This is a genomic window from Stenotrophomonas sp. GD03819 (assembly GCF_029841665.1).
GTDB lineage: Bacteria > Pseudomonadota > Gammaproteobacteria > Xanthomonadales > Xanthomonadaceae > Stenotrophomonas > Stenotrophomonas geniculata.
Window position 1 is genome coordinate 1 of record NZ_JAOCEW010000040.1, and the last position, 41,512, is coordinate 41,512.

Genomic DNA, 41,512 nt, shown 5'->3' on the forward strand with positions numbered 1-41,512 from the left:
CAGCTGCGCCTGCTGTGCCGCCCGCGCGTGCACGTGCGCCTGGCGTTCGCCCAGCGCGGCCTGCTGGCTGCCCAGCGCCGCCTGGCGGCTGGCCAGTTCGGCCTGCTGGCTGGCCAAGCGGTTCATGTCGCGGGTGCGGCTGGACTGTGCGGCCTGGCTGCGGGCTTCCTGCATCGCGCGACGTGCCTCGGCGGCCGCCTCACGGGCGGCTTCACGCGCAACTGCGGCGTCGCTGGTCGCCCCGCGTGCCGCCTTCGCGGCTTCGGCGGCGGCTTCGCGATTGATGTCGTGCGCGCTCATCGCACTGCGCGCAGCCTCGACCGCCACCAACGCGATACGGCGCGCCTCCTCACCCTGCAGCCGGCCCATCTCGCCCATCTGCTTGCCGAGTGCGCTCTGCTGGCGACCAAGCGCGCTCTGCTGGCGGCCCAGTGCGCTCTGCTGCTGCCCCAGGTCGGACGCACCCGCGTAGGCACGCTGCAACGACTGGATCAGCATCGGGTCACGCACGATGTAGCGCTCACTGCCCTGGCGGAACCACAGCGCCGGTCCTTTGCCGAGCTGCTTGCGGGCCAGCGTCACGTCGTCGATGCCGCCGTTGGCGAAGGTTGAATCACCATCGACCAGCACGAACGCCTGCGGCGGCGACGTGCCCAGATCCAGCCGCCCGTAGGTGGTGATGGAGGAACTGCGCGAGGTGCTGCGGCCGCCGTCAATGCCGGGGTCGACGTCGACATCCACGTCGACTGCCACATCCGCATCGTCCGGGCCGGACAGCTCCTCGACGTCGGCGGGCTCGGCGGGCGGCGCAGGGGCCACCGGCACCGCCGGCGCGCGCGCCGACATCGGCGGTGCAGGCGGAACCTTCGGCGCCGGCGGCGTGGGCACCACGGCCTTCGGCGCAGCCGGCGACGCGGACGGTGCAGGCGGCACCGGCGCTGCGACCAGCCGCATCGGCGCCACGCCCACCACCACCACGATGGCCGTCAGGGCCACCGCCAACAGGCGCGGGCAGGACCGGCGCGACTGCAGCGAGAGCAGGCGACGCTTGAGGCTGGTGGCGCTCGGTGCGGCACTGGCCACACCCAGGTGCGGCTGCGGGGCCACGCCCAGCTGCAGCAGCAGGCGGCCATAAGCCTGGCGGCTCGCGCCGTGCTGGCCGACCACGGCCGCATCCACCGCTTCCTCGCGGGCCTGTGCGTATTCGCGCACCGACAGGCGCAGCAGCGGGTGGAAGAAGAACAGGTGCTGCGCCAACGCGGGCAGCAGGCCCCACTGCAGGTCACGCCGCTGCAGGTGCTGCAGTTCGTGGGTCAATGCCAGGTCCAGCGCGTCACCCTGCAGGGCGTTGTCGCCGGCCGGCAGCAGCAGCACCGGGCGGAACGGCCCGACCAGCTGCGGCGAGTCCACCTGCGTGCTCATCCACAGCCGCGGCGCAGGACGCACGCCGTGCGCATCGGAGGCCAGCTGCAGAGCCTGCACCAGCGCCTCGTCCTCACAGGGATAGGCCGCTGCCAGCAGTGCGCGGCAGCGACGCCACTCACCGAAGGTGCGCAACGCCATCAGCAGCACGCCGGACAGCCACAGCGCAGCCAGTGCGACCGCCCACCACGCAACCGCCGGCACGTCCGCCGCAGGCATCGGCATCGCGGCCAGCAGCTGCGCCGAGGCTTCCGGCGCCAGTGGGTACACCAGATCAGCGGCAACGTCAGTGGCGGTCATCGCCACCGCCTGCGGTGCCGGCAGCCAGGCCAACTGCAACGGCTGGCTCCAGAACAGGCCGAGCACGGCCTGCAGCGAGACCAGCCACCACAGGCGGCAGCGGGTGGCCGCCGACAGCGACGGCAGCGCGCGGCACAGGCCATACACCAGGGCCACCAGCAGCACGGTCTGCAGGCTGGTCCAGCCCAGCCGTTCCAGCATCGGGATCAGCATCGTGGTGTCCATGGCTCAGCCCTCGTGGCGACGCGATTGGAGTTGGGCAACCAGCGCTTCCAGCTCGGCCAGCTCGTTGTCGCTGACCTGCTGGCGCTGCGACAGGTAGGCCACGAACGGCGAGACCGACCCCTGCAGGGTGTTGTCGACGAACTGGGCCACGGCACCCTGCAGCACGCTCTGCGGGCCCCGGGTGGCCTGGTAGCGGTAGACGCCGTCCTGCTGCCGGCGCTGAAGATAGCCCTTCGCCCGCAGCCGTTCCATCATCGTCAGCACGGTGGAACGGGCCAGGCCACGGGCCTCGCCGTAGCCGCTGGCGACCTCGCCCACGCTGGCCGGCGCATGTTCATCGATGTACTGCAGCAGGGCCAGTTCCTGGTCCCCTATGGACTTGCCACGCATGACACCACTCCCTTGACTACACGTGTCGTCACTGTCAACTTGACGACAACTGTAGTCAACCCCCCGGAAGTCATGGGCCGACGAACGGTAGCGACGCGACGCTGATGCAAGCTAAATCCAGCATCAAGGGATAACGGGATCCAAAGCCACGTGCTCAGTGGCTCTCCGGTACCTGTCCGGATGATTGCGCAGCCTTCAGCCTCAGATTGCTCGCTCGCACTCGGGTCGCCAGCACGACGTCGGCGTTTTCAACCACCATCACCCGATCTGCCCGCTCTATTGTCTCGGGGCGATGGGCGACAATGATCCGCGTCAGACGAAGTCTATCGACAGCATCATTTACCAGACGCTCATTGGCGACATCAAGATGGCTTGTCGCTTCGTCCAGAAACAGAACGCTGGGCTCACGGTAAAGCGCCCTGGCAAGAATAAGCCGCTGCTTCTGCCCGCCGGACAATGTGCTTCCCATGTCGCCTATCAGGCTGTGATAGCCCATGGGCATGCCCATTATATCGTCATGGATCGCCGCCAGCCGCGCCGCGTGCTCCACACGCTCCTGTTCGGCAGCTCCCTGAAAGAAGGATATGTTCTCTGCAATGCTGCCGGCGAAAAGCTGGTCATCCTGCATTACCGCGCCGATGGCTTCACGCAGGCGCCGAGCGCCAGCGCCGCGCAGCGTCTGTCCACCAATGCGGATACTTCCCTCCGTAGGCTCAAGAAGACCGAGCATGAGCTTCATGAGCGTTGTCTTGCCGCATCCTGATCCACCGATGAGCGCCAACGATTCCCCTGGCTTCACAACAAAACTGCAGTTGCGGAATATCCAGGGCTCACCGTTGCCATAGCGGAAGGAAAGATTCTCAACCTCCACGCCCATCTCACCGGGCAAGGCCGGGGCGATTCCCTCTCCGCAATCCTCGGGCTCGGACAGTACGATGTCCGATAGACGTTCACCATGCAGGCGCAGCATCCGGAACTCAACCCACTTGTCGACGAGATTGCCGACACGCTGCGAAAACTGCTCCCGGTATGCGAGGTAAGCGATCAGCATGCCGACGGTGAACACATTTGACATCGCAAGCAACGCACCGATCCAGATCACGGCGATCCGCTCAATGCCGAACACCAGCTGGTTGATGCTCGTAAAGCCCAGGCCCATCTGGGCCAACCTCAACTCTTCGTTGACGGTGTCAACCATCAGATTCTCGTGGGCAGCACGCCGCTGCGGCTCCTGACCCGCTACCTTCAGGCTCTGTATACCGCGGAGTGACTCGAGCAGATGCGTCTGCTGCCGGGCACCGACCATCAGCTGCTGCTCGGTCCGATTACGGAACTCACGGTAGGACAGAGATCGGGCACCCGCATAGACGGCCACGGCACACAGCGTCACCATCGCCAGTTCCCATGAGTAGATGAGCATCAGCGCGAAGGTCATGATCGCCATGAGACCGTCAATGATGCCCTCCACGAAACTGGTGGTGATGACCGTCCTGATCTCACGGATGGAGCCAAGGCGTGAGGTGATGTCACCAAGGTGACGTTTCTCGAAGAATGCCAACGGCAGACGCATCAGGTGGGCGAAAATATTGTTCGTCCACTGCAATCCGAAATGCGTGGAAAGATAGACCACAGACCAGCCACGCAGCAGGTTGATTGCAACCTGCAGAAGCAGGGCGATGCCAAATCCAATCCCGAGGACGTTGAGCATGTCACGATCCGCCGAGACAAGTGCCTGATCCACCACCCATTGCAGCAGGAATGGCGCCAGCACGACGAAAACCTGCAACGCCAGCGACAGAATCAGAACCTGGGCCAACGAGCGCCACATGCCGCGCACCGCGCCAGTCAATTGCTGCAGGCTGATCGCCGGTGCGCGCTTCACGGGCTTGAGCTCGGCCGTCGGTGTCAGCTCCAGCACAACTCCGGTAAAGTGCTCCGATGCCTCGCGGTAGCTGAGTTTCCGCTCACCGACGGCGGGATCACAAATGACGATCCCTGATGCACGCACCGTTTTCAGAACCACGAAATGGTTCATGTCCCAGTGCAGTATGCACGGAGTCGTCAGCTTCCCCAGTTCTTCGAGTTCGACTCGAATCGCGCGCGCCGAAAAGCCAATCTGCTGGGAGATCTGAACCAGCCGATCCAGACGCAGCCCTTTCAGCGAAAGATTAAACCGCTGGCGCAGCACGGCCAGCCCACCGTGCTGGCCATGGTGGTCAGCCACCATCGCCAATGCGGCCAACCCGCATTCGGCGCTTTCAGACTGCAGGATGACCTTCATGTGCGCAGCCGCTTGGATTGCCGGGAAAGGGGCATGACGGACGACACGATCACGTCAGCTGTCACTGTCGCGGTGCCCAGGGCGCTCAGGCTCCATCGGCGCATCTCCGGAAATCCGGAAGAGCGTCAGTCGTCCCTTGGTCACACCAGCATCGCCGCGCGCCTCGATGTCCGAGAACGAGACCAGGACAGACCCATCCGGCATTCGATGCGCGGAAGGAGCGAATGGATTGTAGGCAAGCCGTTCCGTCAGGAGCTGCTCGGGACCTGCCCTGCCCTGCACATCCACTGCGCGCCTGTACAGATCGAAACTGACGGGAAACCGCGCTGTGGCGCCCTTGTAGGAAGGGTAGACATAGTAGATGTCCACGCCGCCGTCCTGTCGAGGCAGCGCGAACCCGTCGTGGACATCCGGCTTGTTCGGAGACTTTGCTGGCGAAAGCTCCACAGGGCCGGACCAGGTTCTGCAGTCGGGGCTGACGCTGTACAGCGTTGTCATGTAGCCACCTTCGGGCGCCTTCTGATAACTCATGAAGCAGCCATGCTGGCCCAGCGGCACCACGCGCGGATACGCCACGGGTGTCGATGCCGCCCCCTGAAACTCCGATGGTGATCGGGCATTGCGCATCGACATCCAGCGAGGACCGGTTCCCATTCCACGGAATGTCAGATAGAGATCGCCTTCTGCCTGCACCCATCGAGGTGCCTGGACCAGCTGGGTCAGTCCCGGGACATCCGGCAGCCGCTGTGGCGCCCCAAACCCCTGCGGCGTGGCCCGCGCGCGCCAAAGCGTGATATTGCTGAAATCAGCGTCACTGCCTGCAAAGTAGAGCCACGCATCGTTATCGATGTGAACGAGCACCGGAGCATCCTCCAGCACTGAACCAAACGACAGCGGCTCAGGCTGGTCCATGAGGCGACCATCAGAGGACCGGATCTGCATCAGCCGTGATGAGTCCATGTCGCCGCGGAGATACTGCGCATACACCACTTTGAATCCGCCGGCGGGCGCACTCAGTACCGCGATCTGCCGATCCACGCCGTTAGACACTGGAGACCGCCAGGTGCCCGCGGGGCCGACAGGCAGTTCCGTGGCCTTCGGGAGCACCATTGGCTTCGATGACACTGGATGTTGCGCAACCGGAGGCAGGCTTGGAGCAGCATCGGCCAAGGCGGGGGCGACGGCTGCATGGAACAGAAAGAAGACCGCGATCAGGCATCTAATTGGCATCTGAACACCAGATATTGCAGGCATACTTGCTCCCGCGGGTCACCGGTTGGCCCGCATGCAGCGCACCCGGATTGACGCTTCGCTGTTGTCGGCCACGGTTACGGAACATGAGCAGGGCGCCACGAAGAGGGCGCACACTCAGGTCGAAGGCAGGAAAGAGGGTTTCCCCGCCTTCGAACCCATCGTTGAGGTACGCAAGAAGTGTCCATGCGCGCGTGGACTGATCTGGCAGTCCTGCATCCAGGGGAACATCATAGTGTGGGGCGAACTTCTGTCCCATCTCATACCTGACGCACTGGATCGGCTCGAACAACGTGCTCGCACAGCCAAGCAGCTCCGCCGCGCGATCGGTGATGCGGGCACACAGGTCCCCCGAGCAGGCCGCCGATTCACTTGTGCGGCCGCTGGACATGACCTCACTCTGCAAGCTGCCATCCGCACTGACCATGCTCTTGCGGAACGCAGGTGACGCGCTGGCCATGAGTTCCTCGCATTCGTCCACCGTCATGAAATCCTGGATGAGTTGAATCTCAAGATCTGAAAGCAGCGCTGCGTCCCTACCTACGCGGCAAGGCCCACGGACAGCAGCCTCAAGGGTGAGAGCTACGCCTGTCCAGCGCTTGGAAAACGAACTCAGGCCTTCCAACTGCCATCCCAGGCGGCCGCTGTAGTAGACGATCGCATGATCGTCGATGCGGCTCACTACGACGAACTCCTGGCGCGTACCGGACCGCACTTGGGCCAGGGCGGGAAATCGCAGTTGTGCCAATCCGCCGAGGTCGGTGCGAACCGCGACACTGACGATGCCCAGATCACCAAGGATGCCTGCAGCTCGCTGCAGGGAGAAAGTTTCCGTGTACCTGCGGGGTGCGCCCAGCAGCGCGACGTCAGAAGACTGCACTGAGCACCCCGCGAGCCGAGCGGCAACGTCGATGATTGCCAGGTGCGGGCAATGGCCCTTCAGGATGGAATGCTCCAGCTGCATTGCGCTTCAGCTCCGTTCTCCGGAAAAGCGAGGCCGCGACGCCCACCTTGACGGCCAGGCATCGCAGCACTCGCCGTATTCAGTTACTCAAGGACCGGATGCGTGGTTCCGTTGTCACTGGCCGGCGTCGTCTTCACCGGCGGGAGCGTCGGAATTCCATCGCCATCGCCGCCGCCTACCTGCTCCATTTCTTCCTGGGAAAGAATGTGACCAAGCACGCGCGACTCCAGGTCCTTCTTGATATCTTCGTTCTTCATGCCATTTTCTCCTCGATTTTCGACAACAGGAGTGTTGTCGGTGGATCACGCCAGGCGCCTGACGCAATGGGTTGACGTCCCACCTGCCGGGGTCAGGACGTAATCACTGAAGTGCTCTCGATGAATTCCGAATAGGAGATCCGGCGATGCGCATGTCCCATGTCGTATCGCCACTGCAGCGACGGTGCACGGATGAACTCACAGAACATGTCCAGCATCGGCAATCCAGGGCACCACTGTTCGACGAAAAGGAACTGTCCGGCCTGATTGATCTCAAGGAAGATCCAGCGCCCATCGTCCGTAACGAGAAAATCGAACCCCGCCGCCACGAGGCCGAGCGCTTCCATCAGACGATGGCAGCGTTGCTGCAGGTCGAGCGGGACATCCACCACTTCGCAGGTGTCAATCGTGCCCTGGCTGCGCCGCCAGTCGAGACTGCCATCCGTCGGCTGCTCGATACGGATCGCAGCGCACTGGCGGCCGAAAAACTGCGCCCTGACTTCGAAAGCATATTCCACGCGGGCCTGATAGATGCCTGGGGCGGCGCGCAGCAGTGAATCCGCCGGGAGATCTGCTTCGCTGACCTTGGCGGTGTAGGTCGCGCGTCGAGCAGAATCGGACTTCCAGACATGGCCGCGTAGCGGCTTGTAAATGCACTCCGCGTGTTGGGCAAGGAAACCTCGGACATCCTCAGGTGAGCCGCTTATCAACGTGGCCGGAAGCTGGAAGCCAAGCTCGGCCGCGTGCTTCAGCTGATGGATCTTGTTTTCGGCCCGGACAAGGGCATCCAATGGATTCACTGCCGGGACAAGCTCCAGGGATCGATACAACCCCTCGCGCATCAGTTGCGATTCGCCTCGGGCGAACACCTCATCCTCTGGTTGAACGCCAGCGTTCTGCAGCGCCTCAAACGGGCGGCGATGCCACACTGCCGACAGCTGATCAAGGGCTACGGTTTCTCCGTCGATCGCGAGCGTGGCACCACTTTGCGCAGCCCCTACGCGGATGCTGAAGGCCGTTGTCTGGCAGAACCTGTCGCTCGCCAGATGAAACACGGTCGTTCCTTTGCGCCGCAAGCCCCAAACGACGGCCTTGGCGTGTGTATCGTGCGTTCCAGCATTGATGAGAACAGTCATGCTACTGATCGCCTCGTCGGTCCGAGAAATTTCCGTCCATCGAACCGGTTCGCTGCATGCGGCCCGTCTGCATCGACGTAATGCAGGAAGAGCTGGAGCCAGGTTCCCACTGGCAGGCATTCGCGCCAGTGGGGCAGCTCACGTCCGGAGAACAGGAGCCCATCACCTGGAGCCAGGTCGAACGCCTGCACACCCTCCTGGGTCTCAATCATGATCGGCCAGGGCGCCCGTGTACCTTCGCTGCCAACGGTCAAGGTCAGCGTGTATTCGCAGGATGTGCGGTCAGTGTGTCTGCGCAGCCTCGATTCAGGCGTGTAGAAGCGCAGGAACGAGTAAGTGGCATGCAGCCGCTTTCCTACACAGTCTTCCACCTCAGGCAACAGTTTGGCCAGCAGCACCTCGCCCATGGCGTCGGCATATCGCCCCAGCGACGCGGTTTCTGTTTCCAGCTCATAGTACTTCGGCATGCGCGCATAGCTCTTCGCATACTGGAAGTAGAGATCCATCACTTCTGCCGCCACCAGCTGCTCAAGCCGCGCAAAACGGTCAACTGCAAATTTCTGACGGATGGATGAAGCGTTCAATGGAGTTCCTCCGCTGTCGGCCTGCCAGGGGCGGCGGGCGCCTTTCCAGCCGCCGCGTGCCCAGCAAGGAGCGAGCGCAGGCCAACGCTCAGCGGAAGGTCTGGATATGCGCTCACCCATGCGGACAGTCGCTTCAGGAACTGCTCGCCGCATCCCTGCTCGATGAGGTTGGCGGATTCGATCTCAAGCAACGCCGCACAGACATCCACGCCCGCACTGAAGCTTTCGCCGCTTGTTCTGTGGCGAATGATGCCGGTACCCAGCGCTTCGAGGAACGCACCGGGCCGATCACTGACGCAGAACAGATACACCAAATGCTCGGCACGTTCGCCCAGCATCCGACCCACCAGCGGCCGATCACTCCACCCAAGACGCTTGAATCCGAACACGTTCGTTCCGTAGATGCTGTGGAACATGCCAGCGATGCATACCGCCTCGTCGCATCCCCACTCCCGCAGAATGCGGCCCGTTCCTTCCAGATGATCCTTCAGCGTTCGCCCCGAGTGCGGCACCTGGTCAGCGCGCAGGAGTGACAGGTACTCCTGCAGCATCTGCAGGGAGGGCCGCTCCGGCATGTTGGCGACGGGCAAGGTCATTGTGCGAGCTGGGTCTTGAACACGACGGTGATGCGCAGCTCGGGACAGTCCCGGCTGGGTGAACGTGCAACGTGTGGCGTGGCGCCCCGGAACACCACCAGGCGCCCAGGTCGCGGGTAGACAGCATGGGTGATGTCACCCGTCTCCGGCACCACGAAAGCTGTCTCGCCCGACCAGTTGGGATGCCAGATTCCGTGGGCGTAGTAGACGACAGTGAAGTAATTTTCCTTGTCTGCATTGTCTGTATGAACATAGCCCTCCACGCCGTAGGTATGGGCATTGGCGTACACACGAAGGGGTTCATGGCCGGCCAGCACCGTCTGCGACAGGCACTCCCACAGCTCGTGGATCGGTCGTGCAGCTTCGTTTGCAGCAAGTTCGGCCAGGCACCCCTGACGGCTTTCCTTGTCGCCTCCGGCAAAATGCGCATGCCAGAAGCTGAAGCGGTCTTCAGACTTGACCGACTTCCATCCATACGCCCAGATGGGTTTACGGACCAGTCGCAGGATGTCGCGCCGAAGTTCGTCTGGTACCAGGTCATCGACAACATCGACGTCGCCCAGATCCGGTACGCTCCCAAGCCTTTCCCGCTGCTCTAGTTCCATCGCTGCTTCCTCTGCGTGTCCGCCCGTTCGGTTTCAACGGCAGGACGGGTTGAGTGGAGGTGACCTTCTCTAGAAGATCCGTTTGCTTCGTGCGACCAGTGGCGCAAAGATCCATTCGGCCAAGCTGCTGCGCTCGCCAAGGATGTCAGCTTCAAGTGTCATGCCGGGCTTGAGTCGCTCGATGCGACCGTAAGCGTCCATCTCCTGACTGGAGAGTGCGACGGTGACCCTGTACATCGGTTCGCCTTGGATCTTCGAGCCGGGCATCAGCATTTCCAGCTCTGTCCCAGTAAGCGCGCTGCGGCTGACGCGCTGCACTGTTCCCTCATGGTGACCGAATTTCTGATAGGGGTACGCCTGGTAACGCAGCAGTACGCGATCGCCGGGATCAATGAAGCCGATGACACGACTGGGCACCAGCAGGCCAGCTTCCAGACGGCCGTCTTGCGGCAGGATACTCAGCAGAGGTTGGCCCATGGTCACCGACTGGCCCGGCTTCAGCACCTGCGTGACAACCGTTCCATCCACCGGCGCGGTAAGCACCAGCTCACCTCGTGCGAGCAGCTCGACGTGTTCCTGTTCAAGTTGGGCCAATGCGCCCCGCAGACCGGCTCTGGTGGCTTCACGCTTTTGCGGCAGCGAGCGCATGGCCTCCTGCAACTGCGCTATGAGTCGTTGTGTTGTGATTGCCTGGCGCTGCAGGGCCTGCACACTGGCATGCTGTTCAAGCGCCAGTGTCTGCTGCTGCTTGATCTGCAGTTCGCTTACGTAACTGCCTTCGCGCAGTCTCTCCAGCCGCGAGAGTGTCTCTTCGGCCAGTACGACCTGCCTGCTTCTTGTCTGGATTTCCTCCTTGAACTGCGCCAGCTCGCGTTGCGCCGCAGCCACCTGCGCAATGAGACCGTCACTTTGTGCATCGAGCTGGGATTGATCCGCAGCCTGCACATCCTTCAATCCCTGGACCCGCTCGCGGATGCGCTTCTCCAATGCGGCGGAGGTATCACCTTCGCCAACCGTTGCCCTTGGCACGGTGAGCACGGCAACCACCTGACCTGCACGCACATTCTCTCCCTCACTGACCTTGAGAAGAGAGACGACACCGCTTGCGGGTGCCATGACAGTGGACATGCCTTCGACAGGGACAAGCTGTCCCATGGCCCGGGCACGCTTTGTATAACTGCCAAGTGCAATGAAGAGAATGACGGAAACAGCTGAGCAGGCAGCGAAGGCGGTAAACAGCCAAAGCGGAATCGGCTGCACCATGTTGATGCGGCCCAGCCAACGATTTCCCTTCGCCTGCATCACTTCCCTGCGAAAAAGATGTCGTGACATCGGGGCATCCTTTCCCGTTGCGTTGGGCCTTTTTATCGATCATCGAGCGCATCACGTCAACACTTGAGTGAAGGCAATTGTGACATCGATAACCTCGTCACATTTCGCGTGTTCATGAAAATGATCCAATGCATTCACTCCTTCTGTGTGTGAATTTGCGGATTCCGCGTGTCCGCGCGATCACGTTTTCCACATCAAAAGTGCGCATTGCGCTACGAGTATTTCGCAACAGCGCCCTGAACATCTGCAAGAAAGCAGGCGCGCCCGGCCGCCACCTCCAGCCACATGTCTGCCAAGGAATCCCCTCGAAACTTCAATTCGATGCTGCAGATCAACTGGATACTTCAACACTGGAAGCCCAGGATGTTGGCGCAACATTTCAATCAAGGACGACTGGCGTTGGCACTATCGAGCATCGCCTGATAAGGGCCAAGCGCCATCTGCGATCGACGCTTGTCCAGACCGTCAAGATCGGACGTAGGCTGCAGCACGTACACGCCGTTCTGAAGGGTCATCTGCGTGCCGTACAGTTGCGGCTCGCCTTCTGCCAGGGGAAGCCCGGTCAGCCAGCATTGCATACTGGCGTCGCGACATGCCGCGTGACTCCATCAATGGTTTGGCCAGCTCCAACGCACGCCTCTGGAACGCTGGATCCTCATCCGCGTGCTGGACCAGGAGGAAGGCCCTAGAGACACCATCAATGCCCGCCATGTCCCGCGTCGGAAAGCCTACGCCTTCGAATACCTGCTTGATCCTTCGCAGGCCTTCTCGATCGGAGGCAGCGATCTCCTCCTTGAGCAGCTCGACCTTTGCTGAAACGCCCTTGCTGCGGGCAGCGCTCAGCGCTGCCCGCAAGGATTGATCGGGCTGGATCAGCTCACCGAGCAGCGTCCGGATGTCGGGCCAGGTGTACGTCGCCGGTGGCTGTGACAAGGTCACTTCGTAATCGATGCCGCCCGAGGCCAGGTCCTCCTCCAGGCTGGGCAGACCGTAGAAGTCACGGAAGAACAGCAGGGAGCCCAACGAGGCTACTGGCGGATCAACCGTAGCCACATCATCGAGCCGCTGCTGCAGGGTGCCGTACAGTTGGCTGGAATTGTGGGAAGCATGGATGCGATCCGCAAGCCGTGCATAGATTGCAGGACGGATGTCATCGCCGACTTGCTGATCAAGAACGCGAAGCATGTACTTCTGGAACTCGCAATCCAGGCCAGAGCGCCCCAGCAGCTTGCCGGCCGCATCAATCAGGGCTGGCCCCGAGGTGCGATAGGTGGGCCAGCCCTGCTCGACCAGCACCGCCTTGAATGCATCCAGTTCATCGCGAAGCAGCATTCGGCCATCAGAGTTTCTCTGGAGCTCCAGTATCTGGTCGCGTGAGTGCTCCGGGTAAGGGCTTTTTCCATCAAGGCCGATGTCAAAAGTGCTTGCTTCCATGCAGAAGGGTGCGAAAGCCAGCAGTAGCGCAAGGACACTGGCCAAGCGACTGAAGGGTCTGCCGAGGCTGATCATCGTGCAGGGAGTGCGAACTCCGTTGTGATCTTCCATGTGGCGTTTCTGCCCGGTGGGCCGAGTATGCAGCTCCCACGCGCCAACCGCAGCGGTTCATTCCGCGCATCGCCGATCTTTACGCATCTGCTGCAACAGCGCCCTGAACACCTGCAAGCACTCGCGCCCGGTCGGCCACCCCAGCAACATGCAACACCCGAGTGTGCGGCAGCTCCAGCGTAGAGTGCTGGGCAATGGCGCAGAACGCCGACACCTCCGCCAGGGTGTCGCGATCATGCCAGGTGGTCATCACGAAGTCGGCGCACTCGACCTCCGGCGATGCCATGTCCACCGCATCATCCCAACCGCTGCACTCGATGCCCCAGGCCATCATGTAGCGGCAACCGCTGCGCACCAGCCAATCGCTCATCGGCGCCTGCCAGTCCGCCTCCACGGCGGCTTCGACAGCAACAATGGCCCGGCAAGGGGAGCAGGCCCGTTCGGGCGGTGTGGCGCCCGGCGGCAGCCACAGGTATTCAGCGGTGCCCTCCATGCCCACCCCATCCTCTGTTCGCATGCGCCGAGGATAGCTGCCGGCCAGCGGCCGGCACCGCCGCCGCGTCAGCCGCGCGGCCCGCCCATCACCGGCAGGATCACCCCGCTGATATAGCTGGCACAGGCTGGCGAGGCCAGGAAAACGTAGGCCGGCGACAGCTCTTCGGGCTGCGCGGGCCGGCCCATGTCGCTGTCCTTGCCGAACTCAGCGACGTCCTCCGCCTTCTTGTCGGCCGGGTTCAGCGGCGTCCACACCGGGCCCGGCGCCACGCAGTTGACCCGGATGCCACGCGGCAGCAGCTGGCTGGCCAGCGCCTTGGTGAACGCATGGATCGCGCCCTTGGTGGCCGAGTAGTCGATCAGCGCCTTGCTGCCGAAGATTCCCGTTTCCGATCCTGTATTGATGATGCTGGCACCCTCGCCCAGGTGCGGTAGCACCGCGCGCGCCATCTGGATGTAACCGCCGATGTTGGTCTGCAGGGTTTCCTGCAGATGCGCGTCTTCCAGGTCTTCCAGCCGCTCGCAATGCAGCTGGAACGCGGCGTTGTTGACCAGGATGTCGATGCCGCCGAACGCCTTGGCCACCTGCTTGACCGCCTTGTTGCAGAAGCGCGGATCGCGCACGTCACCGGCGATCACCACGCAGCGGCCGCCTTCGCGCTCCACGTGCTGGCGGGTGATGTCCGCGTCCTCGGCCTCGTCCAGGTGCAGTACCGCCACATCGGCGCCTTCGCGGGCGAACAGTACTGCCACCGCACGGCCGATACCAGAATCGCCACCGGTGATGATCGCGCGCATCCCCTGCAGCTTGCCGCTGCCGGCGTAGTCCGGTGCAAGGAAACGCGGCGCCAGCTCCAGTTCGTGTTCATGCCCAGGCTTGGCCAGCTGCTGCGCCGGCATCGCCTCCGGTTGCCGGCGCGCACCGGCCTGGGTCGCGGTCTTCTTCGTTGCTTTTTTTGCCGCGCGCACGTCCTTGGCCTTTTCTTGATCCTGCAGGCGCCGCTGCCGGGCCGCGACGCGCGCTGCGCGTGGATCGCTGGCGGCCGCCTTGCGGGTGGCAGTCTTCACCACGCGCGGGCGATCGGGGGCGGCGACAGTCTTGCTTGCGGTGCTGCCTTTGCGCACCTTGGGCGAGGCTTTGCGGCGGACGGGGGCTTTCTTGGTGGTGGCCATGCAGGTCTCCTCGGGAGGGAAAGGGGCTGCCGGCCAGCGGCCGGCACTACCGGGGGCGGCCCTTGCCGATCCTGCAGTGTCTCCACCCACGCTGTTGGCGGCGGTGAGCGCGCCGTGTCCACGATGTGCACGGCATTCATTCCGCCACCACGTCTGACGTCGCACCCTGCACGCAATCACACAAGGAATGCCTCCATGAAACATGCCATCGCCACCGCCGCCGCCTGCTTTGCCCTTGCCGCCTGCAGCAGCACGCCCATGGCGCAGGTGCAGCCGATCGACGGCGTCATTTCCGGGCAGTGCCACAGCGACATGGTGCGCGGCGCACTCGGCCTGGCCGCTTCGGACGCCACCGTGGCCCGCGCACGCGTGGACAGCGACAGCCTGCACGTGCGGGTGCTGCGCCACGACGGCCCGCGGGTGCCACCGGCGCACGAAGGCGGCGACCGCCTGACCATCGAAAAGGGCCGCACCAACAACATCACCGCGATCTACTGCGGCTGAGCCGGCGCGCCCTGCGCAGCACGCGCAGGGTGGCCTGTTCCCACTGGCGCGGCCCGCGCAGGCCGGCCAGTTTCGCCAGTTCACCGCGCTCCCAGCCGGCAAACACGCACGGGTCGATGTAGGCCTTGCGGCACACCGCAGGCGTGTTGCCCAGCAGCGCTGCCACCTCGCACACCACCGCGCGCTGCGCCTGCGCCAGCGCGCGCTGGCTGGCCGGTTCCGGCAGCTCGGTGGCGGCAAACGCCTGCACCGCCGCCACCGTGCCGCCCCAGGTGCGGAAGTCCTTGGCAGTGAAGTCCTCGCCCATCACCTCGCGCAGGTAGTCGTTCACCGCGCCGGAATCCACCGGCTGCAGCGCACCGTCGTCATCGCGGTACTGGAACAGCGCCTGCCCCGGCAACTGCTGCAGGCGCCGCACCAGCAGCCCCAGCCTGCGGTCGCCCACGGTCACCTCCTGCAGCTGCCCGGACTTGCCGCGGAAGCGCATGCGCACCCGGCCCCCCTGCAGCAGCTCCAGATGGCGGTTGCGCAGTGTGGTCAGACCGAACGAACGGTTCTGCTGCGCATAGGTTTCATTGCCGACCCGCACCAGCGTGTCGGCCAACAGCGCGACCACCATGGCCAGCACTTTTTCCTTCGGGAACCCCGGCCGTTTCAGATCCCGCGACAACCGCCGCCGCAGCGTGGGCAAGGCCTCGCCAAAGGCGATGATGCGGTCGAACTTGCCGGCATCGCGCTCCTTCGCCCAGTCGGGGTGGTAGCGGTACTGCTTGCGCCCGCGTGCATCGCGGCCGGTGGCCTGCAGGTGGCCGTTGGCGTGGGCGCAGATCCACACCGCAGTGTAGGCCGGTGGAATCGCCAGTGCGCGGATGCGTTGCAGGGTGGTGGCATCGCGTATCGCGTGGCCATCAGCATCGCGGTAGCTGAAACCCTTGCCGGCGCGGCGCCGGCTGATGCCCGGCTGAGTGTCGTCGACATAGCGCAGGCCGGCCGCGCGCGCGGCCTGTCGTTCGGGGGTGGAGGGGGTTGGCATGTCTGTAGTGTCGCTGTCGCCATGCCGCGATCCTGTCGATAACACAAGACAAACACGTGAGGGCCGGTTCGCCGCTATGCTCGGGTCTTCACAACCCCTTCCGGAGTCATGATGTCGTTCCCGATTCGCGCCCGTTCGCTCTCCGCCCTGTTGCTGCCGGCCGTGCTGGCCCTGACCGCCTGCCAGGCACCGGCGCTGGATGAACAGGATTCGGCCACGGCCCATGCCCAGCAGGCCGCCGAAGCCGCCAAGGCGCCGGCCGACGAAGCCGGCAAGGCCACCGAGGCGCCGCCGGTCGGTACCTGCGATGCCAGCCAGGTGCAGAGCCTGGTCGGCCAGGCCTACACCGATGCACTGGGCAAACAGGCACAGGAAGATGCAGGTGCCAGCCAGGTGCGCGTACTGAAGCCCAACGACGTGGCCACGATGGAGTTCCTCGGCGACCGCCTGAACATCGAAGTGGACGCCAAGGGCGCCGTCAGCGGCGCGCGCTGCGGCTGACTCCGGCCCCGCGCCGGCACTGGGTTGCCGGCGCGTTCTGTTGCACCTGCAACCGTGTATTGCGGCGTTGCAGCAACCTGTGATCTAGTCGAGGCATCCGGTGGCCTCACGATGCGCTCCAGGGAATGAGCGGGGACGAGTGTCGCCGCCAACCCTATACGCATCGAGGTAGAGATGGCCCCCCGCAACCGCCAAGGGCTTTACGACCCGCGCTCCGAGCGCGATGCCTGTGGATTTGGCATGGTCGCCCAACTCGACGATCAACCATCGCGCCTGTTGGTTGACACCGCCATCGCCGCGCTTTCGCGCATGACCCACCGTGGCGGTGTCGCCGCCGATGGCCTGACCGGTGATGGCTGTGGCCTGCTGCTGCGCCGCCCCGATGCCTTCCTGAAACTGCTGGCCAGCGAAGCCGGTATCGCGGTCTCCGCGCGCTTCGCTGCCGGCCTGGTGTTCCTGCCGCACGATGCCGAGGCTGCACACGCCTGCCGCACGCAGCTGCAGGCGCAGATCGAAGCGGTCGGCTGCAAGGTCGCCGGCTGGCGCGAGGTACCCACCGACGACAGCGTCTGCGGCCAGCTGGCGCGGGACACCCTGCCACGCATCGAGCAGGTGTTCGTCGATGCTGGCGTCGGCCAGGATGATGCCGGCTTCGCGCTGGCGCTGTTCCTGGCCCGTCGCCGCAGCGAACAGCAGCTGCGCGACCATGCCGACTTCTACGTCACCACCCTCACCCCGGATGCGATCAGCTACAAGGGCATGGTGCTGCCGGACAAGCTCAGCCGCTTCTTCCCCGACCTGCAGCGCCGCGAACTGGCCTCCAGCGCGATCGTGTTCCACCAGCGCTTCTCCACCAACACGCTGCCGCGCTGGCCGCTGGCGCACCCGTTCCGGATGCTCGCCCACAACGGCGAGATCAACACCATCGAAGGCAACCGGCGCTGGGCGCAGGCGCGCAGCAAGGTGTGGAAGACGCCGCGCTTCGACATCGCCGAGTTCGATCCGGTGATCTCCATGCATGGTTCGGACTCGCAGAGCCTGGACAACATGCTGGAGCTGATGGTCGCCGGTGGCATGGAACTGATCCAGGCGCTGCGCATCCTGGTGCCGCCGGCCACGCAGTCGCTGGAATTCAAGGACCCGGACCTGGCCGCGTTCTACGAATTCCACGGCCTCAACAGCGAGCCGTGGGACGGCCCGGCTGGCATCGTCGCCTGCGACAGCCGCTACGCCGTGTGTACCCTCGACCGCAACGGCCTGCGTCCGGCGCGCTGGATGCTGACCGCCGACCGCCACTTCCTGGTCGCCTCCGAAGCGGGCGTGTGGGAAGTGCCGACCGAGCGTGTGGTGCGCAAGGGCAAGCTCGGCCCAGGCGAAATGGTGGCCATCGACCTCAAGCGTGGTGACCTGCTCGACTCCGACGCGGTGGACCGCATCAACCGTGGTCGCGCGCCGTACAAGCAGTGGCTGCAGCAGGGCGTGACCTACCTGCAGACCGAACTGATCGACCCCTCGCTTGTGGAAGAGCCCTTCGACGAAGCCACTCTGCGCAGCTACCACAAGCTGTACCAGCTCAGCAGCGAGGAAGTGGAACAGGTGCTGCGGCCGCTGGCCGAGACCGAGCAGGAAGCCACCGGCTCGATGGGCGACGACACGCCAATGGCGGTGCTGAGCCAGCGCAGCCGACCGCTGTACGACTATTTCCGCCAGGCCTTCGCGCAGGTCACCAACCCGCCGATCGACCCGCTGCGCGAGGACTGCGCGATGTCCCTGTCCACCCAGCTCGGCAGGGAGACCAACATCTTCCATGCCGGCCCGGAGACGGTGAACCACGTCATCCTCAACTCGCCGGTGCTGAGCCAGCGCAAGCTGCGCCAGCTGCTGAAGATGGACCAGTACGTGCAGGCCAATCGCCTGCTCGACCTGTCCTACAGCGAAGACGAGGGCCTGCGTGCCGGCATCGAGCGCATCTGCGCCGAAGCCGAGCAGGCCGCACGCGACGGCATGGTGATGCTGCTGCTGTCCGACCGCTACCCGGTGGCCGGGCGGCCGATGGTGCATGCCCTGCTCGCCACCAGCGCCATCCACCACCACCTTTCGCGCCTGGGCCTGCGCTGCGACGTGAACCTGATCGTCGAGACCGGCACCGCGCGCGACCCGCACCACATGGCCTGCCTGCTCGGCTTCGGCGCCACCGCGGTGTATCCGTACCTGGCCTACCAGACCCTGTTCGATCTGGGCCGCCGCGGCATCCTCAAGCTGAGCAAGGGCGGTGAGCAGTCGCAGATCGGCCGCCGTTACCGCAAGGGCGTCTACAAGGGCCTGTCGAAGATCATCTCGAAGATGGGCATCTGCACCGTGGCCAGCTACCGCGGCGCGCAGCTGTTCGAGATCATCGGCCTGGAACCGGACGTGGTGGACCTGTGCTTCCCGGATACCGCCTCGCGCATCGGCGGCGCCGGCTTCGCCCGCCTGGACGCCGACGCGCGTGAGCTGTGCGCGCAGGCCTGGGACGCACAGCAGGACGTGGATGTTGGCGGCCTGCTGAAGTACGTGCACGGCGGCGAGTACCACATGTACAACCCGGACGTGGTGACCACCCTGCAGCGCGCGGCGCGCAGCGGTGACCCGCGTGCGTGGCAGCAGTACTGCGATGCCGTGCATGCACGGCCGCCGTCGGCGCTGCGCGACCTGCTGGAACTGGTTCCAGCGGCCACGCCCGTGCCGCTGGACGAGGTCGCCCCGGCCAGTACCCTGTTCCCGCGCTTCGATACTGCTGCGATCAGCCTGGGCGCACTGTCGCCGGAAGCGCACGAGGCGCTGGCCATTGCCATGAACCGCCTCGGTGGCCGCAGCAATTCCGGCGAAGGCGGTGAGGATCCCGCCCGCTATGGCACCGCAAAGCGCAGCAAGATCAAGCAGGTAGCCTCGGGCCGCTTCGGTGTCACCGCTGAGTACCTGGTCAACGCCGAGGTGCTGCAGATCAAGGTCGCGCAGGGCGCCAAGCCCGGCGAAGGCGGCCAGCTGCCCGGCCACAAGGTCAACGAACTGATCGCGCGGCTGCGCTACGCACGCCCAGGCATCGGCCTGATCTCGCCGCCGCCGCACCACGACATCTATTCCATCGAAGACCTGGCGCAGCTGATCTACGACCTCAAGCAGGTCAACCCAACCGCGCTGGTCTCGGTGAAGCTGGTCAGCCATGCCGGCGTCGGCACGATTGCCGCGGGCGTGGTCAAGGCCGGCGCGGACCTGATCACCATTTCCGGCCATGACGGCGGCACCGGTGCCTCGCCGGTCAGCTCGATCCGCTATGCCGGCGTGCCGTGGGAACTGGGCGTGGCCGAAGCGCACCAGGCGCTGCTGGCCAACGACCTGCGCGGGCGCACCCTGCTGCAGACCGACGGCGGCCTGAAGACCGGCCTGGACGTGGTCAAGGCCGCGCTGCTGGGTGCCGACAGCTTCGGCTTCGGCACTGCGCCGATGATCGTGCTGGGCTGCAAGTACCTGCGCATCTGCCATCTCAACAACTGCGCCACCGGCGTGGCCACCCAGGACGAACGCCTGCGCGAGAACCACTTCACCGGCCAGCCCGAGCGCGTGGAGAACTTCTTCCGCCTGCTGGCCGAAGAAGTGCGCGGCTGGCTGTCGTACCTGGGCGCGCGTTCGCTGGAAGAGATCGTCGGCCGCACCGACCTGCTGCGGCAGATCGAGGCAGCGCCCCGTGATGGCGTGCGCGTGGACCTGTCACGCCTGCTGGCCGACAGCCGCTACGAGGGCAGCCATTGCGCCGCGCAGCGGCTGTACGAATCGCCGGACAGCCTGGCCACGCAGATGGATGGCCTGCTGGCCCCGGCCATCGAGCACAAGCGCGGCGGCGAACGCCGCTTCCTGATCCACAACACCGACCGCAGCATCGGCACCCGCCTGGCCGGTGCAGTGGCGCGCGCGCACGGCAACCAGGGCATGGCCGAGGCGCCGCTGGAACTGCGCTTCCGCGGCAGCGCCGGGCAGAGCTTTGGCGCGTTCAACGTCGGTGGCCTGCACCTGGAAGTGGAAGGCGAAGCCAACGACTACGTCGGCAAGGGCATGGCCGGTGGCCGCCTGGTGGTGCGCCCGCCACGTGGCGCCCGCTTCGAGGCACGCAGCACCGCGATCATCGGCAACACCTGCCTGTATGGCGCCACCGGGGGCGAGCTGTTCGCCGCCGGCCGCGCGGGCGAACGCTTCGCGGTGCGCAATTCCGGCGCACTGGCGGTGGTGGAAGGCGCCGGTGACCACTGCTGCGAGTACATGACTGATGGCGTGGTGCTGGTGCTGGGCAAGGTCGGCCTGAACTTCGGCGCCGGCTTCACCGGCGGCCTGGCCTACGTGCTGGACGTGGACCGCGATTTCGTCGATCGCTACAACCACGAGCTGATCGACATCCATCGCGTCTCCGCTGAGGGCTTCGAGAACTACCGCCAGCACCTGCACCGCCTGATCGGCCGCCATCGCGAGCTGACCGGCAGCATCTGGGCGCAGCAGATCCTGGACGAGTTCCGCGATTACATCGGCAAGTTCTGGCTGGTCAAACCGAAGGCCGCCAGCATCGAGTCGCTGACCGAAACCCTGCGACGCGCTGCGTGATGTTTTCCGGTAGTGCCGGCCGCTGGCCGGCAATGTTCCCTCTCGCATTCCAGAGCCCGCCATGAGCCGCAAGCACGCCTTCCAGTTCCTCGACCTGCCCCGCACCATGCCGCAGCGCATTCCGGTGGAACTGCGCACGTCCGGCGACTGGGGCGAGCTGTACGGCAAGTTCGGCAAGGAAGACGCCCAGTACCAGGCCGGCCGCTGCCTGGACTGCGGCAATCCTTACTGCAGCTGGAAGTGCCCGGTGCACAACGCCATTCCGCAGTGGCTGCAGCTGGTGCAGGAAAACCGCATTCACGAGGCGGCCACGCTGTGCCACAGCACCAATCCGCTGCCGGAAGTGTGCGGCCGGGTGTGCCCGCAGGACCGGCTGTGCGAAGGCAGCTGCACGCTGGAAGAATTCGGTGCGGTGACCATTGGCGCGGTGGAGAAGTACATCGTCGATACCGCGCTGGCCAGCGGCTGGCGCCCGGACCTGGGCGCGGTGCAGCCGACCGGCCACAGCGTGGCGGTGATCGGCGCCGGCCCGGCCGGGCTGGCCTGTGCCGACCGCCTGGCACGCGCTGGCATCACCGCCGTGGTCTACGACCGCTACGAACAGATCGGCGGCCTGCTGCAGTTCGGCATTCCCAGCTTCAAGCTGGACAAGGACGTGATCCATCGCCGCCGCGAAGTGCTCGAAGGCATGGGCGTGCAGTTCCGCCTCGGCGTGGAGATCGGCCGCGATGTCAGCGTGCAGCAGCTGCTGGACAGCCACGACGCCGTGTTCGTCGGCACCGGCGCCTACCGTTACACCGATGGCGGCTTGGACGGCCAGGACCTGAAGGGCGTGCTGCCGGCGCTGCCGTTCCTGGTGCAGAACAGCCGCATCGTCAGTGGCGATGACCCTGAGGGCCGGCCGATCGCCGGCTGGGAAGACACCATCGCCCTGCCCGATCTCAACGGCAAGCGCGTGGTGGTGCTCGGTGGCGGCGATACCGGCATGGACTGCGTGCGCAGCGCCGTGCGGCTGGGCGCAGCCAAGGTCACCTGCGCCTACCGCCGTGACGAAGCGAACATGCCCGGCAGCGCGCGCGAAGTGGCCAATGCACGCGAGGAAGGCGTGCGCTTCCTGTTCAACCGCCAGCCGCTGTCGATCGAGGCCGGTGCTGATGACGAAGTGATCGGCGTGACCGTGGTCGAGACCCGGCTGGGCGAACCGGATGCCAACGGCCGCCAGAACGCGGTGCCGATCGAGGGCAGCGAATCGCTGCTGGAAGCGGACGTGGTGATCATCGCCTTCGGCTTCTCACCGACCTTGCCGGCATGGCTGTCCGAGCATGGCGTGGAAGGCCAGTCCAACGGCCGCATCGTGGCCGGCGGCAAGGACCGCCTGCCGTTCCAGACCGCGCATCCGCGCCTGTTCGCCGGTGGTGACGCAGTGCGCGGTGCCGACCTGGTAGTGACCGCCGTGGCCGAGGGCCGCGACGCCGCCGCCAGCATCGTGCGGCTACTGGCCCACTGAGTCCGGCACCAGCAGTACCGCCAGCAGCGCCCGCAATACGTGCGGCTCCACCGGCTTGGCCAGGAAGTGGTCGATGCCAGCCACACGACAGGCTTCGCGGGTGCTTTCCATCACGCTGGCCGTGAGCGCGATGATCGGCACCTGCGCTCGCGCCGGGCAGGCATCGGCGCGGATCGCCCGCGCCAGTGCAAAGCCGTCCATGCCCGGCATGTGGCAGTCGGTAATCACCAGCTCGAACGGCTGCGCCTGCCATGCTGCAAGCGCCGACCGTCCGTCGGTACAGGCGTGGACCTGCAGCCCGAGCGCACACAGGCGTTGCTCCAGCAGATGCAGGTTGGTGGGATGGTCTTCAGCCACCAGCACGCGCGACGCCGGCAATGGACGCTCGTCCGCAACCGCCGCCGAAGGTGCAGCCACGGGTGCCTCGCAGGCATCCAGGTCCAGATCCAGCCAGACCGTGGTGCCTTTCCCGGGTGAGCTGCGCAGCTGCAGCTCCGCGCCCATCGAGGTCGCCAGCTCGCGGCAGATCGCCAAGCCCAGCCCACTGCCGCCGAAGCGCCGTGTGGTCGAGCGCTCCGCCTGGGTATAGGCGGCGAACACCGCCTGCTGGCGTTCCTCGCTGATGCCCACGCCGCTGTCGCTCACCTGCAGGCGCAGCCGCTGGCCGCCGTCACGCTGCTGCAGTACCTGCACCTGCAGTTCCACGTGGCCCTGCCGGGTGAACTTCAATGCGTTGCCGGCCAGGTTGAACAGGATCTGGCGCAGGCGCAGGCCGTCGGCCAGCGATCCCGGCTGCATCTCCGGATCCAGCACCACCTGCAGGTGCAGGCCGCGGCTGGCGGCCACCGGCATCAGCAGTTGCTGCACCGCGCGCACCAGTGCCGCCAGATCGATGGGCCGCAGCTGCAGTGGTGCGCCCTGCAGGCGCTGGCTGTGCAGGACATCGTCGAGGATCTGCCGCAACATCCGCGCGGCATCATCGACCGTGGCCAGCACCTGCTGCTGGCGCGCCTCCAGCCTGCTGCCCGCCAGCCGTTCGAGCATGCCCAGCAAGGTGCTCATCGGGGTGCGGATCTCGTGGCTCATCGTTGCCAGGAAGTGCGCCTTGGCCTGTGCTGCCTGTTCGGCCTGGCGGCGCGCGTCGGCCAGCGCGCGGGTACGTGACTGCACTTCGCTGACGTCGATCCAATAGCCGCTCCACTCGACGTCGCTGTCGTCGCAGGGCAACGGCCGCCCATGCGAACGCACCCATCGCCACCCTTGTGGCGAACGGGTGCGGAAAGTGACGTCGATCGGGCCACGCGCCAATGCAGCCGTCTCGACACAGGCCATCACCTGGCTGCGGTCATCCGGATGGACCGCGGCCAACAACCGCTGGTGATCGATCCGCGCGGTCTCCACGCTGATTCCGAACAGGGCCTGCACGTCACCGGCGATCTGCGGAAAGCTGTAATGGCCGCCCGCCGACCGACGCGCCTGGTAGACCACCGCCGGCAGGTTCGCAGTCACCTCCTGCAGGCGCTGCTCCACTACTCGGCGGCGCACGCTTTCGCGATGCACCCGCCAGTAACCGTAGGCATGTACCAGCGCCAGGGCGAGCAGGATCAACGAGGCCGGCACCAGCCAGCGCAGGGGCGACGATGACGGGGAATTACGCGGCCGGTCCGGCAGCCAGTCCGCGCGGATCTGTTCGCGCTCGGTATCGGTCAGCTGCGACAGCGCGTGCTCGAAGCCGACGATGACATCGGCGCAGGCGGGCGTGGTCGCCAGCACCAGGGCATCATCGAAACCGGCCGGCGCAGCGATCAGCAGTGCATCGCCCTGGTAGCGGCGCAACGCGGCCTCGACGTCGCCGAGGTTGGCGACGACCGCATCGATCAATCCGGTGCCCAGCAGCGGGAGCGCATCGTCCAGCGCTGCCGGTGGCAGCAGCTGTGCACCCGCTGCCTGCTCGGCCAGCAGCCCCTGCAGCGGCATCCGGCTGGGGCTGGCCACGGTTCGTCCACGCAGATCTTCCAGGCCCAGCACCGGCGGCGTACCCTCCCGGCGGACGATCACCTGTGGCAGCTGCAGGTAGGGCGTGCTGGCCACCCACCCGGCGGGCAGCTGCGAGCGTGGCCACCCCAGCAGCGCCTGGGTGCCGGCCGGCAGCTCATCCCGGTCCACGCTGGCGGCCGGCACGGGCAGCAGCTGCAGTGGCCGTTGCCGGCCCAACAGCTCCAGGTACACCGCGCCGAGCCCCCGTGCCTCACCCTGTTCGCTGGACGACAAGGGTGCACGGTCGGAAGGCCAGGCGATGCGCAGCGGTGTCCTGCAGCCCGTGGCGGAGGCCGTGGCAGGCAGCAGCAGGCTGGCCATGACAGCAATGGCTGCCGGGAAGCCGGCGACATTCACGGTAGGCATCCTCATCTCGCGGGCGGAAGGAACGGCCGCGCTGCGGTACCGCTGCCTGCCACGCTATCGACGTGCGGACCGACGGCAATGAAGAAAGTTGTAAAAGCATCCAGATAGGGGAATGCCGACATACACTGCCGCCTTCACCCGTAACTGCGGAGCGTTCGATGCGCATCGGCCTGGCTGCCAACCGTCTTCATCACCACGACGCGCGCGCCGCGCTGTTCCGTTGGCTGCGCAGCAGCGAGGCCGGCCTGCGCGAGCTGGGCGTGTCGCTGCATGCGGTCGGTCGCACCCATGACGCGATCGAACGACAGGGCTTCCTGGCCGGGTACGCGGGCCTGCACCGTTATCCCTACGGTCGCGAGGGTGGCCTGATGAAGCTGGTCGCCGAAGTCGTTGGCATGGGTCCGGATCGGACACTGGATGGCGCGATCTACCTGATCGACCCGGTCGATCCGTCCTCGGTATTTCCGGAAGCCACGGCGCTGAAGCGCCAGTGCGTGATTCACGGCAAGCCGTTCATTTCGACCGTGGCCACCGCACGCGACTGGGTCGAAGTGGAGCGCGTCCACGCCGGGCTGGCGGCAGACGGCGGCGCCGACGACCTGCATGCGTTCGAAGGCCAGACGCTGGCGCTGATCGCGCACGATGCGATGAAGCCGGCGATGCTGGCCTTCGCCGATGAGCACTTCGATGTGCTGGCCCGGTTCGGTGAGCGGGTGGCGACGGGCACCACCGGCCAGCGTTTGAACGAGCTGGCCTGGAGCCGGGGCTGGCCACGTGATACGCCGTGGGTGACGCGCTACCAGAGCGGCCCGATGGGCGGTGATGCGCAGATTGCCGACCGGGTGCTGGAGGGGCGCTGCCAGCGTGCGATTTTCTTCGAGGATCCGCACGTGGCGCGCCAGCATGAGGCGGATATCCAGCTGCTGGAGCGGGCGGTGACGACGGTGACCGACCAGGCGGTGTGCATTACGGCGCCGCGGGTGGCGGCGCGGTGGGCGGCGGCGGCGGCGCTGCGGGCGGGGTGAGGGTTTCGGCCAACGGCTGAGCCCTTCATGGTCGGTGGGTCTGCACGATCATGAGGTTGGCCGGGATGGGTGGAATTGCGGGGGACGCCGTAAACCCGTCCCTGGGGGCTTGGCCGCGGCATCCATGCCGCGGACACCCCCGCAATCCCACCCATCCCGTCCTTCGACAGTTTCCGGTGTGCCCACCACGGAAGAAAGAAAGAAGAGCAGGAGCGGGTCGCGCGCTGCGCGAGCTCCATGGCGCGTTGCAGAAGAATGCGTGGGCAACTGCTGTAGCGCTGGTGCTACAGCAGTTGCCTGAGCATGGCCTTCAGGCGTCGCCCTTCCAGCTGGAAGTAGTCGCGCTGCTCGCGCCAGGCGGGGAAGCGTTGTTCCACTTCGTGCCAGAACGCGGGCGAGTGGTTGGGCTGGATCAGGTGGCAGAGTTCATGCACCAGCACGTATTCGAACGCTTCCGAGCGGCCCAGCACCAAGGCCAGGTCCAGTGCCATGCTGCCGTCGGGGGCCAGTGAGCCCCATTGCGAGGACATCACCTTCAGCCGCAGGCGGCTGGGTGCGCGCGGCAGGGTGGGCAGGTACTTCGGCAGCCAGCGCCCGACGTCGGCGCGGGTCTGGGCTTCGTAGAACTCGCGCAGCAGACGGCGCAGGGTGGCGTCACCACCACGGGTGGGCCACTGCACGCAGGCGCCGTGCGCGTCGATCTCCAGGCGCGCATAGCGGCCTTCCTGCCAGCGCAGTGGCAGCAGTTCGCCGCGCAGGGGCAGCACGCCGTCTTCGCCGGGCTGCAGCGGCGCCGGCAGGCCCTGGCCCTGGTACTGGCGCAGCTGCAGTGCCAGCCAGTCGCGGTGCTGTTCCAGGAAGCGTTCGCCCATCACCAGGCTTGCCCGCGGCGGCAGGGTCAAGCGCGCGCCGCGCTCATCCACGCTCAGCTTGATGCGCCGTGCACGCGGATCACGCACGCGCAGTACCTCGATCTCGGCATCCTCCAAGCGCAGGCGAACGGTGTCGCGCTGTACGGTGGCGGGCGGGGTCGGGCTGATCAGGCGGCGCAACAGACGGCTCATGCACCCAGCATAGCGCTGCTTCGGGCCGCCGGATGACCGGCGGCCGTCGGGCTGCCTGTTCAGTCAGCCTTGCTGAGCTTGAAGGCTTCTTCCAGCAACAGGAACAGGCGGCGGATCTCGGCGCTCTGCAGGGCGAAGCGGGCGTCGAACTCCGCGCGACGGCCATCTTCGTCGGCATGCTCCAGCTGGTCCAGGGCACCGTCGAGGAACTTCAGCTTGCGCACGATCAGGTCGTCGCCGATCACGAAGGACAGGTTGTCCTCGAAGATCAGCGCCAGCTTGGTCACCTGCTTGCCGGCGTCCAGGTGCTTGTCGATCTCGTCGCAGCGCAGCTCCTGGTGCTGGCACTTGACCACCGCGCCACCTTCCACCGGGTCCTTCATCTCGCACTCTTCGCCCAGGCTCAGCCCGGTCGGCAGCGGCTCGCCGGCGATCCAGCCGGTCAGGATCGAGCGCGGCGCGACTTCGGCGTTCAGCGGCATCGCCGGGAAGCTGCCGAGCAGGCCGCGGATGTCGGACATGAAGTATTCGCCGGTCTTGCGGCTGGAGGTATCCACTGCCACGTAGCCGTGCTGCAGGTCGATGAAGGCGTCGTTGCGCGAGGACTTCACGAAGGCGCGCGGCAGCAGTTCATGCAGCAGGTCGTCCTTCATGCGCTTGCGCTCGCGGCCACCCGGGCGGCGGCCTTCCTTCTCCTCGATCTCCTCCAGCTTGCGCTCGAGCAGGTCGTTGACCACCGCCGCCGGCAGGATCTTGTCCTCCCCGCCCACGGTCAGCCACAGGTGCTCGGCGATGCGGTGGGAGAGCAGCTCCTTCTCCTCGCGGCCGAACGGTGAGATGAAACCGCGCGAGTTCATTTCCAGCGCGCCGACCGGCTTCAGCAGGGCGTGCGGCAGCAGGGTGTCGACTTCGGAAAAATCGGTGGTGGTCGGGAAACGGAAGAACGTTAGGTTGCGAAAGAACATGGAATTCCGGATGGCAAAGAGGAAGGGCGGCCGACCTTAAACGGCGGGCGTCTCGGGATCTGCGTCGGCGTCGGCCGGGGAACCGGCCAGCCAGGCATGGGCGTCGGGCAGCGGCGCGTCGTCGCGACGGCCCAGCGCCATGAAATCGAACAGGGTGGTGTCAGCCAGCTGCGAGGGCCGGACTTCACTCATGGCGCGCGCGATCTGCTCGATGCGGCCCGGGTGGTCCTTCTCCCACTGCTTCAGCATCAGGCCGACCTGGCGGCGCTGCAGGTTCTCCTGGCTGCCACACAGGTTGCAGGGAATGATCGGGAACTGGCGCGCCTGCGCGTACTCGACGATGTCACTCTCGCGCACGTAGGCCAGCGGCCGGATCACCACATGCTTGCCGTCGTCGCTGCGCAGCTTCGGCGGCATGCCCGACAGCTTGGCGTGGTGGAACAGGTTCATGAAGAACGTGGCCACCATGTCGTCGCGGTGGTGGCCCAGCGCGATCTTGGTGAAGCCATGGCTTTCGGCGTAGTTGTACAGCGCACCACGACGCAGCCGCGAGCACAGCGAGCACATCGTCTTGCCTTCCGGAATGACCCGGCTGACCACCGAATAGGTGTCCTGTTCGATGATGTGGTACGGCACGCCCAGCCCTGCCAGGTACTCCGGCAGCACGTGCTCGGGGAAGTCCGGCTGCTTCTGGTCCAGGTTCACCGCCACCAGCTCGAACGGCACCGGCGCCTTCTTCTGCAGCTGCAGCAGCACGTCCAGCAGGGTGTAGCTGTCCTTGCCGCCGGACAGGCAGACCATGACCTTGTCGCCGGCCTCGATCATGCCGAAGTCGGCAATCGCCTCACCGACCTGGCGGCGCAGGCGCTTGGCCAGCTTGTGCTGTTCGCGCTCGGCCACGCGCGGATCGCGGGCGGCGCGCGGCTGGGAACGCGGCAGGGGATCGGGAAGGGAAATCACGGCACTCATGGGTTCCATTCTAACGGCTCGGAGCGGCCACGGCCGGGGGTCGGGATTCCCCTCTCCCGGCAGTCATCATCGCTGTGTATGCTCGGAGGCTGTGGACACTTACAGCCCCGCCGAGATCGTCGAGCACCTCGCCGCCCTGCGCGCCGAGCACCGCCTGCTGGATGAACAGATCACCCGCATGGCCGCCAATGGCGAGGACGAACTGGAAGCCAAGCGCCTGAAGCGGCGCAAGCTGCAGTTGAAGGACTGCATCGCCAGGCTGGAAAGCCTGCAGATTCCCGACGAGCCGGCCTGAGCGGTGGCCCATCCACGCATGGCGTGGATCTACTGCTTCGCCCTGGTAGATGCCAACCTTGGTTGGCATGCCGTTCGCCGGGCATGGCCATGCCCGGCGCTACCTTCAATCCTGCGGCGCCGGCTCGTCCGGGCGTGCCGCTTCGGGGCTGACCCGCTCGATGGTGTGGCGCAGTTCGCGGCCGAGGATGAACTTGGCGTCCTTGGCCCAGGCATCCAGGCGCTCGTCGAACAGCAGCTTGCTGTTCTCGTCCGGCCACACCAGGCGCAGCTCGCGCAGCTTCTGGATGAAGCCCCGGAACAGGGTGCGGTCGAAGAACTCCGGCGCGGCCGGTGCATAGAGCAGGCTCAGACGCTGCGCCGCCTGCTGGCACAGGCTTTCCAGCTCGGCCGCACCCAGCACGCCCGGGCCGTTCTTCACCAGCACCGAGATGGCGATGTAGTAACGCTCGAACGCCTGCTGCAGCGAGTGCCCGATCGCACGCAGGCGGAACACTTCGTCGGTCTGCCCGGTGTTGCGCGCCAGGATGCCGCCATCGTCGTCGTTGACGTTCTGCAGCAGGCCCTCGCGCACGAACACGTTGATGGTCTGGTCGATGCGCTGCGCGAATTCGTCCTCGCTCCACGGCAGGAACAGCTCGGCCTGCAGGAACGGGTACACCGTGCGGCCCAGCTGGACCAGGCCGGTGCGGCTCATGCGGCGGTTGTTCTGGAAGCAGCAGGCCACCCAGGACGAGGCAGTGAACAGGTGCAGCACGTTGTTGCGGAAGTAGCTCAGCAGCACCGCGGTATCGCCGCTGACGCTGAGCACATCGCCCAGCGGGTGCTTGATGCGGGTGAGAACGTTGATTTCCTCGGCGTGGGCGATGATCCGCTCCGGCGAGTGCGGGGTCACCGTCACCCGGTCCGAATACGGCATCTCGACCAGCAGGGTCTTGCACAGCTCGATCTGCGCGATCAGGTCGGCTTCGCCCATCGCGTGCTTTGGCGTGGACAGCAGGGCCAGCGCCAGCAGGTTGATCGGGTTTACGTCGGCGGCGCCGTTGATGCGCACCTGGATGCGTTCGGCCAGCGTATCCACCGTGGTCGACAGCCAGGCCGGCTTCTCGTCCTCGGACACCGCCTCGCCCTTCCACTCCGGGGCCTTCTCGGCCAGCACGTCGTTCAGCGCGATCGGCTCGCCGAAGTTCACCACCACCTGGCCGTAGTTCTGCTTGAGCACCTTGGGGATGCCCCACAGCAGCGACCAGATCGATTCCTTCTCCTTCGGCCGGCCGGACAGTTCGTCCAGGTAGCTGCCGCCCTCCATCAGCTTCTCGTAGCCGATGTAGATGGGCTGGAACAGCACCGGCTTGCGCGGCTGGCGCAGGAACGCACGCAGCGTCATCGAGATCATGCCGCCCTTGGGCTGCAGCAGGCGGCCGGTACGCGAGCGGCCGCCTTCGACGAAGTACTCCAGCGAGTAGCCGCCGGCCACCAGCTGCGCGACGTACTCACTGAGCACGGCCGAGTACAGCGCGTTGCCGCGGATCGAGCGGCGGATGAAGAACGCACCGCCCTTGCGCAGCAGGGTGCCGACCACCGGCAGGTTCAGGTTGATGCCGGCCACGATGTGCGGCGGCACGATGCCACGGTCGTACAGCAGGTAGGACAGCAGCAGGTAGTCCATGTGGCTGCGGTGGCTGGGCACGTAGACCACTTCGTGGCCCGGCGCGGCGGCCTTGAACTTGTCCAGGTGGTGCACCAGCACGCCCGCATAGATGCGGTTCCACACGTGGCTGAGCATGAAGCTGGCCGAGCGCACCACCGGGCTGGAGTAGTCCGCGGCGATTTCCCAGGCGTAGGCATGCGCCTTCTTCCAGGCGTCGGCCGGCTTCGAGTTGTCGCGCTTGGCCTGCGCGGCGATCGCTTCGCGCACCGGTTCGGCGGCCAGCACCTGGTCCACCAGCAGGCGGCGGGTCGACAGGTCAGGGCCGATCACCGATTCACGGATGCGGCGGAAGTGCGTACGCAGCACGCGCTGCAGCTTGCGTACCGTGCGCTCCGGCTCCAGGCCTTCGTCCACGGTGCTGCGCAGCGAGATCGGCGGGGCGAAGCGGACGATGGTACTGCGGCCGTTGAGCAGCACCGCCAGCAGGCGGCGGAAGCGGCCCACCAGCGCCCAGTTTTCCGAGAACAGCACCGCGAACCAGCCGCTCTGCTTGTCCGGTGCACGGCCGACGAAGATCGATACCGGCACCAGGTGCACGTCCAGGTCATCGCGCACGCGATGCGCCTGCAGCACCTTGGCCAGCGAATCGGAATGGGTCTTGGCGCCGCGCTGCTCGGGGATCAGCGAGTTGCTGGAGCTGCGCCGCGACAGCGCCAGGTAGGCGCGCTTGCGGCCGGTCGGGTCACCGGCCAGCGGCACCAGCGGCGACGGCAGCCCAGCCTGGCGGCAGGCCTTGTCCAGGATCAGCGCGTTGGACAGGCCGTAGTCTTCCAGCACGTACATGACCGGGCGGCCATCGTTGTACTGGCCCGGGTCTTCCGGCTCGATCTTCAGCGACAGCCACGGCTCGACCAGGCGGCCCAGCAGGCGAGCCCACAACGGGCGGCGGCCGGCCGGACGCGCGTGCGCGGGTGGCGGTACCGGGTTCGGGCCGGTACCGGTCGAGGGGGACGCCGGCACCGTATCGGCGGGCGTCGACTGGGATTCTTCGCCGGGGAACGGCAGCGGGTTCTGTTTCGACATCGGCGCCATTATGGCTTAGGCGGCGGCGTTGCCGCTTCCCCACCCTCGGCGGGGGCTTCAACCGGGGCGGGGGCCGCCGCAGCGCGGGCCGCATCGGCCTTGCGCAGCAACGCGTCGGTGTCGGCCAGGGTGCGGGTCAGGTACCAGTGGCCCTCGCGACGGCTCAGCGGCTGCTGCAGGGTCATTTCGCGGCCAGCCAGGTCGTAGTGCAGGCGTACCAGCGCATTGTCACCCTCCACCGAGAGCAGCTCACCGCGCACGCTGCGCAGCGCATCGTCCACGCCCAGCCCGTAGCTGCCCAGCACCGCCTTGAGGGTGTGGATGAACGGCGCGAGCTGCTGCAGGCTGCCTTCCATGCCCGCGGCCTGCATGCCGGCCTCATCCTCGAAGCCGACCTTGCTGGCTGCGCCGACCAGCGCGGCGATGGTGCTGCGCGCGCGGGCGCGGTCACTGATCGGTGCCCCCTGCGCCCAGCTGGCGAGGGTTTCGACGAGGGCGATGTAATGCGCCTGCTGGCCCGGTGTGTAGCCCTTCTGATGGCGCAGGTACTGCACACCGAAGTTGCCCATCGACTGCGCGGCCTGGCGCACGGCGCCGGCCTGGCCTGCCAGCTGGCGGTCGAAGCTGCGTTGCAGTTCGGCGCTGGCATTGGGCGCGCGCAGCGCGGCCAGCATCGGCAGCAGCTGGTCACCCAGCGGCAGCTCGGTCAGCGGCCACTGGCTGCGGCCCTCGGCCCACGCCTGCTGCAGGCGCTGGTACTGGCTCGGCGGTACCGACAGCTTTGCATAGCCGACCAGATCGTCTTCGGCCAGGCGCAGGGCCATCGCCTGCACCGCCGCAACCGGTTCGGCCGCCGGCCTGGCCGGATCGTTGGCCGATTCACGACACGCGGCCACCGCCAGCAGCAGCATGGCTGCCAGCCCCCATCCACGCGCAGACCTTCCTCGCACTGCCACGCTCATGCACTCGGACTCCCCGGACCGGTCCGCATCTTGCGGCCTGCGACGTGACAGCGGCAAGCCGGGACGTCACGGTTTCCGCTGTTGCCTGTGCAAGTCACTGACCGGAATAAAAAAAGAGCCGGGATCACGGGGATCACAGGCTCTTCAAGCCGGCGCGGGGCCGGTGGACAGTGTTGTGGCACATGTCCGGTCCGAGGACCGGATGGCGGCGATCCTACGCTGCCGCTCAAGTTAAGGCAACACTTCACGTAGTTATGCATAAATTATTGATTTTATTGATCAACCTGATGCTTGGCATGGAGGCCATGAAATCTACGGCAGGTTTTGCGGCGATTCGGGCACAACCGCTGGTGGACGGATGCAAAAACGCCATCCCGCGCGGGTCGGGATGGCGTTCGGGCCTGCAGCCTGCGCAGCGGAATCTCAGCGCGCAGCCAGCGCCGAGGTGATTTCCTGCTGGATGGCCCGGGCCGCAGCCTGCGGATCGGCGGCCAGGCGGATCGGGCGACCGACCACGATGGCATCGGCGCCATCGGCAAAGGCCTGGGCCACGCCAACGGTACGCTTCTGGTCATCGCCGACCGGGCCACCGGGGCGGATGCCCGGGCAGACGATCGAGAACCCGGCGCCGGTAGCGGCACGGATGGGGCCGGCTTCCTGGCCCGAGGCGATCACGCCATCGATGCCGGCCGCCTGCGCGGCCAGCGCGCGCTCGACCACCACGTCCACCGGCTCACGGTCGATGCCCATCTGGGCCAGGTCCGGGCGGCCCATCGAGGTCAGCACGGTCACCGCCAGCAGGCGCATGTCGCCGCTGTTGGCGGCGGCGCAGGCCTCCATCATGGCCGGGTGCCAGCCATGGATGGTGGCGTAGCTGACCGGCCACTGCGACAGGCGCTTGATCACCGCCGCAGCGGTGGCCGGAATGTCGAAGAACTTCAGGTCGACGAACACGCGCTTGTCGCGGCGGGCCAGCTCGTCCAGCACCTGGAAGTACTCGCCGGAGGCGAGCAGTTCCATGCCGATCTTGTAGAACGCCACGCTGTCGCCGAGGCGGTCGACCCACTCAAGCGCCTGCACGCGGTCAGGCACGTCCAGCGCGAAGATCAGGCGCTCGTCGTCGCGCAGCGGCAGCGGCGCGCGGCTCACGGTGCGTAGTCCAGGGCAGCGCGCTTGGCGTCGTGGCGGGCCTGGCGCGACTGGCTGTAGTCGTTGTTGAACTGCGCCGGCTCGAAGCCGCCGTAGGTCGGGTTCGGCAGCATCCACCAGCGCTCGCCGAACCAGTCGTGGTACTGCTGCAGCAGCGCGTCACGGCCGTCGTTGGTGTTGGCGGTCACTTCGACGAAATCGCCCAGCTGGTCGCCGAACTGCATCAGCACGCGGTATTTCTGCCCGGCCAGGCGGCGGCGGCAGTTCTTCTCGCTGCCGGCCTGCTCGCAGCCTTCGACCACGGTGCCCAGGCCGAGGAACACGCTGTCGTCGGCCACCGGCAGGCCCTGCTCGCGCAGGTTGGCCAGGGTCGCGTCCTTCAGGTGCACGGCGCGGTTGGAGATGTACAGCAGGGTCACGCCCTTGGCGTTGGCGGCCTTGGCGAAATCGACCACGCCCGGGATGGCCTTGGCCTTCTTTTCGGCCACCCACTGGTCCCAGCTCAACTCATCGTATTCCTTGCCGTCGCGCACCAGGCGCGCCTGGTAGGGCGAGTTGTCCAGCACGGTCTCGTCCACGTCCAGCACCACGGCCGGCTTCAGGCCCTTGGCCTCGTTGCCGCGTTCTTCCGGCACCAGCGCATCCCAGTGGGCTTCCTTCAGCGCGGCGTCCAGGTGGTCGGCGGCGGCGCGGTAGGTCTGCTCGGTGATCGCCTTGTACTCCTGCGCACGCTGCATCCACAGCACTGCATTGAGGTTGTCATTGGCAGTGGGATCGAGCGCGCCGTCGGCCTTGGCAGCGGCGGCCGGGGCCTCCGGCGCAGCGGCTTCAGCGGCAGGCGCATCCACGCGCTTGCAGGCAGACAGGCCCAGCGCCGCAGTGGCGAGCAGGGTCAGGGACAGGGAAACGGGACGACGCATGGATTCACCGGCAATCAGATATACCGGCGCATTTTACCGGCAAAGGCGGTCCCGGGACGGCTATGCTTGGCGGTTGACCCGTTGCCCTTCCGGAGGCCGCCATGACCGATTCCACCCAGACCCCCGACGTCCCCCTGCTCGACGCCGTGCAGGCCCGCCTGCTGGGCTGCCTGGTGGAGAAGGAGGCGACCACCCCGGACACCTATCCGCTGACCGTCAATGCCGCCCAATCGGCCGCCAACCAGAAGACCGCCCGCGAGCCGGTGATGAACGTCGATGCCGGCAGCGTGCAACATGCGCTGCGCCAGCTGGAGGCGCTGGGCCTGGCCCGCCAGCACTTCTCCTCGCGCGCGGACCGCTACGAGCACCGCCTGCAGGCCGCGCTGGACCTGACCCGGCAGCAGACCGTGCTGCTCGCGCTGCTGCTGCTGCGTGGGCCGCAGACGCTGGGCGAGCTGGTCACGCGCAGCGAACGCCTGCACCGCTTCGCCGACACCGACGAGGCCCGCCACGCCATCGATCGCCTGCAGCAGCGCGCGCTGCTGGTGGTGCTGCCGCGCGCCAGCGGCCAGCGCGAAGACCGCTACATGCACCTGCTGTGCGGCGAAGTGGACGGCGCGGCGCTGGCGGCGAAGTACGCCAGCAGCGGCGGTGGCAGCAGCGATGCGGCCGACCCGGGATTGGCCGAGCGCGTCGCCCAGCTGGAAGCAGCGGTGGCCGAGCTGCAGGCACAGCTGGCGGAACTGCGGGACTGAAGGGGGGACGCTTCCGCCGCAAAAAAGCGATCAGCGCCAAGCTAGACCTAAGTCGGCCTGCTCAGAAATTCAAATAAAAATATCCCAGGCCAAATTCTTGTTGACAAAGAATTCAACCTGGGACATTATTTCCTCACACCAGGGGTCGGGATCGCCAAATCAGCGGCCTCTGTGCACTAAGCAGCACCAATTCAATCAACCACTTAGAGGAAATTCATATGTATCAGAAATCCAATGACATGCCCACCCCCATCGTTGGGGGTGGCTCCAAGCAGAGCCTGGAGACCCTGGACAGTCTCGCCGACACCGGAGACATCAACGAGACTCCCTTTAACGTTTTTATCGGTCACAACCTCGGCCATCGAGTTTTCACGATGTCCGTACCCTTCCGTAAATTTGCGGACATCTCTGGAGTTGCAAACGACCGCGAAGCAGGACCCGTAGCCCAACGCCAACTTGACGAAGGTCACGCCAAGAAGCTCGCGGTCTACATGGTAAAGGGACTGGTGTCGGCTGCAAAAATGCGTCGGATTGTCATGGACAAGCCCGTGCCGGTCATCTTCGACGAGATTCTGCGACGCTTGGGCGAACAGCCGTACTTCTCGCTCCAGCCTCTAGTCTGCAACATCCGCAACGTACCGCCTGGTGGCACTGGTGCTGGTGGAATCCGGGGCTTCCGACTGGAAACGGCCGCTGGCGAGACCGCCTCGTTCAAGATTTTTCTTTCTGAGCGCCACACCCTGTGGGTTGTCGATGGTCAGCATCGACGCCACGCCGCCGACTTGGCAATGACTTTCCTGGAAGCCGTACGCAAAGATGGAAAGTATCCAGGGAAGGGCGCGGTGCTCTTTGCCGACAAGGGAAAATCCGTCAGCGAGGATGAAATGCTGGTGTGGAACGAGGCTTACGATGCGGCTCGGTCTTACGCGACTCTGACGGTTGAAGTCCATCTCGGTTTGGACATTGACCAAGAGCGTCAGCTCTTCCATGACCTTAATCGCTTGGGAAAGAAGGTCGACCCCTCTCTCGCGTTTCAGTTCGATGGTTCTAACCCGGTCACCCATTTCATCAAGCACAAGCTTTCGGGAGAGCTCGGCATTGCGTTGACTGACAATGAGCCGAAAGACTGGTCTCAAGACTCAGGCGCGGTGCTTCTCAAGGATATGGTTGCAATCAACGCCATTGCCTTCCTCAACAAGGGCAATGTTACAGGTGCAACTCCCGCTGTTATCGAACCCAGGGAGTCCACCATCTTGGAGCTGTGGGCACGAATCAATGAAATCGAAGGGTTCGGAAGTCACCGAGCCAAGGAGAACACTGTTGCGGCTCAGTCTGTAGTTCTCAAAGCTCTGGCTAAGATTGCTTACGACTTGAACTTCAGCAATCGACGCCCGGAAGGAGCGGATGAGCTTTATCGGAGCTTCTTGGAGCAGCTGCCTTCGGTTGATTTCTCGCACAACAACAAAATGTGGAACTTCTACAACTTGTCGGAGGAAGAGAGGATCGAGGCCGGACTGAGCGGGCTTGAGACGTACCTTCCAGAAGACGCTGCAGGGGTTAATCGTGATGTTGGCTCTATGCAAGGTGAATACATGCGTTTTGGAGCTAAGCACAACGACATTTACCCGATTCTCGCCGATATGATTCGCTGGGCTACCGGTCTTCCCTCGCGCAGATAATGTAAGAAGCAGTAGCTTCAAGAGAGGCCGATCTATCGGCCTCTCCTCTTGCATCTATAGGTTCGGTAGGACCTATGCAGCGCCTAAGGTGGCATACAGCCGGCTAGGGCTGTCCACGCCGGGCAACTGGATCACCCCGCGCTCCTGCATGCCCAAGCCCAGCAGGATCTTCCCGGACGCCACGTTGTCCAGGTCGGTGATGCCATACAGATCGTGCAGGCCCAGCGCTCCGCGTGCATGCGCGAACACCGCCCGCGCCGCCTCACCGGCATAGCCCTGCCCGGCGAATTGCGAAAGCACCGCATAGCCGATATCCGGCCCCGGCAGGCCATCCCGCCGCACCAGCCCGGCATTACCCACCCAGGCACCATCGGACAGCCGCTCGATGGCATACATGCCGAAGCCATTCAACGCATAACTGTGCAGCACCCGCAGCGCGATGTACTCCCGCGCCTGCGCCTCGCTGCGCACGTTGCGGTCACCGATGAAACGCAAGAAGCCCGGATCATTCAACAGCGCCAGCATCGGCGCCGCATCGCGATCAGGCTCGATCGCACGCAGGCGCAGGCGTTCACTCTCGATCGGTTGCACAGTGGACCTCCAGCCGAAACCCCGATTCTGCCTCAACCCCGGCTGCTGCTTTTGATTTTCTTTCTTTTTCTTTTCCGTGGCTGGCGCGCACGGAAACTGTCAGAGGCCGGGCGGGTGGGCTGGGCGGGACCGTCCGCGGCATGGGCCCGAGGCATGCCTCGGGCGGGTTGGGCAGGACGCCCAACCTCGGTCTTGCCGTGTGCGCAGGACAGCGCACACGAGCAAGCCGCGGCCGAGCCCCCATGGATGGGTTTACGGCGTGTCCCGACCGGCCCACCCGCCCGGCTCCCCACGAATGCATTGCGAACGGAGCCAACCACGAGGGGCTGCGTCGTTCGCCGATCAGTCGAACAACGCCTCGATCGCCGCCAACCCCGCGCTCGCCCGTTCCTTCTTGCGCGCCGCATCGGCCACCGGATCGGCACCGTCGCGTTGGATTTCCTCGGCCGGAATTTCCTCGAAGAACCGGCTCGGCTTCAAGCGCACATGCTCGCCGAACTTGCGGGTCAGTTTGCTGTAACTCATCCACAGCTGGATCTTGGCGCGGGTGATGCCCACGTACAGCAGGCGGCGTTCTTCCTGCAGGTTGCCTTCGTCCAGGCTGACCTGGTGCGGCAGCACGCCGTCCTCGCAGCCAACGATGAACACATACGGGAACTCCAGGCCCTTGGAGGCGTGCAGGGTCATCATGCGCACCTGATTGCCGCCCTCGTCCTTGTCGCTGCGCGACAGCAGCGCCAGCTGGCCGGCCAGGTCGGCGGCGGTGGCGCCACGCGGGCCGCCCTCGAACCACTGCGCCAGTTCCTCGATGTTGTTCGCCCGGCGCTGGTAGCTGGCCTCTTCCTTGGCCTGCTGGCGCAGCTCGCTCAGCAACCCCGATTCCTTGGCCACCTTGCGGATCATGTCGCCGGACGTCACCTGGCGCATCTGCGCCCGCAGGTCGCGCAGGATGTCGGTGAAGCGCGCCAGGCTGTTGGCCGCGCGCGGCGGCAACTGCTGCAGGGCGCCGATGGTCTCGGCCACATGCGCCATCGGCATGTCCTTTTCCTGCGCCAGCTCGGCCAGCTTGGCCAGCGTACCGGCGCCCACATCGCGCTTGGGCGACTGCACCGCCCGCATGAACGCGGTGTCGTCGTCCGGATTCACCAGCAGGCGCAGCCAGGCCAGCGTGTCCTTCACTTCCTGGCGTTCCAGGAACATGGTGCCGCCGGTCAGGTGGTAGGGAATGCGCAGCAGCTGCATCGCCTTTTCCAGCGGGCGCGACTGGAAGTTGCCACGGAACAGGATGCAGAAATCACTCCACGGCACGTTGCGCGACTGCGCCACGAAGGCGATCTCGGCGGCGACCTTTTCCGCTTCGTGTTCGCTGTTGCGGCATTCCCACACGCGGATGCGTTCGCCGTCGGCCTGGTCGCTCCACAGCTTCTTCAGGTGCTCATGCGGATTGTTGGCGATCAGCGCGTTGGCGGCGCGCAGCACGCGGTTGGAGCAGCGGTAGTTCTGCTCCAGCTTGATGATTTCCAGCGTGGGGTAATCGCGCCCCATCTGCTGCAGGTTTTCCGGGTTGGCACCACGCCAGGCGTAGATCGACTGATCGTCATCGCCCACGCAGGTGAAGTTGCCCTTCTCACCGGCCAGCTGCTTGAGCAGCCGGTACTGCGCGTCGTTGGTGTCCTGGCATTCGTCCACCAGCAGGTAGCCGATGCGCTCACGCCAGGCCAGCGCGATCTCCGGATTTTCCTCCAGGATCTGCACCGGCAAACGGATCAGGTCATCGAAGTCGACCGCGTTGAACGCCGTCAGGCGCAGCTGGTAACGCTCGTAGACACTGGCCGCTTCTTTCTCGCGGTTGCTGCGCGCGGCGGCCATCGCCTGTTCGGGCGACAGGCCGGCGTTCTTGGCGCGCGACACCAGGTTCTTCATGTCCTCGATGTCGTCGGGCTTGGCCCCATACATCAGGTCCTTGATCTGCGCAGCGGCATCGTCGGCATCGAAGATCGAGAATCCACGCTTCAGGCCCACGGCGGCGTGTTCGATCTGCAGGAACTTCAGGCCCAGCGCATGGAAGGTGCAGATGGTCACCTCGTCGGCATCCTGCTCGCGCAGGCGCTTGGCCACACGCTCGCGCATTTCCTTGGCCGACTTGTTGGTGAAGGTGATCGCTGCGATGCGGCGCGCCGGATAACGGCCACAGCCGATCAGGTGGGCGATCTTTTCCACGATCACGCGCGTCTTGCCGCTGCCCGCGCCGGCGAGCACCAGCAACGGACCTTCGATGTGCAGGACGGCGGCGGCTTGGGGGGGATTGAGACCGTGCATGGGATGGGGATTGTAGCGGGGCCGGGTGACGACCACAGCGGGCCGCCGGCGGGGTTGCTGAACGGCTTCGGCGGAGCGGAGCTGCGGCGTACAATCCGTCGATGGCCAAGCTCTATTTCTACTATTCGGCGATGAACGCCGGCAAGACCACCACCCTGCTGCAGAGCGCTCACAACTACCGCGAGCGCGGCATGCGGGTGGCGATCCTGACCCCGCGCCTGGACGATCGTGCCGGCGCCGGCGTGGTCGCCTCGCGGATCGGCCTGCGCGCCGAGGGCATGGCCTTCGATCGTGACACCGACCTGCAACGCTGGGTCGAGCAGGACCTGGCGACGAACGGGCCGATGGGCTGTGTGCTGGTGGACGAGGCGCAGTTCCTGACCCGCGCCCAGGTCTGGCAGCTCAGCGAGGTGGTCGACCAGCTGCGCATTCCGGTGCTGTGCTACGGCCTGCGCACCGACTTCCGCGGCGAGCTGTTCGAAGGCAGCCAGTACCTGCTGGCCTGGGCCGACGAGATGCAGGAGATCAAGACCATCTGCCACAGCGGCAAGAAGGCGACGATGACCGTGCGCGTGGACGAGCATGGCCACGCGGTACAGGACGGCCCGCAGGTGGAGATCGGCGGCAACGACCGCTACGTGTCGGTCAGCCGCGCCGAGTTCAAGAAGATCACCCGCGGTGAAGGGCGTATCGATCCGGCGCAGGCCCCGCTGCCGTTGTAAAGGGTGTTCGGCAGGGCTGCGCCCTGCACCTGCAGAGGCAACAGCAACGTCAACAGCGAAAGCTGGCATTCCGTGGGATGGCGGGGCACTGTGGGTGTGCGGGGACGGCGCAAGTACGTCCATGTAGCCTTGGTCGCCGCATCCATGCGGCTCACACCCCGCAAACCCACAGTGCCCCGCCTTCGACAATTGGCCGGCGGCCAGTAGATCCACGCCATGAGTGGATGAAAT

34 protein-coding genes are annotated in these 41,512 nt (G+C 65.7%); 9 read left to right on the plus strand and 25 right to left on the minus strand.

Translation table 11 applies throughout. From position 1 onward, the window contains the following. The 14 genes from N5D45_RS19155 to N5D45_RS19220 all read right to left on the minus strand — a co-directional run. Positions 1-1,947, minus strand: a 1,947-nt coding sequence (locus N5D45_RS19155; protein WP_279939472.1) for a M56 family metallopeptidase, incomplete at its 3' end; no start/stop codon positions are given. 3 nt (positions 1,948-1,950) lie between these two features. Next, a complete protein-coding gene (locus N5D45_RS19160; RefSeq protein ID WP_019338681.1) occupies positions 1,951-2,337 on the minus strand; it encodes a BlaI/MecI/CopY family transcriptional regulator in 387 nt (128 codons plus the stop codon). A gap of 154 nt (positions 2,338-2,491) precedes the next feature. Beyond that, positions 2,492-4,618 (minus strand): peptidase domain-containing ABC transporter, encoded by a 2,127-nt coding sequence (locus N5D45_RS19165; RefSeq protein ID WP_279939473.1) that lies wholly within the window; start codon positions 4,616-4,618, stop codon positions 2,492-2,494. A gap of 54 nt (positions 4,619-4,672) precedes the next feature. Continuing rightward, positions 4,673-5,656, minus strand: coding sequence for a hypothetical protein (locus N5D45_RS19170; protein ID WP_141401632.1), 984 nt, complete (start codon positions 5,654-5,656; stop codon positions 4,673-4,675). A gap of 181 nt (positions 5,657-5,837) precedes the next feature. Then, positions 5,838-6,833, minus strand: a complete 996-nt coding sequence (locus N5D45_RS19175) for a 2OG-Fe(II) oxygenase (protein ID WP_197657393.1) — start codon at positions 6,831-6,833, stop codon at positions 5,838-5,840. Positions 6,834-6,916: 83 nt separating this feature from the next. Continuing rightward, on the minus strand, positions 6,917-7,090 hold the full coding sequence (locus tag N5D45_RS19180; RefSeq protein WP_154582884.1) for a hypothetical protein: 174 nt from the start codon (positions 7,088-7,090) through the stop codon (positions 6,917-6,919). 92 nt (positions 7,091-7,182) lie between these two features. Beyond that, on the minus strand, positions 7,183-8,226 hold the full coding sequence (locus N5D45_RS19185) for an MvdC/MvdD family ATP grasp protein (protein ID WP_053448418.1): 1,044 nt from the start codon (positions 8,224-8,226) through the stop codon (positions 7,183-7,185). Beyond that, positions 8,223-8,810 carry a hypothetical protein gene (locus tag N5D45_RS19190; protein WP_097048131.1) on the minus strand — a complete coding sequence of 196 codons (588 nt, stop codon included), beginning with the start codon at positions 8,808-8,810 and terminating at the stop codon, positions 8,223-8,225. Before N5D45_RS19190 ends, N5D45_RS19185 begins: the two co-directional genes overlap by 4 nt. After that, positions 8,807-9,406: a DUF6817 domain-containing protein gene (locus N5D45_RS19195; RefSeq protein WP_100447309.1), complete on the minus strand. Its 600-nt coding sequence runs from the start codon at positions 9,404-9,406 to the stop codon at positions 8,807-8,809. The genes N5D45_RS19190 and N5D45_RS19195 overlap by 4 nt, the downstream gene beginning before the upstream one ends. After that, positions 9,403-10,011 carry a 2OG-Fe(II) oxygenase gene (locus tag N5D45_RS19200; protein ID WP_141401631.1) on the minus strand — a complete coding sequence of 203 codons (609 nt, stop codon included), beginning with the start codon at positions 10,009-10,011 and terminating at the stop codon, positions 9,403-9,405. Before N5D45_RS19200 ends, N5D45_RS19195 begins: the two co-directional genes overlap by 4 nt. A 69-nt stretch (positions 10,012-10,080) precedes the next feature. Continuing rightward, positions 10,081-11,343 carry an HlyD family efflux transporter periplasmic adaptor subunit gene (locus N5D45_RS19205; RefSeq protein ID WP_197657392.1) on the minus strand — a complete coding sequence of 421 codons (1,263 nt, stop codon included), beginning with the start codon at positions 11,341-11,343 and terminating at the stop codon, positions 10,081-10,083. 465 nt (positions 11,344-11,808) lie between these two features. After that, positions 11,809-12,888 (minus strand): DUF6624 domain-containing protein, encoded by a 1,080-nt coding sequence (locus tag N5D45_RS19210; RefSeq protein ID WP_197657391.1) that lies wholly within the window; start codon positions 12,886-12,888, stop codon positions 11,809-11,811. Positions 12,889-12,967: 79 nt separating this feature from the next. Beyond that, positions 12,968-13,381 (minus strand): hypothetical protein, encoded by a 414-nt coding sequence (locus tag N5D45_RS19215; protein WP_197657390.1) that lies wholly within the window; start codon positions 13,379-13,381, stop codon positions 12,968-12,970. Positions 13,382-13,449: 68 nt separating this feature from the next. Beyond that, positions 13,450-14,556, minus strand: a complete 1,107-nt coding sequence (locus N5D45_RS19220; protein WP_053442331.1) for an SDR family oxidoreductase — start codon at positions 14,554-14,556, stop codon at positions 13,450-13,452. 195 nt (positions 14,557-14,751) lie between these two features. Here N5D45_RS19220 and N5D45_RS19225 point away from each other — a divergent pair, with 195 nt between their 5' ends. Next, positions 14,752-15,060, plus strand: coding sequence for a hypothetical protein (locus N5D45_RS19225; RefSeq protein ID WP_049408932.1), 309 nt, complete (start codon positions 14,752-14,754; stop codon positions 15,058-15,060). Here the strand turns inward: N5D45_RS19225 and N5D45_RS19230 are convergent. Further along, entirely contained in the window at positions 15,038-16,093 is a 1,056-nt protein-coding gene (locus N5D45_RS19230) for a DNA topoisomerase IB (RefSeq protein ID WP_099559746.1), read from the minus strand. The genes N5D45_RS19225 and N5D45_RS19230 overlap by 23 nt on opposite strands. Positions 16,094-16,204: 111 nt before the next feature. On the opposite strand from N5D45_RS19230, the gene N5D45_RS19235 reads away from it, so the two are divergent. The 3 genes from N5D45_RS19235 to N5D45_RS19245 all read left to right on the plus strand — a co-directional run bounded on the left by N5D45_RS19235 (position 16,205) and on the right by N5D45_RS19245 (position 22,730). After that, a complete protein-coding gene (locus N5D45_RS19235) occupies positions 16,205-16,594 on the plus strand; it encodes an I78 family peptidase inhibitor (protein WP_029380146.1) in 390 nt (129 codons plus the stop codon). 174 nt (positions 16,595-16,768) lie between these two features. Further along, positions 16,769-21,223, plus strand: a complete 4,455-nt coding sequence (gene gltB / locus N5D45_RS19240) for a glutamate synthase large subunit (RefSeq protein ID WP_279939474.1) — start codon at positions 16,769-16,771, stop codon at positions 21,221-21,223. Between the two features lie 61 nt (positions 21,224-21,284). After that, a complete protein-coding gene (locus N5D45_RS19245) occupies positions 21,285-22,730 on the plus strand; it encodes an FAD-dependent oxidoreductase (protein WP_010487309.1) in 1,446 nt (481 codons plus the stop codon). Here N5D45_RS19245 and N5D45_RS19250 read toward each other — a convergent pair. Then, positions 22,716-25,124: an ATP-binding protein gene (locus N5D45_RS19250; protein ID WP_043397826.1), complete on the minus strand. Its 2,409-nt coding sequence runs from the start codon at positions 25,122-25,124 to the stop codon at positions 22,716-22,718. The genes N5D45_RS19245 and N5D45_RS19250 overlap by 15 nt on opposite strands. Before the next feature lie 167 nt (positions 25,125-25,291). Here N5D45_RS19250 and N5D45_RS19255 point away from each other — a divergent pair, with 167 nt between their 5' ends. Next, positions 25,292-26,158 (plus strand): methylglyoxal synthase, encoded by an 867-nt coding sequence (locus N5D45_RS19255; protein WP_010487313.1) that lies wholly within the window; start codon positions 25,292-25,294, stop codon positions 26,156-26,158. 284 nt (positions 26,159-26,442) lie between these two features. Here N5D45_RS19255 and N5D45_RS19260 read toward each other — a convergent pair whose 3' ends face one another. Genes N5D45_RS19260 through ttcA form a run of 3 tightly spaced genes read right to left on the minus strand, consistent with a single transcriptional unit; the run spans position 26,443 to position 29,156 of the window. Beyond that, entirely contained in the window at positions 26,443-27,222 is a 780-nt protein-coding gene (locus N5D45_RS19260) for a SprT family zinc-dependent metalloprotease (RefSeq protein WP_032128692.1), read from the minus strand. A 59-nt stretch (positions 27,223-27,281) separates the two neighbouring features. Continuing rightward, positions 27,282-28,187, minus strand: coding sequence for a recombination-associated protein RdgC (locus tag N5D45_RS19265; protein ID WP_005411825.1), 906 nt, complete (start codon positions 28,185-28,187; stop codon positions 27,282-27,284). 36 nt (positions 28,188-28,223) lie between these two features. Beyond that, entirely contained in the window at positions 28,224-29,156 is a 933-nt protein-coding gene (ttcA, locus tag N5D45_RS19270; RefSeq protein ID WP_029550675.1) for a tRNA 2-thiocytidine(32) synthetase TtcA, read from the minus strand. 91 nt (positions 29,157-29,247) lie between these two features. Between ttcA and N5D45_RS19275 the strand changes: the two genes are divergently transcribed. Next, complete coding sequence (locus N5D45_RS19275) at positions 29,248-29,451, plus strand: YdcH family protein (RefSeq protein ID WP_005421068.1); 204 nt, start codon at positions 29,248-29,250, stop codon at positions 29,449-29,451. 105 nt (positions 29,452-29,556) lie between these two features. Here N5D45_RS19275 and plsB read toward each other — a convergent pair whose 3' ends face one another. The 4 genes from plsB to N5D45_RS19295 form a co-directional block, all read right to left on the minus strand. Continuing rightward, positions 29,557-32,193 carry a glycerol-3-phosphate 1-O-acyltransferase PlsB gene (plsB, locus tag N5D45_RS19280; RefSeq protein WP_043035304.1) on the minus strand — a complete coding sequence of 879 codons (2,637 nt, stop codon included), beginning with the start codon at positions 32,191-32,193 and terminating at the stop codon, positions 29,557-29,559. Next, complete coding sequence (locus tag N5D45_RS19285) at positions 32,193-33,146, minus strand: hypothetical protein (protein WP_345782135.1); 954 nt, start codon at positions 33,144-33,146, stop codon at positions 32,193-32,195. The genes plsB and N5D45_RS19285 overlap by 1 nt, the downstream gene beginning before the upstream one ends. Positions 33,147-33,569: 423 nt before the next feature. Further along, entirely contained in the window at positions 33,570-34,295 is a 726-nt protein-coding gene (pyrF, locus tag N5D45_RS19290) for an orotidine-5'-phosphate decarboxylase (protein WP_057502298.1), read from the minus strand. After that, on the minus strand, positions 34,292-35,215 hold the full coding sequence (locus N5D45_RS19295; RefSeq protein ID WP_010487329.1) for a 5'-nucleotidase, lipoprotein e(P4) family: 924 nt from the start codon (positions 35,213-35,215) through the stop codon (positions 34,292-34,294). The genes pyrF and N5D45_RS19295 overlap by 4 nt, the downstream gene beginning before the upstream one ends. A gap of 101 nt (positions 35,216-35,316) precedes the next feature. Between N5D45_RS19295 and N5D45_RS19300 the strand changes: the two genes are divergently transcribed. Both N5D45_RS19300 and N5D45_RS19305 read left to right on the plus strand, forming a co-directional pair. Beyond that, positions 35,317-35,970, plus strand: a complete 654-nt coding sequence (locus N5D45_RS19300; RefSeq protein WP_279939476.1) for a DUF480 domain-containing protein — start codon at positions 35,317-35,319, stop codon at positions 35,968-35,970. A gap of 218 nt (positions 35,971-36,188) precedes the next feature. Next, positions 36,189-37,649: a DNA sulfur modification protein DndB gene (locus N5D45_RS19305; RefSeq protein WP_279939477.1), complete on the plus strand. Its 1,461-nt coding sequence runs from the start codon at positions 36,189-36,191 to the stop codon at positions 37,647-37,649. Positions 37,650-37,721: 72 nt separating this feature from the next. Here the strand turns inward: N5D45_RS19305 and N5D45_RS19310 are convergent, their stop codons facing one another. Both N5D45_RS19310 and N5D45_RS19315 read right to left on the minus strand, forming a co-directional pair. Next, positions 37,722-38,240: a GNAT family N-acetyltransferase gene (locus N5D45_RS19310; RefSeq protein ID WP_279939478.1), complete on the minus strand. Its 519-nt coding sequence runs from the start codon at positions 38,238-38,240 to the stop codon at positions 37,722-37,724. A 342-nt stretch (positions 38,241-38,582) separates the two neighbouring features. Continuing rightward, complete coding sequence (locus N5D45_RS19315) at positions 38,583-40,559, minus strand: UvrD-helicase domain-containing protein (RefSeq protein WP_279939479.1); 1,977 nt, start codon at positions 40,557-40,559, stop codon at positions 38,583-38,585. A gap of 101 nt (positions 40,560-40,660) precedes the next feature. Between N5D45_RS19315 and N5D45_RS19320 the strand changes: the two genes are divergently transcribed. Then, complete coding sequence (locus N5D45_RS19320) at positions 40,661-41,281, plus strand: thymidine kinase (protein WP_010487338.1); 621 nt, start codon at positions 40,661-40,663, stop codon at positions 41,279-41,281. The last annotated feature ends 231 nt before the right edge of the window (positions 41,282-41,512 follow it).

Bases quoted from the DNA above. Each gene is read 5' to 3' on its own strand.
- N5D45_RS19315 (WP_279939479.1), bottom strand. From the start codon at position 40,559: ATGCACGGTCTCAATCCCCCCCAAGCCGCCGCCGTCCTGCACATCGAA.
- N5D45_RS19300 (WP_279939476.1), top strand. From the start codon at position 35,317: ATGACCGATTCCACCCAGACCCCCGACGTCCCCCTGCTCGACGCCGTG.
- N5D45_RS19200 (WP_141401631.1), bottom strand. From the start codon at position 10,011: ATGGAACTAGAGCAGCGGGAAAGGCTTGGGAGCGTACCGGATCTGGGC.
- N5D45_RS19285 (WP_345782135.1), bottom strand. From the start codon at position 33,146: ATGAGCGTGGCAGTGCGAGGAAGGTCTGCGCGTGGATGGGGGCTGGCA.
- N5D45_RS19185 (WP_053448418.1), bottom strand. From the start codon at position 8,226: ATGACTGTTCTCATCAATGCTGGAACGCACGATACACACGCCAAGGCC.
- N5D45_RS19210 (WP_197657391.1), bottom strand. From the start codon at position 12,888: ATGGAAGATCACAACGGAGTTCGCACTCCCTGCACGATGATCAGCCTC.
- N5D45_RS19295 (WP_010487329.1), bottom strand. From the start codon at position 35,215: ATGCGTCGTCCCGTTTCCCTGTCCCTGACCCTGCTCGCCACTGCGGCG.
- N5D45_RS19220 (WP_053442331.1), bottom strand. From the start codon at position 14,556: ATGGCCACCACCAAGAAAGCCCCCGTCCGCCGCAAAGCCTCGCCCAAG.
- gltB (WP_279939474.1), top strand. From the start codon at position 16,769: ATGGCCCCCCGCAACCGCCAAGGGCTTTACGACCCGCGCTCCGAGCGC.
- N5D45_RS19305 (WP_279939477.1), top strand. From the start codon at position 36,189: ATGTATCAGAAATCCAATGACATGCCCACCCCCATCGTTGGGGGTGGC.
- N5D45_RS19160 (WP_019338681.1), bottom strand. From the start codon at position 2,337: ATGCGTGGCAAGTCCATAGGGGACCAGGAACTGGCCCTGCTGCAGTAC.
- N5D45_RS19180 (WP_154582884.1), bottom strand. From the start codon at position 7,090: ATGAAGAACGAAGATATCAAGAAGGACCTGGAGTCGCGCGTGCTTGGT.
- N5D45_RS19255 (WP_010487313.1), top strand. From the start codon at position 25,292: ATGCGCATCGGCCTGGCTGCCAACCGTCTTCATCACCACGACGCGCGC.
- N5D45_RS19205 (WP_197657392.1), bottom strand. From the start codon at position 11,343: ATGTCACGACATCTTTTTCGCAGGGAAGTGATGCAGGCGAAGGGAAAT.
- N5D45_RS19260 (WP_032128692.1), bottom strand. From the start codon at position 27,222: ATGAGCCGTCTGTTGCGCCGCCTGATCAGCCCGACCCCGCCCGCCACC.
- N5D45_RS19320 (WP_010487338.1), top strand. From the start codon at position 40,661: ATGGCCAAGCTCTATTTCTACTATTCGGCGATGAACGCCGGCAAGACC.
- N5D45_RS19225 (WP_049408932.1), top strand. From the start codon at position 14,752: ATGAAACATGCCATCGCCACCGCCGCCGCCTGCTTTGCCCTTGCCGCC.
- ttcA (WP_029550675.1), bottom strand. From the start codon at position 29,156: ATGAGTGCCGTGATTTCCCTTCCCGATCCCCTGCCGCGTTCCCAGCCG.
- N5D45_RS19245 (WP_010487309.1), top strand. From the start codon at position 21,285: ATGAGCCGCAAGCACGCCTTCCAGTTCCTCGACCTGCCCCGCACCATG.
- N5D45_RS19235 (WP_029380146.1), top strand. From the start codon at position 16,205: ATGTCGTTCCCGATTCGCGCCCGTTCGCTCTCCGCCCTGTTGCTGCCG.
- N5D45_RS19195 (WP_100447309.1), bottom strand. From the start codon at position 9,406: ATGACCTTGCCCGTCGCCAACATGCCGGAGCGGCCCTCCCTGCAGATG.
- N5D45_RS19215 (WP_197657390.1), bottom strand. From the start codon at position 13,381: ATGGAGGGCACCGCTGAATACCTGTGGCTGCCGCCGGGCGCCACACCG.
- N5D45_RS19165 (WP_279939473.1), bottom strand. From the start codon at position 4,618: ATGAAGGTCATCCTGCAGTCTGAAAGCGCCGAATGCGGGTTGGCCGCA.
- N5D45_RS19265 (WP_005411825.1), bottom strand. From the start codon at position 28,187: ATGTTCTTTCGCAACCTAACGTTCTTCCGTTTCCCGACCACCACCGAT.
- N5D45_RS19175 (WP_197657393.1), bottom strand. From the start codon at position 6,833: ATGCAGCTGGAGCATTCCATCCTGAAGGGCCATTGCCCGCACCTGGCA.
- N5D45_RS19230 (WP_099559746.1), bottom strand. From the start codon at position 16,093: ATGCCAACCCCCTCCACCCCCGAACGACAGGCCGCGCGCGCGGCCGGC.
- plsB (WP_043035304.1), bottom strand. From the start codon at position 32,193: ATGGCGCCGATGTCGAAACAGAACCCGCTGCCGTTCCCCGGCGAAGAA.